At 72.0% G+C, this 55,099-nt stretch carries 56 protein-coding genes and 2 tRNA genes (1 of these 58 only partly in view); 40 read left to right on the top strand and 18 right to left on the bottom strand.

Annotation, left to right across the window (positions count from 1 at the left end):
- The 5 genes from ACWEOZ_RS25095 to ACWEOZ_RS25075 all read left to right on the top strand — a co-directional run.
- A protein-coding gene (locus tag ACWEOZ_RS25095) for an SDR family oxidoreductase (protein WP_451913108.1) crosses the window boundary here: on the top strand, nucleotides 1–386 show its 3' end. It extends 418 nt beyond the left edge of the window; only the last 386 of its 804 coding nucleotides appear in the window; its start codon lies off the left edge, out of view; it ends in the stop codon at nucleotides 384–386.
- Nucleotides 387–479: 93 nt separating this feature from the next.
- Nucleotides 480–551, top strand: a tRNA-Gln gene (locus tag ACWEOZ_RS25090).
- A gap of 132 nt (nucleotides 552–683) precedes the next feature.
- Nucleotides 684–756, top strand: a tRNA-Glu gene (locus ACWEOZ_RS25085).
- Between the two features lie 118 nt (nucleotides 757–874).
- On the top strand, nucleotides 875–1,567 hold the full coding sequence (locus ACWEOZ_RS25080; protein ID WP_451913107.1) for an N-acyl homoserine lactonase family protein: 693 nt from the start codon (nucleotides 875–877) through the stop codon (nucleotides 1,565–1,567).
- Between the two features lie 55 nt (nucleotides 1,568–1,622).
- Nucleotides 1,623–1,823 carry a hypothetical protein gene (locus ACWEOZ_RS25075; protein WP_451913106.1) on the top strand — a complete coding sequence of 67 codons (201 nt, stop codon included), beginning with the start codon at nucleotides 1,623–1,625 and terminating at the stop codon, nucleotides 1,821–1,823.
- A 181-nt stretch (nucleotides 1,824–2,004) separates the two neighbouring features.
- On the opposite strand, the gene ACWEOZ_RS25070 is transcribed toward ACWEOZ_RS25075, so the two are convergent.
- The gene (locus tag ACWEOZ_RS25070) at nucleotides 2,005–2,691 is read right to left on the bottom strand and encodes an IclR family transcriptional regulator (RefSeq protein WP_023561932.1); all 687 of its coding nucleotides are present in this window, start codon (nucleotides 2,689–2,691) and stop codon (nucleotides 2,005–2,007) included.
- A 49-nt stretch (nucleotides 2,692–2,740) separates the two neighbouring features.
- Here ACWEOZ_RS25070 and leuC point away from each other — a divergent pair, with 49 nt between their 5' ends.
- The 4 genes from leuC (at nucleotide 2,741) to ACWEOZ_RS25050 (ending at nucleotide 6,473) form a co-directional block, all read left to right on the top strand.
- Nucleotides 2,741–4,195, top strand: a complete 1,455-nt coding sequence (leuC, locus tag ACWEOZ_RS25065; RefSeq protein WP_451913105.1) for a 3-isopropylmalate dehydratase large subunit — start codon at nucleotides 2,741–2,743, stop codon at nucleotides 4,193–4,195.
- Nucleotides 4,196–4,210: 15 nt separating this feature from the next.
- A complete protein-coding gene (gene leuD, locus ACWEOZ_RS25060) occupies nucleotides 4,211–4,798 on the top strand; it encodes a 3-isopropylmalate dehydratase small subunit (protein ID WP_451913104.1) in 588 nt (195 codons plus the stop codon).
- Nucleotides 4,799–4,975: 177 nt separating this feature from the next.
- Nucleotides 4,976–5,875: an HU family DNA-binding protein gene (locus ACWEOZ_RS25055; RefSeq protein ID WP_451913103.1), complete on the top strand. Its 900-nt coding sequence runs from the start codon at nucleotides 4,976–4,978 to the stop codon at nucleotides 5,873–5,875.
- A gap of 121 nt (nucleotides 5,876–5,996) precedes the next feature.
- The gene (locus tag ACWEOZ_RS25050; RefSeq protein WP_451913102.1) at nucleotides 5,997–6,473 is read left to right on the top strand and encodes a hypothetical protein; all 477 of its coding nucleotides are present in this window, start codon (nucleotides 5,997–5,999) and stop codon (nucleotides 6,471–6,473) included.
- Here ACWEOZ_RS25050 and ACWEOZ_RS25045 read toward each other — a convergent pair.
- From ACWEOZ_RS25045 to cofC, 4 genes are read right to left on the bottom strand one after another with little or no spacing between them, the layout of a single operon-like run.
- Nucleotides 6,430–7,314 (bottom strand): NUDIX hydrolase, encoded by an 885-nt coding sequence (locus ACWEOZ_RS25045; RefSeq protein WP_451913101.1) that lies wholly within the window; start codon nucleotides 7,312–7,314, stop codon nucleotides 6,430–6,432. The two genes, ACWEOZ_RS25050 and ACWEOZ_RS25045, sit on opposite strands and share 44 nt — an antisense overlap.
- 1 nt (nucleotide 7,315) lies before the next feature.
- Complete coding sequence (locus tag ACWEOZ_RS25040) at nucleotides 7,316–9,556, bottom strand: RNA degradosome polyphosphate kinase (RefSeq protein ID WP_451913100.1); 2,241 nt, start codon at nucleotides 9,554–9,556, stop codon at nucleotides 7,316–7,318.
- A gap of 45 nt (nucleotides 9,557–9,601) precedes the next feature.
- Entirely contained in the window at nucleotides 9,602–9,799 is a 198-nt protein-coding gene (locus tag ACWEOZ_RS25035) for a cold-shock protein (RefSeq protein WP_360823390.1), read from the bottom strand.
- 10 nt (nucleotides 9,800–9,809) lie between these two features.
- Complete coding sequence (gene cofC / locus ACWEOZ_RS25030) at nucleotides 9,810–10,481, bottom strand: 2-phospho-L-lactate guanylyltransferase (protein WP_451913099.1); 672 nt, start codon at nucleotides 10,479–10,481, stop codon at nucleotides 9,810–9,812.
- 129 nt (nucleotides 10,482–10,610) lie between these two features.
- Between cofC and ACWEOZ_RS25025 the strand changes: the two genes are divergently transcribed.
- From ACWEOZ_RS25025 to ACWEOZ_RS24995, 7 genes are all read left to right on the top strand, one after another.
- Entirely contained in the window at nucleotides 10,611–11,387 is a 777-nt protein-coding gene (locus ACWEOZ_RS25025) for a lysophospholipid acyltransferase family protein (RefSeq protein WP_451913098.1), read from the top strand.
- Nucleotides 11,384–12,379, top strand: coding sequence for an NAD(P)H-dependent glycerol-3-phosphate dehydrogenase (locus ACWEOZ_RS25020; RefSeq protein WP_360550021.1), 996 nt, complete (start codon nucleotides 11,384–11,386; stop codon nucleotides 12,377–12,379). Before ACWEOZ_RS25025 ends, ACWEOZ_RS25020 begins: the two co-directional genes overlap by 4 nt.
- Complete coding sequence (locus tag ACWEOZ_RS25015; protein ID WP_451913097.1) at nucleotides 12,376–13,479, top strand: cystathionine gamma-lyase; 1,104 nt, start codon at nucleotides 12,376–12,378, stop codon at nucleotides 13,477–13,479. The genes ACWEOZ_RS25020 and ACWEOZ_RS25015 overlap by 4 nt, the downstream gene beginning before the upstream one ends.
- Nucleotides 13,480–13,484: 5 nt before the next feature.
- Nucleotides 13,485–13,844 (top strand): hypothetical protein, encoded by a 360-nt coding sequence (locus tag ACWEOZ_RS25010; protein WP_451913096.1) that lies wholly within the window; start codon nucleotides 13,485–13,487, stop codon nucleotides 13,842–13,844.
- An 83-nt stretch (nucleotides 13,845–13,927) separates the two neighbouring features.
- Nucleotides 13,928–14,284, top strand: a complete 357-nt coding sequence (locus ACWEOZ_RS25005; RefSeq protein WP_451913095.1) for a GntR family transcriptional regulator — start codon at nucleotides 13,928–13,930, stop codon at nucleotides 14,282–14,284.
- The gene (locus ACWEOZ_RS25000; protein ID WP_451913094.1) at nucleotides 14,281–15,174 is read left to right on the top strand and encodes an ATP-binding cassette domain-containing protein; all 894 of its coding nucleotides are present in this window, start codon (nucleotides 14,281–14,283) and stop codon (nucleotides 15,172–15,174) included. The genes ACWEOZ_RS25005 and ACWEOZ_RS25000 overlap by 4 nt, the downstream gene beginning before the upstream one ends.
- Nucleotides 15,171–15,863 (top strand): hypothetical protein, encoded by a 693-nt coding sequence (locus tag ACWEOZ_RS24995; RefSeq protein WP_451913093.1) that lies wholly within the window; start codon nucleotides 15,171–15,173, stop codon nucleotides 15,861–15,863. The genes ACWEOZ_RS25000 and ACWEOZ_RS24995 overlap by 4 nt, the downstream gene beginning before the upstream one ends.
- A gap of 49 nt (nucleotides 15,864–15,912) precedes the next feature.
- Here the strand turns inward: ACWEOZ_RS24995 and ACWEOZ_RS24990 are convergent, their stop codons facing one another.
- Entirely contained in the window at nucleotides 15,913–16,368 is a 456-nt protein-coding gene (locus ACWEOZ_RS24990; protein WP_451913092.1) for a protein-tyrosine phosphatase family protein, read from the bottom strand.
- Between the two features lie 198 nt (nucleotides 16,369–16,566).
- Between ACWEOZ_RS24990 and ACWEOZ_RS24985 the strand changes: the two genes are divergently transcribed.
- Nucleotides 16,567–17,670 carry a D-alanine--D-alanine ligase family protein gene (locus tag ACWEOZ_RS24985; protein WP_451913091.1) on the top strand — a complete coding sequence of 368 codons (1,104 nt, stop codon included), beginning with the start codon at nucleotides 16,567–16,569 and terminating at the stop codon, nucleotides 17,668–17,670.
- An 8-nt stretch (nucleotides 17,671–17,678) separates the two neighbouring features.
- Here the strand turns inward: ACWEOZ_RS24985 and ACWEOZ_RS24980 are convergent, their stop codons facing one another.
- Both ACWEOZ_RS24980 and ACWEOZ_RS24975 read right to left on the bottom strand, forming a co-directional pair.
- Nucleotides 17,679–18,320, bottom strand: coding sequence for a DUF3515 family protein (locus tag ACWEOZ_RS24980; protein WP_451913090.1), 642 nt, complete (start codon nucleotides 18,318–18,320; stop codon nucleotides 17,679–17,681).
- 2 nt (nucleotides 18,321–18,322) lie between these two features.
- Complete coding sequence (locus ACWEOZ_RS24975; protein WP_125810437.1) at nucleotides 18,323–18,556, bottom strand: Lrp/AsnC ligand binding domain-containing protein; 234 nt, start codon at nucleotides 18,554–18,556, stop codon at nucleotides 18,323–18,325.
- Between the two features lie 110 nt (nucleotides 18,557–18,666).
- On the opposite strand from ACWEOZ_RS24975, the gene ACWEOZ_RS24970 reads away from it, so the two are divergent.
- Complete coding sequence (locus ACWEOZ_RS24970) at nucleotides 18,667–19,605, top strand: thiamine-phosphate kinase (protein WP_451913089.1); 939 nt, start codon at nucleotides 18,667–18,669, stop codon at nucleotides 19,603–19,605.
- A gap of 21 nt (nucleotides 19,606–19,626) precedes the next feature.
- Nucleotides 19,627–20,103 (top strand): GNAT family N-acetyltransferase, encoded by a 477-nt coding sequence (locus tag ACWEOZ_RS24965; RefSeq protein WP_451913088.1) that lies wholly within the window; start codon nucleotides 19,627–19,629, stop codon nucleotides 20,101–20,103.
- A 70-nt stretch (nucleotides 20,104–20,173) separates the two neighbouring features.
- Here the strand turns inward: ACWEOZ_RS24965 and rpmB are convergent, their stop codons facing one another.
- A complete protein-coding gene (gene rpmB / locus ACWEOZ_RS24960; protein WP_023561910.1) occupies nucleotides 20,174–20,365 on the bottom strand; it encodes a 50S ribosomal protein L28 in 192 nt (63 codons plus the stop codon).
- Nucleotides 20,366–20,533: 168 nt separating this feature from the next.
- Here rpmB and ACWEOZ_RS24955 point away from each other — a divergent pair, with 168 nt between their 5' ends.
- From ACWEOZ_RS24955 to ACWEOZ_RS24945, 3 genes are read left to right on the top strand one after another with little or no spacing between them, the layout of a single operon-like run.
- Nucleotides 20,534–22,450: a DAK2 domain-containing protein gene (locus ACWEOZ_RS24955; RefSeq protein ID WP_451913087.1), complete on the top strand. Its 1,917-nt coding sequence runs from the start codon at nucleotides 20,534–20,536 to the stop codon at nucleotides 22,448–22,450.
- A complete protein-coding gene (gene recG / locus ACWEOZ_RS24950; protein ID WP_451913086.1) occupies nucleotides 22,447–24,648 on the top strand; it encodes an ATP-dependent DNA helicase RecG in 2,202 nt (733 codons plus the stop codon). Before ACWEOZ_RS24955 ends, recG begins: the two co-directional genes overlap by 4 nt.
- Nucleotides 24,645–24,989, top strand: coding sequence for a DUF952 domain-containing protein (locus ACWEOZ_RS24945; RefSeq protein ID WP_451913085.1), 345 nt, complete (start codon nucleotides 24,645–24,647; stop codon nucleotides 24,987–24,989). Before recG ends, ACWEOZ_RS24945 begins: the two co-directional genes overlap by 4 nt.
- Before the next feature lie 153 nt (nucleotides 24,990–25,142).
- Here ACWEOZ_RS24945 and ACWEOZ_RS24940 read toward each other — a convergent pair whose 3' ends face one another.
- The 3 genes from ACWEOZ_RS24940 to ACWEOZ_RS24930 form a co-directional block, all read right to left on the bottom strand.
- Nucleotides 25,143–26,606 carry a hypothetical protein gene (locus ACWEOZ_RS24940; RefSeq protein WP_451913084.1) on the bottom strand — a complete coding sequence of 488 codons (1,464 nt, stop codon included), beginning with the start codon at nucleotides 26,604–26,606 and terminating at the stop codon, nucleotides 25,143–25,145.
- 81 nt (nucleotides 26,607–26,687) lie between these two features.
- Nucleotides 26,688–28,190 carry a cell wall anchor protein gene (locus tag ACWEOZ_RS24935; RefSeq protein ID WP_451913083.1) on the bottom strand — a complete coding sequence of 501 codons (1,503 nt, stop codon included), beginning with the start codon at nucleotides 28,188–28,190 and terminating at the stop codon, nucleotides 26,688–26,690.
- A gap of 340 nt (nucleotides 28,191–28,530) precedes the next feature.
- Nucleotides 28,531–29,442, bottom strand: a complete 912-nt coding sequence (locus tag ACWEOZ_RS24930) for an LPXTG cell wall anchor domain-containing protein (protein WP_451913082.1) — start codon at nucleotides 29,440–29,442, stop codon at nucleotides 28,531–28,533.
- Between the two features lie 352 nt (nucleotides 29,443–29,794).
- Here ACWEOZ_RS24930 and rsmD point away from each other — a divergent pair, with 352 nt between their 5' ends.
- From rsmD to mutM, 9 genes are all read left to right on the top strand, one after another.
- On the top strand, nucleotides 29,795–30,370 hold the full coding sequence (gene rsmD, locus ACWEOZ_RS24925) for a 16S rRNA (guanine(966)-N(2))-methyltransferase RsmD (protein ID WP_451913081.1): 576 nt from the start codon (nucleotides 29,795–29,797) through the stop codon (nucleotides 30,368–30,370).
- Nucleotides 30,367–30,846 (top strand): pantetheine-phosphate adenylyltransferase, encoded by a 480-nt coding sequence (coaD, locus tag ACWEOZ_RS24920; RefSeq protein ID WP_212992112.1) that lies wholly within the window; start codon nucleotides 30,367–30,369, stop codon nucleotides 30,844–30,846. The genes rsmD and coaD overlap by 4 nt, the downstream gene beginning before the upstream one ends.
- Before the next feature lie 92 nt (nucleotides 30,847–30,938).
- Nucleotides 30,939–31,436 carry an SPFH domain-containing protein gene (locus ACWEOZ_RS24915; protein WP_212992111.1) on the top strand — a complete coding sequence of 166 codons (498 nt, stop codon included), beginning with the start codon at nucleotides 30,939–30,941 and terminating at the stop codon, nucleotides 31,434–31,436.
- A gap of 90 nt (nucleotides 31,437–31,526) precedes the next feature.
- Complete coding sequence (locus tag ACWEOZ_RS24910) at nucleotides 31,527–32,120, top strand: YceD family protein (RefSeq protein WP_451913080.1); 594 nt, start codon at nucleotides 31,527–31,529, stop codon at nucleotides 32,118–32,120.
- 50 nt (nucleotides 32,121–32,170) lie between these two features.
- The gene (rpmF, locus tag ACWEOZ_RS24905) at nucleotides 32,171–32,344 is read left to right on the top strand and encodes a 50S ribosomal protein L32 (protein ID WP_097318372.1); all 174 of its coding nucleotides are present in this window, start codon (nucleotides 32,171–32,173) and stop codon (nucleotides 32,342–32,344) included.
- 91 nt (nucleotides 32,345–32,435) lie between these two features.
- The gene (locus ACWEOZ_RS24900) at nucleotides 32,436–33,608 is read left to right on the top strand and encodes a phosphate acyltransferase PlsX (RefSeq protein ID WP_451913165.1); all 1,173 of its coding nucleotides are present in this window, start codon (nucleotides 32,436–32,438) and stop codon (nucleotides 33,606–33,608) included.
- Complete coding sequence (gene rnc, locus ACWEOZ_RS24895; RefSeq protein WP_451913079.1) at nucleotides 33,605–34,435, top strand: ribonuclease III; 831 nt, start codon at nucleotides 33,605–33,607, stop codon at nucleotides 34,433–34,435. The genes ACWEOZ_RS24900 and rnc overlap by 4 nt, the downstream gene beginning before the upstream one ends.
- Nucleotides 34,436–34,437: 2 nt before the next feature.
- Complete coding sequence (locus ACWEOZ_RS24890) at nucleotides 34,438–35,616, top strand: hypothetical protein (protein WP_451913078.1); 1,179 nt, start codon at nucleotides 34,438–34,440, stop codon at nucleotides 35,614–35,616.
- Nucleotides 35,617–35,637: 21 nt separating this feature from the next.
- Nucleotides 35,638–36,492, top strand: coding sequence for a bifunctional DNA-formamidopyrimidine glycosylase/DNA-(apurinic or apyrimidinic site) lyase (gene mutM / locus ACWEOZ_RS24885; RefSeq protein ID WP_451913077.1), 855 nt, complete (start codon nucleotides 35,638–35,640; stop codon nucleotides 36,490–36,492).
- Here the strand turns inward: mutM and ACWEOZ_RS24880 are convergent.
- The 4 genes from ACWEOZ_RS24880 to ACWEOZ_RS24865 all read right to left on the bottom strand — a co-directional run bounded on the left by ACWEOZ_RS24880 (nucleotide 36,428) and on the right by ACWEOZ_RS24865 (nucleotide 40,547).
- The gene (locus ACWEOZ_RS24880) at nucleotides 36,428–37,015 is read right to left on the bottom strand and encodes a spherulation-specific family 4 protein (protein ID WP_451913076.1); all 588 of its coding nucleotides are present in this window, start codon (nucleotides 37,013–37,015) and stop codon (nucleotides 36,428–36,430) included. The genes mutM and ACWEOZ_RS24880 overlap by 65 nt on opposite strands.
- Nucleotides 37,012–38,193, bottom strand: coding sequence for a hypothetical protein (locus ACWEOZ_RS24875; RefSeq protein WP_451913075.1), 1,182 nt, complete (start codon nucleotides 38,191–38,193; stop codon nucleotides 37,012–37,014). The genes ACWEOZ_RS24880 and ACWEOZ_RS24875 overlap by 4 nt, the downstream gene beginning before the upstream one ends.
- Complete coding sequence (locus ACWEOZ_RS24870; RefSeq protein ID WP_451913074.1) at nucleotides 38,190–39,683, bottom strand: DUF3492 domain-containing protein; 1,494 nt, start codon at nucleotides 39,681–39,683, stop codon at nucleotides 38,190–38,192. The genes ACWEOZ_RS24875 and ACWEOZ_RS24870 overlap by 4 nt, the downstream gene beginning before the upstream one ends.
- 132 nt (nucleotides 39,684–39,815) lie before the next feature.
- Nucleotides 39,816–40,547, bottom strand: a complete 732-nt coding sequence (locus ACWEOZ_RS24865; RefSeq protein ID WP_451913073.1) for a CAP domain-containing protein — start codon at nucleotides 40,545–40,547, stop codon at nucleotides 39,816–39,818.
- 431 nt (nucleotides 40,548–40,978) lie between these two features.
- Between ACWEOZ_RS24865 and ACWEOZ_RS24860 the strand changes: the two genes are divergently transcribed.
- The 4 genes from ACWEOZ_RS24860 to ACWEOZ_RS24845 all read left to right on the top strand — a co-directional run bounded on the left by ACWEOZ_RS24860 (nucleotide 40,979) and on the right by ACWEOZ_RS24845 (nucleotide 46,342).
- On the top strand, nucleotides 40,979–41,173 hold the full coding sequence (locus ACWEOZ_RS24860; protein WP_125804837.1) for a hypothetical protein: 195 nt from the start codon (nucleotides 40,979–40,981) through the stop codon (nucleotides 41,171–41,173).
- Between the two features lie 257 nt (nucleotides 41,174–41,430).
- On the top strand, nucleotides 41,431–45,012 hold the full coding sequence (smc, locus tag ACWEOZ_RS24855; RefSeq protein ID WP_451913072.1) for a chromosome segregation protein SMC: 3,582 nt from the start codon (nucleotides 41,431–41,433) through the stop codon (nucleotides 45,010–45,012).
- 6 nt (nucleotides 45,013–45,018) lie between these two features.
- Nucleotides 45,019–45,636 carry an HAD family hydrolase gene (locus ACWEOZ_RS24850; protein WP_451913071.1) on the top strand — a complete coding sequence of 206 codons (618 nt, stop codon included), beginning with the start codon at nucleotides 45,019–45,021 and terminating at the stop codon, nucleotides 45,634–45,636.
- A gap of 61 nt (nucleotides 45,637–45,697) precedes the next feature.
- The gene (locus ACWEOZ_RS24845) at nucleotides 45,698–46,342 is read left to right on the top strand and encodes a hypothetical protein (RefSeq protein WP_451913070.1); all 645 of its coding nucleotides are present in this window, start codon (nucleotides 45,698–45,700) and stop codon (nucleotides 46,340–46,342) included.
- A 6-nt stretch (nucleotides 46,343–46,348) separates the two neighbouring features.
- Here ACWEOZ_RS24845 and ACWEOZ_RS24840 read toward each other — a convergent pair whose 3' ends face one another.
- Nucleotides 46,349–46,900, bottom strand: a complete 552-nt coding sequence (locus tag ACWEOZ_RS24840; RefSeq protein ID WP_451913069.1) for a DinB family protein — start codon at nucleotides 46,898–46,900, stop codon at nucleotides 46,349–46,351.
- Nucleotides 46,875–48,569: an alkaline phosphatase D family protein gene (locus ACWEOZ_RS24835; RefSeq protein ID WP_451913068.1), complete on the bottom strand. Its 1,695-nt coding sequence runs from the start codon at nucleotides 48,567–48,569 to the stop codon at nucleotides 46,875–46,877. Before ACWEOZ_RS24835 ends, ACWEOZ_RS24840 begins: the two co-directional genes overlap by 26 nt.
- A gap of 152 nt (nucleotides 48,570–48,721) precedes the next feature.
- Here ACWEOZ_RS24835 and ftsY point away from each other — a divergent pair, with 152 nt between their 5' ends.
- The 5 genes from ftsY to ACWEOZ_RS24810 all read left to right on the top strand — a co-directional run bounded on the left by ftsY (nucleotide 48,722) and on the right by ACWEOZ_RS24810 (nucleotide 54,930).
- Entirely contained in the window at nucleotides 48,722–49,873 is a 1,152-nt protein-coding gene (gene ftsY / locus ACWEOZ_RS24830) for a signal recognition particle-docking protein FtsY (protein ID WP_451913067.1), read from the top strand.
- A gap of 51 nt (nucleotides 49,874–49,924) precedes the next feature.
- The gene (locus ACWEOZ_RS24825) at nucleotides 49,925–50,725 is read left to right on the top strand and encodes a phosphotransferase (protein WP_203774648.1); all 801 of its coding nucleotides are present in this window, start codon (nucleotides 49,925–49,927) and stop codon (nucleotides 50,723–50,725) included.
- A 174-nt stretch (nucleotides 50,726–50,899) separates the two neighbouring features.
- Entirely contained in the window at nucleotides 50,900–52,282 is a 1,383-nt protein-coding gene (locus ACWEOZ_RS24820) for an ammonium transporter (protein WP_451913066.1), read from the top strand.
- 33 nt (nucleotides 52,283–52,315) lie between these two features.
- On the top strand, nucleotides 52,316–52,654 hold the full coding sequence (locus ACWEOZ_RS24815; RefSeq protein WP_199752384.1) for a P-II family nitrogen regulator: 339 nt from the start codon (nucleotides 52,316–52,318) through the stop codon (nucleotides 52,652–52,654).
- 11 nt (nucleotides 52,655–52,665) lie between these two features.
- Complete coding sequence (locus ACWEOZ_RS24810) at nucleotides 52,666–54,930, top strand: [protein-PII] uridylyltransferase (RefSeq protein WP_451913065.1); 2,265 nt, start codon at nucleotides 52,666–52,668, stop codon at nucleotides 54,928–54,930.
- The last annotated feature ends 169 nt before the right edge of the window (nucleotides 54,931–55,099 follow it).

The raw sequence follows: 55,099 nt of genomic DNA, 5'->3' as shown, positions 1-55,099 counted from the left end.
TGGTCCGCGACGGCTACGGCGACGTCGCCAACGCCCCCATCGCGCTGGAGGACATCGCCGCCGTGGCCGCCCGGTGCCTGCTCGAGGAGGGGCACGAGGGCCGCTCGTACGAGCTGACCGGTCCGGAGTCGCTCACCCGGCGCGAACGGGTGCTGGAGATCGGGGCGGCGCTGGGCCGCGAGCTCACCTACGTCGACCTGCCACACCAGGAGCTGGTCGAGCAGCTGACCCTGGCCATGGGCGAGTACGGCGCCTGGTACGCCGACGGGCTGCGCCAGCTGGCCGGACATCCGCAGGTGGCAGTGCAGACGGTGGCCGAACTGACCGGCCGGCCGGGGATCACCTTCGCCGCCTGGGCGCGGGACAACACGGACATGTTCCGGTAGTCACGTGGTCACGGAAACGCCGGGTGGTAACCCGATTTGTTCGCCACCATGGGCTCGGGTAGAGTTTCCACTCGGTACGGCAAGCCGTACCAATGGGGTATGGGGTAATTGGCAGCCCGACTGATTCTGGTTCAGTTAGTCTAGGTTCGAGTCCTGGTACCCCAGCGCGACCGACTCCCGCAAGGGCGGTGGTGCTGGACTTCTGATAGAGTTCCGCACCGTTGCTCACGCCAAAGAGCAGGAAGCAGCAGGTAAGGCACCACAGAAGTGCAGCGTTTCTGCAGTACAGCGTGTTCTGGCCCCGTCGTCTAGCGGCCTAGGACGCCGCCCTCTCAAGGCGGTAGCGAGGGTTCGAATCCCTTCGGGGCTACAAGCAGCGAGCGGCTCGTGTCGAGAGACACGGGCCGCTTTTGTCTGCCCGGCTTTGTCTGCTCTGGGCGTATCCGGTGGGGCATTTTCTGATCAGCCGGCACGGCAGACTGGCTGCTGTGACGGACATCAACGTGCGGCGGGTCGACTTCGGCTACTTCATCCGGCCGGCCGAGGAGACGGGTACGGGCTCACCCCGGGTCGAGCCGTGCCTCGGTTACCTCGTCGAGCATCCCGACGGCCTGCTGCTGGTCGACACCGGCATGGGCGGAGATCCGGACGTGGACGCCCACTACCGCCCCCACCGCGTGCCGCTGCCCGAGGCGCTCGCCGCCGTCGATGCCCGGCCCGAGGACATCCGGCACATCGTCAACTGCCACCTGCACTTCGACCACAGCGGCGGCAACCCGGCGCTGCCCGGCCGGCCCGTCTACACCCAGCGGCTCGAGCTCGACATCGCCCGTACCGTCGAGGACCACACGCTGCCCTGGCTCATCGACCACCCCGGCGCGGTCTACGTGGAGCTCGACGGCGAGGCCGAGATCCTGCCCGGGGTGGTGATCGTGCCCACGCCCGGGCACACCGCCGGCCACCAGTCCCTGGTGGTCCGCCGCGGCGACGGCACGGTCATCGTCGCGGGGCAGAGCCACGACCACGCGGTCGGCTTCACCGCGGACGTGCTCGCCCGGCGGGCCGGACTGGACGGTGCCGAGGCGCCGCTGCCGTTTCCGCCGGCCTGGATCGAACGGCTGCTGAGCTTCGACCCGGCCCGCGTGGTCTTCGCCCACGACAACGCGGTGTGGACGCCCTGACGCGGTGGCGGGTGGTCGCTGGACCGGTGTGCCGCGCGGGGTTCGGGTCATCGCGGTGGTGGACGCGCTCGCGAACGCCTACGCGAACTACGTGGTGGACCGGGTCGGCGGCGTCACGCCGGGCCGGGTCGGGCAGGCGATCATCACGGCCCTTGCCGTCGGGCTGATCGTTGCCGCGCCTCGCATCGCGCCATGGCTGCGGCCACGATCAGGCGGCCGTCCGGTGGTCCGCCGGCCTGGCCCGCGCGGTGGCTGAGCCGCGCGATGAAGCTGCCGTCCGGTGATGGCCCAGCCCGGCCCGCGCCGTGGCTGGGCCGCCGCGATCGAGCGGGCGTCCGGTGATCCGCCGACGCCGGCTGAGCCGCCATCACGCGGAGGCGCCGGATCGGTCGGCGGGTCGGAGCTGTCGGCCGGTGGGCCGCCGATGTCGACGGCGGTCAGAGACCGCTGAGGCGTTGTCCCGCGCGGACGACCGCCATCGCGTGGCGTTCGCCGGGGCGGCGGCCGAGTCGTTCGATCGGACCGCTTATCGAGATGGACGCGATGACCCGGCCCGTCCGGTCCCGGATCGGCGCGGAGACGCTGGCCACACCGGGCTCGCGTTCCGCGACGCTCTGCGCCCAGCCGCGCCGGCGCACCTCGGCCAGGGTGCGGCCGGTGAACTTGCACCGGGGCAGCAGCGGCATGACCGCCTCGGGCGGCTCCCAGGCGAGCAGGATCTGCGCCGCCGATCCGGCCACCATCGGCAGCACCGACCCGACCGGCACCGTGTCGCGCAACCCGCTCGCGCGTTCGGCGGCGGCGACGCAGATCCGCTCGTCCGCCCGGCGCAAGTAGAGTTGAGCGCTCTCCCCGGTCGCGTCGCGCAACGCCGACAGCAGCGGCTCGGCCGCTGTCAGCAGCACGTCCGGGGCCGCGTTGGCCAGCTCGCCCAGGCGCGGCCCGGGCCGCCACCGGCCCTGGGTGTCCCGGACCAGCATCCGGTGGATCTCCAGGGCCTGGGCCAGCCGGTGCGCGGTCGCCCGGGGCAGCTTGGTCCGGTCGACTAGTTCGGCCAGGCTGGCGCCGTCGACACAGGCGGCAAGGATGACCACCGCCTTGTCGAGAACGCCGACACCGCTCATACTGTGTCCCACAAGCCGAAACATACCTCCCAGAATTTAGGATGTCCAGATGGTGGGAGTCACTCCCGAACAGGGGAAACCCAGGACCCTGGCCGAAAAGGTCTGGGACGACCATGTGGTGCGGTCCGCCGACGGTGAGCCTGATCTGCTCTACATCGACCTGCACCTGCTGCACGAGGTGACCAGCCCGCAGGCCTTCGACGGTCTGCGTCTGGCCGGGCGCAAGGTCCGCCGCACCGATCTCACGCTGGCGACCGAGGACCACAACACCCCGACGGGCTATGCCGATCCGGCCTTCAACACCCGCCGCGGCGACCTGATGACCATCCTCGACACCGTCTCGCGCACCCAGATCGAGACGCTGCGCAAGAACTGTGCCGAGTTCGGCGTGCAGATCCGCTCGCTCGGCGACCAGGACCAGGGCATCGTGCACGTGATCGGCCCGCAGCTGGGGCTCACCCAGCCGGGCACCACGATCGTCTGCGGTGACTCGCACACCGCGACCCACGGCGCGTTCGGGGCGCTGGCCTTCGGCATCGGCACCAGTGAGGTCGAGCACGTGCTGGCCACCCAGACGCTGCCGCAGGCCAAGCCCAAGACGATGGCGGTCGTGGTCAGCGGCGAGCTGCGTCCCGGCGTCTCGGCCAAGGACCTGATCCTCGCGCTGATCACGCAGACCGGCACCGGTGGCGGCAACGGCCACATCGTGGAGTACCGCGGCGACGCCATCCGCAAGCTCTCCATGGAGGGCCGGATGACCATCTGCAACATGAGTATCGAGTGGGGCGCCAAGGCCGGCATGATCGCGCCGGACGAGACCACGTTCGCGTACCTGAAGGGACGCGAGCACGCGCCCAAGGGCGCCGACTGGGACGCCGCGGTCGAGTACTGGAAGACCCTGCCCAGCGACGAGGGCGCCGAGTACGACACCGAGATCTACATCGACGCCTCCACGATCAGCCCGTTCGTCACCTGGGGCACCAACCCCGGTCAGGGCGCCGCGCTCGACGGTGTGGTGCCGGATCCCGAGGAGTTCGTCGAGGAGTCCGACCGCAACGCCGCCCGCCGCGCCCTGGAATACATGGACCTGGCCGCCGGCACCCCGCTCAAGGACGTCGCCGTGGACGTGGTCTTCGTGGGCTCCTGCACCAACGGGCGCCTGGAGGACCTGCGGGCCGCCGCCGACGTGCTGCGCGGGCACCGGGTGGCCGACGGCGTACGGATGATGATCGTGCCCGGGTCGTTCCAGGTGCGCGCCGCCGCCGAGGCCGAGGGGCTGGACAAGGTCTTCACCGACGCGGGCGCCGAGTGGCGCTTCGCGGGGTGCTCGATGTGCCTGGGCATGAACCCGGACACCCTGAGCCCCGGTCAGCGCGCCGCCTCCACGTCCAACCGCAACTTCGAGGGCCGGCAGGGCCGCGGTGGGCGTACCCATCTGGTCTCGCCGCAGGTCGCCGCCGCCACCGCCGTGGTCGGCAAGCTGGCCGCCCCGGCCGACCTCTGAGGGGGAGCAGCAACCATGGACAAGTTCACCACCCACGCCGGCACCGTGATGCCGCTGCGCCGCTCCGATGTGGACACCGACCAGATCATCCCGGCCGTCTACCTCAAGCGGGTCACCCGGACCGGCTTCGAGGACGGGCTGTTCAGCGCCTGGCGCGACGACCCGGCCTTCGTGCTCAACAACCCCGCGCACGCGGGCGCGACGATCCTGGTGGCCGGCCCCAACTTCGGCACCGGCTCCTCCCGCCAGCACGCCGTCTGGGCGCTGCGCGACTTCGGTTTCAAGGTCGTCATCGCGCCCCGCTTCGGCGACATCTTCCGCGGCAACGCCCTCAAGGAGGGTCTGCTGCCGGTCCAGCTCGACCAGAAGGCCGTCGAGGCGCTCTGGGACATGGCCGACAGCGAACCGGACAAGCGGATCACCGTGGACCTCGCCGAGCGTCAGGTGCGCGTGGACGACGCCGTCTGGACCTTCCCGATCGACGATTTCAGTCGGTGGCGGCTCATGGAGGGCCTCGACGACATCGGACTGACGCTGCGCCACGAGCAGATGATTACCTCGTACGAGAAGGATCGCCCCGGCTTCAAGCCGGTGGTCGTCTGAGGCCGATTTCCTTGCTCTTGCAGGCTTTTTTGCCCCCGCCGGGTTCCCGGCGGGGGCAAAGTCGTTGCGACACAACGGTTTTTTTTCGGGCAGATGTTTGTGTCTGCTGGTCAGAGGGCATACGGTGCGCGCAGAATGGCTCGCATTGGGCCAGTTCTCACGTTCGGGAGGAAACCAGTGAACAAGGCAGAGCTCGTCGAGGCGCTCGCCGCCCGACTGGGGGACCGGAAGACGGCGACAGCGGCGCTGGATGCGGTCATCAGCGAGGTGCAGAACGCCGTTACCAAGGGCGATCGCGTTGCCATTACCGGTTTCGGAGTCTTCGAGAAGCGGGCGCGCAATGCGCGGACCGCGCGCAATCCGCGCACCGGTGAACCGGTGAAGGTGAAGAAGACGTCCGTCCCCGCTTTCAAGCCCGGAACCGGATTCCGGGAGATGGTCGCGAGCGGCAAGGTGGCCAAGGCGACCACCGCGAAGAAGACCACGGCGGCAGTGAAGTCCACCGCCACCAAGGCCGCTCCGGCCAAGTCGGCCGCCACCAAGACGGCGGCGGCGGCAACCAAGACGGCGGCCGCCAAGAAGACGACCGCCTCCAAGGCCACCCCGGCCAAGACCGCCACCAAGGCGGCCACGGCCACGAAGGCCACCGCCACCAAGGCGACGGCAGCCAAGTCGACCGCCACCAAGGCGACGGCCACCAAGGCAACGGCGACCAAGTCGGCCGCCGCCAAGACCACCCCGGCCAAGTCGACGGCGACCAAGTCGGCGACCACGGCGAAGGCCACGCCGGCCCGCAAGACGGCCGCCACCAAGTCGGCGACCGCCACCAAGTCGGCTCCGGCCAAGTCGGCCACCGCCACCAAGTCGGCGACGGCCACGAAGTCGGCCGCCACCACCGCCAAGGCGGCACCGGCCAAGAAGGCGGCGACCAAGACGGCGCCGACCAAGGCCGCGGCCACCAAGTCGACGGCGGCCAAGAAGACGACCGCCGCCAAGAAGACGACGGCAGCCGTCCAGGCCACCCCGGCCAGCAAGGCCACGACCGCGCGTACCAGCGCGGCTCGTAAGACCCGCTGATCCAAGGGGCCGTTCCGGCCCGCTCAGCGGCACGCTGAGCTACGAAGGGCGTCCACCCGTACGGTGGACGCCCTTCGCGTGTTCCGGCGCCACAGCGGGCTCGCGGCCTACGGTCCGCTCCATGGAGCGCAGACTCGTCCGCCCCCGTGGTCTCGTGAGCAGGTCGCTGATCGCCGCGGCGGTCTTCGCCGGCGCGGTCGTGCCCGGCTGGACCCTCGGCGACCTGGCCGAGCACTGGACCGGCTGGGGGCTGCTGGACTGGCTCATCACCTGTGGGTGGTGCGGCCTGGCTGTGTTCGTGCTGGGCCCGTACGGCTCCTACCGCCGCCGTGACGTGCTGCTCGGGATCCTGCCGCTCTACGGCTGGTACGTCGCCAGCGTCCTGTCCTGGCGGGTCGCGTTGCTGCCGTTGCGCGACTGGGAGCCTCGCGCCGACGAGCTGTGGCGGGCCCGCTGGCTCACCGGCGATCAGGTCGGCTACTGGCGTACGGACCCGCTGCCGGAGGACTTCGAGCACCGACCGCGCGCCGCCGGCCGGCCTGAACCGGGCCGGCCTAGATCCGGCTCAGTGCCAGGAGCCGTTCGCCGGACCAGGTGAGGATCCAGCCGGTGCCCTTCGGCGTCTTGTAGGGCTCGCGGTCCTCGGCACCGTCCAGCAACGCCAGGATCGACGGGATCACCTTGCCCTGGCTGCACACCGCCACCCGGGGGCCGTCGCGCAGCTCGGTCAGCCGGGCCGCGGCCATCTTGGCCCGGGCCGGCACGTCCTGCGCGTCGGCGGGCTCGGCGAACGCCGCGTCCACCACGATGGGCAGGTCCAGCCGTTCGGCCAGTGGCTCGAGAGTCTGCTTGCAGCGCAACGGGGTGGCCGCGAAGAGCCGGCGCGGGGCGACGAGAGACACCACCAAACCCAGCGTCCGCGCCTCGCCCCGGCCCTGCTCGTCGATCGGCCGCAGCGCGTCGTTGCCGTCGAACTCGCTGCGCTTACCGGCGTGCGCGTGGCGGACCAGCGCCGTCACGGCGGTGACCGGTGGCAGCGCGGCGACATGCTCGACCAGCCGGCGGTCGTCCGGATAGGTCAGCTTCGCCAGCGCGTCGGCCGGCGACAGCCACACCACGGTGTCCACCTCGGTGGGGTCCATCGGGTCGTCGGCCGGGCCCTCCGCCGCGCGCATCAGCCAGAACTCGACCGTCTTGGGCACGCCGTCGGGCAGCGTGTAGCTCACCTCGGGCAACCGCAGCTGCGGTTGCCCGTGCACGCCGGTCTCCTCCTGCACCTCGCGCACCGCCGCCGCCAGCGGGTGCTCGTCGCCGTCGAGCTTGCCCTTGGGCAGGCTCCAGTCGGCGCGGTACGGCCGGTGCACGACACAGATCTCGATGCCGTCCCCGGCCGGTCGCCAGAGGACGCCACCGGCGGCCCGGACCGGTCCAGTCGTCAATTCAGCCCGCCTTGCCGATGACCCGGCGCAACAACGCCTCCTGCAGGTGGATGTGGTGCTCCGACGGCGAGAACGTGCGGCGGTGCCAGGTGCCGTCACCGGCCAGGTCCCAGCCCTCGCTCTCATCGCTCATGGACAACTCCAGCACATGGCGCAGATCCTCCTGCGCGGAGGGCAGGGTCACCCGGACCAGCGCCTCGACCCGGCGGTCCAGGTTGCGGTGCATGAGGTCGGCCGAGCCGATCCAGTATTCGGCGTCGTCGCCCACGCCGAACCGGAAGACCCGGGAGTGCTCCAGGAACCGGCCGACGATCGAGCGGACCCGGATGTTGTCCGACAGTCCCGCCACGCCGGGGCGCAGCGCGCACATCCCCCGGATGACCAGATCGATGCGGACCCCGGCCTGCGAGGCGCGGTAGAGCGCGTCGCAGGTCTCCTCGTCGACCAGCGAGTTCACCTTGAACTGGACCAGGGCGTCGCCGCCCGCGCGGGCGATCTCGGCCTGCTGCTCGATCCGCTCGATCAGGCCGGCCCGGACCCCGTGCGGGGCGACCAGCAGCCGCCGGAACGCGGTCTGCCGGCTGTAGCCGGTGAGGACGTTGAACAGATCGGTGACGTCCGCGCCGATCTCCGGGTCGGCGGTGAGCATGCCGAAGTCCTCGTAGAGCCGGGCCGTCTTCGGGTGGTAGTTGCCGGTGCCGATGTGGCAGTAGCGGCGGATCTGGTTGCCCTCCTGGCGTACCACCAGGGAGGTCTTGCAGTGCGTCTTGAGACCGACCAGGCCGTAGACCACGTGGCAGCCGGCCCGCTCCAGGGTGCGCGCCCAGGCGATGTTGGCCACCTCGTCGAAGCGGGCCTTCACCTCGACCAGCACCACCACCTGCTTGCCGGCGGCCGCGGCGTCGACCAGGGCGTCCACTATCGGCGAGTCACCGCTGGTGCGGTACAGCGTCTGCTTGATGGCCAGCACGTTGGGATCGGCGGCGGCCTGCTCGATGAAGCGCTGCACGCTGGTCGAGAACGAGTGGTAGGGGTGGTGCACCAGGATGTCGCACTCGCGCAGCCGGTTGAAGACGCTGCGCGGCACCTCGCCGTCGGCCAGCTGCGGGTGGGTCGACGGGACGAACGGCCGGTCCTTGAGGTCGTCGCGGTCGCACTCGCCGAAGACCTGCCACAGCCCCGACAGGTCGAGCAGGCCGGGCACCCGCAGCACGTCCTGGCTGTCCATCTCCATCTCGCGGGTGAGCAGGTCGAGCACGTGGTCGCTGATCGAGGCGGCCACCTCCAGGCGCACCGGCGGGCCGAAGCGGCGCTGGGCCAGCTCGCGCTCGAGGGCCTGCAGCAGATCCTCGTCGCGGTCCTCGTCGACCTCCAGCTCGGCGTTGCGGGTGACCCGGAACAGGTGCCACTCGAGGATCCGCATGCCGGAGAAGAGCTGGTCCAGGTGAGCGGCGATGAGCTCCTCGACGGGCAGGAAGCGCGCCCCGCGGCTGTCGTTCTGCACCGTGACGAAACGCGGCACGTTGTTGGGCACCTTGATCCGGGCGAACAACTCGTTGCCGCTGCCGGCCGGGTCGCGCAGGGCGACGGCCAGATTCAGCGAACGGCTGGAGATGTACGGGAACGGGTGCGCCGGGTCGACCGCGAGCGGGGTCAGCACCGGGAAGACCTGCTCGCGGAAGTACGTGCGCAGCCGCTCGCGTTCCGGCGCGTCCAGCTCGCTCCAGCTGACCAGCTCGATGCCCTCGGCCGACAGCTTGGGCCGGACCTCCTCGCCGAAGCAGGCGGCGTGCCGGGTGACCAGGTCGGCGGCCCGCTCGGTGATCATTTCGAGCTGGTGGCGCAGCGATGAACGGTCGCCGCCGCGCATCGGCAGCCCGGCCTTGAGCCGGCGCTTGAGCCCGGCCACCCGGACCATGTAGAACTCGTCCAGATTGCCGGCGAAGATGGCCAGGAACTTCGCGCGTTCGAGCAGCGGGGTGCCCGGGTCCTCGGCCAGGGCCAGCACCCGGGCGTTGAAGTCGAGCCAGGACAGCTCGCGGTTGAGGAAACGGTCCTCCGGCAGCTCGGGGAGGTCGGGAGCGGTCTCGGTGGGGTCCTGCGCGGTGTCGGCGGTGGTCACAGCGTGCTCCGTCGGCTCGGTGTCGGTCTGCTCGGCGCGGGGGAGGAACCGCCCGTCGGAGCCGCGGCGGCGAGCCGCGGGGGGCACGGTCGTGTCGGGTGTCCGGGGCGGGGTGGTCATTGCTCCATCATTGCCCGTCCAGGGTGAACGGGAAATGAACGAAGCTCACCTGATTCCGGGAAGTTCGACCTTGGTCACGGTGCCGTCCGGGCCGGCGGAGATCGTCAGGCGCTGCCCGAGGCGGAGCAGCCGCAACCCCGAGGCCTCGAAGGCCGCGGCCGGGAAGGACAGCTCACTGCCGTCGTCGAGCAGCAGCGTGCCGCTACGGCTCTGAGCGTCGAACGTCGCAACGGTCCCCTGCATGCCCCAGACGCTACCGGTGCGAGCGCCCGGCCACACCCGAGGTGCCGCACTCGGCGATGAGTCCGAGATCACGCAGCAGCGCGCAGGTCTGCTCACCGGCGCCGAGGGCCAGGACCGTCCGCAGGTCCTCGGCGGTGTCCACGTCCTGGCGCAGTCCGGGCCACGCCCCGAGCAGGGGCTGAGCCAGCGAGGCGGCGTGCGCCGCGGCGGAGCCCACCCCGAAGCGCGGATCGAGTGCGGTGCCGGCGGCCGCGGCCAGCAAGACCGTGCCGGTGCCGGCGGCGTCGGCGACGAAGCTGCGGCCGGGTCCGGCGGCGGCCAGCGCCTCACCCAGCTCGGCCGGGCGCAGCGCGGGCAGGTCGCCGGTGAGCACGGCCCGGTGGTGCCCCAGACCGGCCACCACGTCGGCGCCGAAACACATGGCCGCGTTCAGACCCGCCGCGGGCCGGTCCGGCACCGCCCGGGCGCCCAGGGCCGTCACCGCGGCGACCGCGGCCGGATCGTCGGTGACGACCAGCACATCGCCCACCGCCGCGCACGCCCGGACCGCGACGACCGTGTCCCGGACCATCGCGAGCGCCAGCTCCTCGTGCCGGGAATCGGCGACAGCGCCGCGCAGCCGGCTCTTGGCCGCGCTGAGGCTCTTGACGGGGATGACCGCCGTCCAGTCCGCTCCTGACACGCCGCCAATCCTGCCACCGTCCCACCGCCGGGCCCCGGCCTGGCTACGGCGAGGATGAGCAGGCATGATTTCGTCCCAGGTGTGGGCGACGGCGGCGCGGGGGCCCGCCGCGGGGAGCAGGGAGGCACCGTGGCGGGGCGCAAGCTCGGATTCTGGCGACGGTTGGCGGTCCTGCTCGTGCTGCCCGCGATGAGCCTCTGGACGAAGCGCACCTGGACCGGCATGGAGAATCTGCCGCCCGGCGGCGGCTTCATCATCACGCCCAACCACATGTCGCAGTTCGACCCGCTGGTGGTCGCGCACTACATCTACGAGTCCGGGCGGTGGCCGCGGTTCCTGGCCAAGGCCAGCATCTGGCGGGTCCCGTTCGTCGGCTTCATGCTGCGCAAGACCCTGCAGATCCCGGTCGAACGGGGCAGTGTGGAGGCGGTGAAGTCCCTCGACTCGCTCATCGAGGCCCTGCACGAGGGCGGTGTCGTGGTGATCTACCCCGAGGGCACGACCACCCGCGAGCCGGAGCTGTGGCCGATGCGGGGCAAGACCGGCGCGGCCCGGCTGGCGCTGGTCACCGGCGCCCCGGTGGTGCCGATGGCGACGTGGGGCGCCCAAGCGGTGCACGACGTGCGGACCGGCCGGATCCGCTTGGGCCGGCGGGTGCCCGTGCAGGTGAGCGTCGGCAAACCGGTGGACCTCAGCCGCTGGCAGGGCGAGGCGCCCACCCGCGCGGTGCTGGAGCAGATGACCGAGGCGATCCAGCTGGCCACCCGGGACCTGCTGGCCGAGCTGCGCGACGAAGCACCACCCCCGCTCTACGAGGTGTCGCGGCGGGCCTGGCGGCCCGGCGACGCGGGCGAGCAGGGCAGGCAGAGCGAGGGGCAGAACGACATGCGGGGCGGTGGAGCATGAGGCGGGCGGCGGTGCTGGGCGCGGGCGCCTGGGGTACGGCGTTCGCGAAGATCCTCGCCGAGGCCGGGTCGGAGGTGACCATGTGGGCCCGCCGCGAGTCGGTGGCCGCGGCCATCCGGGCGGACCGGGTCAACGAGGCTTCCCTGCCCGGCGTCAAGCTGCCCGAGCGGGTCACCGCCACCAGCGACCTCGCCGCCGCCCTGTCCGGTGCCGGCCTGGTCTTCCTGGCGGTCCCGTCCCAGACGCTGCGCGGCAACCTCGCCGACTGGGCCGGTCACCTGCCGGCCGACTCGACGCTGGTCTCGCTGATGAAGGGCATCGAGCTGGGCACGACCAAGCGGATGAGCCAGGTCATCGTCGAGACGGCCCGGGTCGACATGGACCGGGTGGTGGTGGTCTCCGGACCCAACCTGGCCCCCGAGATCGCCGCCGAGCAGCCGGCCGCGACCGTGGTGGCCGGCACGGACCCCGCTCGCGCGCAGCTCGTGCAGCAGGCCATCGCGCTGCCGTACCTGCGGCCGTACACGAGCGACGACGTGATCGGGTGCGAGCTGGGCGGGGCGGTGAAGAACGTCATCGCGCTCGCGTACGGGATGGCCTCCGCGATGGGCATGGGTGACAACACCAAGGCCTCGCTGATCACCCGCGGGCTGGCCGAGACGGCCCGGCTCGGGGTGGCGCTCGGCGCCGACCCGATGACCTTCGCCGGGCTGGCCGGGCTCGGCGACCTGGTCGCCACCTGCTCGTCGCCGCTGTCGCGCAACCGCACCTTCGGCGAGCACCTGGGCCGGGGCGAGTCGCTGGAGGAGGCCCAGCGGGCCGCGCGGCAGACCGCCGAGGGGGTCAAGAGCTGCCTGGCCATCCGGGACCTGGCCCGCGCCCACCACGTCGAGATGCCGATCACCGAGCAGGTCGAGCGGGTGTGCCACGAGGGGGTGGACCCGCGGGTGGCCGTCAAGCTGCTCATGGGACGGGAGATGAAGCCGGAATGAGTTTCGAGGGAGACGGCACCCGGGTCGTGCACGCCGGGCTGCCCGAGCCGGTGCCGGGACAGCCGTTCCTGCCGGGACCGGTGTTCGCGGCGCCGTACCACCTGGACCCGGTCGAGGGTCCCGGCGTCAACGGGTACGGGCGTCCGGACAATCCGACCCGCCGGGCGCTCGAGGGCGCGATCGGCGAGCTGGAGGGTGGCGCCGTGCTGGCCTTCGCGAGCGGGCAGGCGGCGATCACCGCCCTGCTGCTCTCGACCCTGCGCAGCGGCGACACGGTGGCGCTGCCCTCCGACGGCTACTTCACCGTGCGGGCGTTCGCCGAGGGCACCCTGCGGGATCTCGGCGTCAAGACGGTGCTGGTGCCGACCGCGGGGCCGTACCCGTCGTTCGAGGGCGTCCGGCTGGTGCTGCTGGAGACGCCGGCCAATCCTGGCCTGGACGTCTGTGACATCCGTACGGTGGCCGCCGCCGCGCACGCCGCGGGCGCACTCGTGGCGGTGGACAACACCACCCCGACGCCGCTCGGCCAGCGTCCCCTGGAGCTCGGGGCCGACCTGGTGGTCGCGTCCGGCACGAAGGCCCTGACCGGGCACTCCGATGTGCTGCTGGGTTACCTGGCCGGCAACAACGAGGAGCTGCTGGCCAAGGTGACCGTCTGGCGGGCGCAGACCGGCGCGGTGCCGGGCGCGTTCGACGCCTGGCTGGCCCACCGGTCGCTGGCCACCCTGGACCTGCGGCTGGCCCGGCAGAGCGAGAACGCGGTGGTGCTGGCCGAGTTCCTGGCCGGCCGCGACGACGTGCGGGCGGTGCGTTTCCCGGGGCTGGCCGGCGACCCGTCGTACGAGATCGCCCGGGCGCAGATGCGCCGCATCCCGGGCATCATCTCCTTCGATCTGGGCAGCGCCGAGCGGGTGGCGCGGTTCCTGGCCGCCTCCGAGCTGGTCTTCGCGGCCACCTCGTTCGGCGGTCTGCACACGACCGCCGACCGGCGGGCGCAGTGGGGCGATGACACCGCGCCCGGCTTCGTGCGGCTCTCCTGCGGCATCGAGGACGCGCCGGATCTCGTCCGGGATCTGACGGCCGCCCTCGACGCCGCCTGAGTCCCATGTCGTGGAGCAGCTTCACCGGCGATCAGGTGGCGGCGCTGGCGCAGGGCGAGAGCTTGTTCGTCCAGCCGGGCGAGCGGCAGTGTCCCGCCTGTGGGCGGCACAGTGTGCGGGCGTACGTGAACGCGCCCGAGAACGCCCGGCGTCCGACCCTGGTCAGCTACGTCTGGTGCACCGCCTGCCGCAAGTTCGTCGGCACCCGGGCGAAGCATCCCGAGGGCCTGGTCTTCTCCGACCCGCTGGCCACGCTGTCGCCCGCTGAGCGGCGTGAGCTGGAGCGCAGCCTGGTCGGCTTCCTCGCGCACCTGGACGAGCTGTGGGACGCCGGAGCGTTGCCGCAGACCTTCACCACGGCCTGACGCTGATCCGACGTTGCGTCCCGGCCGTTCCGGCTCTATGGTTCGTTACATGAGTAATGAACCACAGAAGTAGGGAGGCTGTCGTGTTCGACGATCGCAGCCCCATCTACCAGCAGATCGCCAACGGCATCAAGGACGACGTCCTGAGCGGGACCCTCAAGGAGGACGAACAGGTCATGTCCACCAACCAGTACGCGGCGTTCTACCAGATCAACCCGGCCACGGCGGCCAAGGGCTTCGCCCAGCTGGTCGACGAGGGGGTGCTCTACAAGAAACGCGGCATCGGCATGTTCGTCAGCCCGGACGCCCGGGCCCGGCTCCGCGGCCAGCGCCGCGAGCGGTTCTTCATCGACGTCGTCGAGCCCATGCTCGCCGAGGCCCGAATGGTCGGCGTCGACGTCGACGAGATCGTGGCCTACCTCAAGGAGGGTCCGCGATGATCTCCCTGCGCGAGCTCACCGTCCGGTACGGCGCCACGGTCGCCGTCGACGGCATCACCCTCGACCTGGCCCCGGACAAGATCTACGGGCTGCTCGGGCGCAACGGTTCGGGCAAGACCAGCCTGCTCAGCGTGCTCGCGTCCTACCGGCGGGCCTCGTCCGGCACGGTCACCGTGGACGGGGTCGACCCCTTCGAGAATCCGGCCCTCATGCGCGGCACCGCGTTCATCCGCGACCAGCTGGACGTCACCACGCAGGACCGGGTCGACCGGGTCCTGGAGTTCGCCGGCCGGCTGCGCCCGACCTGGGACGCCGGTTACGCCGAGCACCTGACCGACGTCTTCGAGCTCGACCGGCGCAAGCGCGTCTCGGCGCTGTCGCGGGGGCAGCGCTCGAGCCTCGGCGTCGTGCTCGGCCTGGCCGCCCGCGCCCCGCTGACCATCCTCGACGAGGTCTACCTCGGCATGGACGCCGCCGCCCGGACGGCCTTCTACCGCGAGCTGCTCGCCGACTACCTGGCCCACCCGCGCACGATCATCCTCTCCACGCACCTGATCGAGGAGGTCGCCGACCTGTTCGAGCAGGTGATCGTCATCGACCGGGGCCGGCTGCTCGTGCACGAGGACACCGACACCTTCAAGGCCCGCGGCGTCGCCGTCACCGGGCCGGCCGCGGCGGTCGACGCCTTCGTCTCCGGGCGCACAGTGCTCAGCGAGCGGAGCCTGGGCGGCGTCCGGCAGGCCACCCTCTACGGCGAGCTGGACCCCCACGACGTCGAGCGGGCCGGCACGGCCGGGCTGTCCCTGGCCCCGGTCGGTGTCCAGGACCTCTTCGTCCACCTCACCTCGGGCGCCGCGGACGGCACCCACCGAACGGAGGCCCTGCGATGACCACGCACCGGCTGGTGGCAGCGACCCTGCTCCGCATCTATCGCCCTGTCGTGCTCTGGTTCTGGACCACGATGACCGTCCTCGCGGTGGCCGGGATGACGGTGATCGCCCTGTCCGGCGAGCCGACGTTCAGCCTCTGGCTGCTGATGGCCGGCTCGGCCGCGAAATACTGGCTCGGCGTCGTCGGCGCCACGCTGGTCAGCCTCAACCTGCGGCAGTTCGTCGCCAACGGCATCACCCGGCGCGAGTTCCTGGCCGGCGCGGCGATCTTCGGGCTGCTGGCCACGGTGATCTTCGCCGTCGCCGTGGTGGCCGGGCACGGCGTCGAGCAGCTGCTGCTGCGGCTCGACGGGCCGCTGCCCGCGGGCTATCCGACGATGACGCCCGGGACGGCGCTGCGCGAGTTCGGCCAGATCCTGCCGTCCGCGCTGGCCTTCCTGGTCGCCGGAGCCGCGGCCACCGCGGGCTTCTACCGCTTCGGCGCCCGGGGCGGACTCGCCCTGCTGCCGGCAGCCGTGCTCCCGCTGGCGGCGGCCGAGACCTTGTTCGGCCTCGACGGGAGCCTCGGCTTCGCCGTGCGGTTCGTGCCGTACGCAGTGGCGGTGCTGATCACTCTGGCCGTGACGGCTCTCGGCGTCCTGCTCTACCAGCGGGTGCTGCGCGACGTCACCATCCGGCCCGCCGGCTGACCGGGCCCCCGACGAGCGGCCGGCCGGTCACGGGGGCGCGGCCGTCCGCTCAACCGCCGTGGTTCAGCGCGAACTCGTAGAGCCAGTCGCGCTGGGCCTCGGTGTCGGGCACCGGCAGACCGCGGGCCTGGGCCACCATCTCCAGCGCCCGTTCCGGGCCGATACCCAGCATCACGAGCGTCGCGCAGGCCAGCAGCGTCGAGCGGCCGATGCCGGCGAAACACTGCGTCACCACGAAACGGCCGGCCCGCACGTGCGCGGCCAGCCGTACGCCGAGAGCCACCACGTCACTGTCGGCCATGTCCCGGGCCCGGGGGATGCCCCGGTCCGCGATCGGAAAGGAGAGGAAGTCGATGCCCACCGCAGCGGCGGCCGCGGCGGCCTCGGTGAGGCCCAGCCGGCGGTCCTCCTCCCAGGTCAGCGCCGAGACGAAGACATCGACGCCGGCCCGGGCCAGGCCGGCCATCTCATCGGCCAGCCAGTCGCCGCCACGCGGATGCGCCATCGTCGCCAACCGACCCGGGCCATGCCAGGCGATCACGTGCAGTGCTGGTCTCATCGACTCCCCGTCCCCGTCTGCCGTGCCAGCGCCCGCCGTCATCAGAAAGTGGTGTACGCAGAGTAGGGTCACCCCCGGCGTGCCCGCCGCCACCCTCCCGCGCGCAGGCAGCCTAGCTATGTCCGGCAACGAGAGGCCATTTCCATGACGACCCCTCGCAAAACCCGTGTGGCGATCGTGTTCGGCGGGCGCAGCACCGAGCACGCCATCTCGTGCGTCAGCGCGGGCAGCATCCTCGGCGCCCTGGACCCCGACGAGTACGAGGTCGTGCCGGTCGGGATCACCCGCGAGGGCGCCTGGGTGCTCAGCAGCGGTGACCCCGCGGCGCTGGCCATCAGCGGCCAGACCCTGCCGGAGATCACCGCCGACTCGGGCCGGGCCGTGGTGCTGCCGGCCGACCCGACCTCGTCCGGCCTGATGGTGCTCGACCCGGCGGACGGTGTGGCCGTGCTCGCCAACGTCGACGTGGTCTTCCCGGCCCTGCACGGCGCGTACGGCGAGGACGGCACCATCCAGGGCATGCTCGAGATGGCCGGCATCCCGTACGTGGGCGCCAACGTCTTCGCCTCCGCGGCCGGCATGGACAAGGAGTTCACCAAGAAGCTCGCCGCCGCCGAGGGCATCCCGGTCGGGCCGTACGCGGTCCTGCGGGCCGGCAGCTCCCTGTCGGAGGCTGACAAGGAACGTCTGGGCCTGCCGGTCTTCGTCAAGCCGTCACGGGCCGGCTCGTCGCACGGCATCAGCAAGGTCACCGACTGGGCGCAGCTGGACGCGGCCGTCGCCAAGGCCCGTCAGATCGACCCCAAGGTGCTCGTCGAGGCCGGGATCGTCGGCCGCGAGATCGAGTGCGGCGTGCTGGAGGGTGAGGCCGGCGGGGTGCCCGAGGCCTCGCTGCTGGCCGAGATCCTCGTCTCCACCGAGGGCGGCGACTTCTACGACTTCGACGCCAAGTATCTCGGCGACGGCACGCCGTACCAGATCCCGGCGCGGCTGGAGCCCGAGGTCGCCCGCCGGGTCCAGGAGTACGCCTGCCGCACCTTCACCGCGCTGGACTGCGCCGGTCTGGGCCGGGTCGACTTCTTCGTGACCGCCGACAACGAGATCTTCCTCAACGAGATCAACACGATGCCGGGCTTCACCCCGACGTCGATGTTCCCGCTGATGTGGGCGGCCACCGGCCTGGAATACCCCAAGGTCGTCGACCGCCTGATCCGCACCGCGCTACGCCGCGGCACCGGCCTGCACTAGGGCCCGTCCTAGACGCAGCCGCTGGGGACTCCGACGGTGCTCGACTTGTCGGTCTTCACCACGATGTCGGAGAACTCGTTGGCCCACTGGGCCGGCTGCGCGTACTGCTTCGGAACGGTGACCTGGACGGGGACTTCCCGGTCCATCGTCGTGAAGACGGCCGCGTCGCCCTGCTGGGAGGCGTACCAGCAGACCTTGTTCATGGTGAGCAGTTCGGTGTCGAGCGGCACACAGCCCCTGCCGCTGTCGTCCAGCGACGCGCACATCTTCGGCTGGGCCACCCCGCAGGCCACCGTCAGCGGCGGCTCGCCGTAGGCGGCGTTCTGCTCCGGTCCGGCGCTGACCTTGCGGGCGGCCAGGTCGCGCACCTTGACGGGCAACTGCGACGTCACCGCCAGGCACACCTCGGCCGGGCGGGCCGCCAGCGTCGGCGCGGCCATCTGCACCGGGGCTGCCGGGACGACCGCCGGCTGGGTGACCGACGGGCTGGGCGCCGCGCTGCCGGTCTCCGGGACGATCTTCGTGAAGATCAGCAGGCCGGCCAGCACCGCGACCGGCACGGCGATCACCGTCGCCCACAGGGCGGCGCTGCGCATCGTCCGGTCCGGTGCGGGGGGCTGGGATTCGGGGCGGGTGCGCACGTCAACCATGGTCAGAGATTTACCACGGAGCACGTCACGGTCCGGGTGATGCCCGGCACGTACTGGATTTTGCTCACAATCATCCGGCCGAGCTCGTCGACACTGTGCGCCTCGCCCAGTACCACGACGTCGTAGGGCCCCGTGACCGCGTCGACACGTACCACTCCATTGATTTTGTCGATCGCGGCGGCCACGTCACGGGCCTTTCCGACCTCCGTCTGGATGAGGATGTACGCCTGGACCACGATCAGACTCCTATCCGCCGCCGCCGGCGACCCGAACGTGAAACTACAGTACGAAACCGGTCGGCAGCGCACTTGCGGGGCAGACCGAACTCGAGAGGAACGGTGGGACGTTGAGCATCGCGGAGACGGGGGAGTTCGGGCTCATCACCCGGATCGTCGCGCGGCTCGAGACCGGCGCCGCGAGTCTGCTCGGTCCGGGCGACGACGCCGCGGTCGTGGCGGCCCCGGACAGGCGGGTCGTGGCCAGCACGGACGTCCTGGTCGAGGGCCGGCACTTCCGGCGCGACTGGTCCAGCGCGGCCGACGTCGGGCACCGCGCGGCAGCGGCGAACCTGGCCGACATCGCCGCCATGGGCGCGACTCCCACGGCCCTGCTGGTGGCCCTCTGCGTGCCGACGGACCTGCCGGTGGAATGGGCCGAGGAACTCGCCGGCGGCCTCTCCACCGAAGCCGGCCGGGTCGGCGCGGCGGTGGTCGGCGGCGACATGTCCTCCAGCCCCACCCTGACCATCGCCGTCACGGCGCTGGGCGACCTGGAAGGCCGCGAGCCGGTCCTGCGGAGCGGAGCCCAGCCGGGGGACGTGGTCGCGCTGGCCGGCCGCACGGGGCACGCGGCGGCCGGCTACACCGTGCTGTCCCGCGGCTTCCGGACGCCGAAACTGCTGGTCGAGGCGTACCGGCGCCCCGAGGTGGAGTACGCCGCCGGTCCGGCCGCGGCCCGGCTGGGAGCCACCTCGATGATCGACATCTCCGACGGGCTGCTGCAGGATCTCGGCCACGTCGCGGCGGCCAGTGTGGTCGGCATCGACATCGACCGGTCGGCGTTCGAGGTGCCCGACCAGATGCGCGACGCGGCCTCGGCGCTCGGCGTCGACCCGTACGTGTGGCTGCTCGCCGGCGGCGACGACCACGCCCTGGCGGCGACCTTCCCGCCCGGCACGCAGCTGCCGCCGGGCTGGCGCGCGGTCGGCAGCGTGCACGAGGGCACCGGCGTCACGGTCGACCGCCGGCCGTGGCAGGGCGGCACGGGCTGGGACCACTTCCGCTGACGATGGTTAATGTTGGTCGGCGTGGACGAGATCAAGATCCGCGAGGCCCGATTCGACGAGCCCGCGGTGCAGCGACTGATAGCCGAGGCCATGGCCGAGCTGAGCCGGCGGTACGGCGGCACGGGCGACGACACGCCCGTGGCAGCGACGGACTTCGCCCCGCCGGCCGGGGCGTTCATCGTCGCCTACACGGGCTCGGCGGCCGACCTCGACGAGATGCTGCTGGGCTGTGCCGGATGGCGGGCGCACGGCGAGGACGCCGAACTCAAGCGGATGTTCACAGTGCCGGCGGCCCGAGGCCGCGGGGTGGCCCGCCGGGTCCTGACGGCGATCGAGGAGTCAGCCCGCGAACGAGGCTGCAAGCGGGTGATCCTGGAGACCGGCGACAAGCAGCCCGAAGCGATCGCGTTGTACCTGAAGTGCGGCTACGAGCGCATCGAGGACTTCGGCTACTACGCGGGCGAGGAAGGCGTGCTGTCCTTCGCGCGGACCCTCTGAGCGGCGTTCCCGAGGCACGCAGAAAGCCCGCCTGGTCTCCAGGACCGGGCGGGCTGTCACACTGCTGAGGTCAGGCGCGGACGACCTTGCCGGCCTTGATGCACGAGGTGCAGACCTTGAGCTTCTTGGTGTTGCCACCACCGGCAGGGGTGCGCACCGACTGGATGTTCGGGTTCCAGCGGCGGTTGGTCCGCCGGTGCGAGTGGGACACGTTGTGGCCGAAGCCCGGTCCCTTGCCACAGACGTCGCACACGCTAGCCACGGGGTACTCCTGGGATTGAAAGCAACTGAGGGTGCCCCGGACAGCAAACATCCGGGCATCCTGGCCAGATTACCCGATGGTCGGCCGGGACAGCCAATCGCCCCTGGCCGTACCCGCGGAGAAGCCCGGCACCCGGCAATTGTCGGTGCTGGTTAGTACGCTTTTCGCGTGCTGGACTCCCTGGACGCCGCCGCGGTCCGCCGCTGGTGCGGTCGTGGGCTGGCCGCGCTCCGGGCGCATCAGCACGAGATCGACGAGCTGAACGTCTACCCGGTGCCGGACGGCGACACCGGCACCAACCTTGTGCTCACGCTCACGTCGGCCCAGCAGGCGCTGGACGACGCCCCCGAGCAGCAGCCCGCCGCCGGTTCGACCGCGCTGGGCGGCACCATGCGCCTGATGGCCCGGGGCGCACTGCTGGGCGCCCGGGGCAATTCCGGCGTGATCGTGTCGCAGATCCTGCGCGGCATGGCCGACACCTTCGCCACGGCGGTGGCTGTGCGCGGCGGCGAGCTGACCCGGGCTCTGCGCACGGCGACCGAGGCGGCCTACGCGGCGGTTGCCAAGCCGGTCGAGGGCACGGTGCTGTCGGTGGTGGCAGCGGCGGCCGAGGGGGCCCGCAAGGCCGCGTCGGACGATCTGGTCGCGGTGGCCCGGGCGGCGGCCCGCGCGGCGGCGGAAGCCCTGGCCCGCACGCCCCAGCAGCTCCCGATCCTGGCCCGCGCCGGTGTGGTCGACGCCGGGGGCCGCGGGCTGGTCCTCCTCCTGGAAGCCCTCGTCGAAGCCCTGAACACCAGCCTCCCGCCTCCTCCGGCCGCCGCGGGATCGTCTGCCGGCCTTCCGGCTCCGAAGCACCTCCCACCAGGCGGCGGCCATGACGACTTGGGATATGAGGTGCAGTATCTGCTGGATGCGCCGCCCGAGAGCGTCGAGTCGCTGCGGAGCGCGCTGGGGGACATGGGCGGCTCGCTGGTGATCGTCGGGACCGGCGACGGTGATCCGCCCACCTGGAACGTCCACGTCCACGTGGCGGTCGCCGAGGTCGGCGCGGCGATCGAGGCCGGCGTCGTCGCGGGCCGGCCGCACCGCATCACCGTCACCCACCTCGAAGACCACCGGCACGAGAGCACCCCGCCCCCGCACAACCCGGCTGCCGACGGCCGGGCCGAGAACAGCCGGGTTGCCGACGGTCGGGCTGAGAACAGCCGGGCTGAGAACAGCCGGGCTGAGAACGGGACCCTGCGTGACTGGGCCGGGAGCGACCGGGCGGCGAGCGACCGATCCAAGACCAGCCGGCACAACACCGGACCCGGAGACAACCGGCGCAACGAAGATCGACGAGCCCAGGACCGGCACGACAGCAACCGGCTCACCATCGGCCGGCCGGACGGCCCCCCGCCGGAGCAGCCGCTCCGAGCCGACGCGGCAGATCCCGGCACCCGGGCCACGGTTGTGGTCGCCGCCGGGGACGGGCTCACCGCCATCTTCGCCGCCGAGGGTGCCACCGTCGTCGGCCGCAATCCGTCCACAGCCGAGATGCTGACCGCCATCGCGTCCACCGGCGCCGGCCACATCGTGCTCCTGCCCAACGACGCCAACACCCACGCCGTCGCCCGTTCCGCCGCGCAGGAAGCCGCTGCTGGCGGCGTACGGGTGAGTGTCGTCCCCACCCGCTCGCCGGTGCAGGCCCTCGCTGCCCTCGCCGTCCGTGATCCGGGGCGGCCGTTCGATGACGATGTCATCGCGATGGCCGAGGCCGCCGGCGCCTGCCGGTACGGCGAGGTCTGCACCGCCAGCCGCGAGGCCCTCACCGTCGCCGGCCGCTGTCATCCCGGCGACCTGCTCGGTCTCGTCGACGGCGAGGTGCACGTCATCGGGGACGATCTCGAAGAGGTCTGCCTGCGCCTGCTCGACCGGCTGCTCGGTGGCGGCGGCGAGCTCGTCACCCTGGTGCTCGGCGCGGACGCCCCGCCCGCGCTCGAGGAGCGGTTGCGGGCCCACGTCACCAGCCAGTGGCGCTTCGTCGAGCTGAACAGCTACGCGGGCGGCCAGCCCCGCTACCACCTGCTGGTAGGAGTGGAATGACCGACACCAAGACCGTCACCACCACCGACACCCCGTTGGAGAAGGTGCTGGGTGCCGCCAAGGCCAAGGCGCTCGCCACCCATCTCGACCTGCACACCGCCGGTGATCTGATCTATCACTTCCCGCGTCGTTACGACGAGCGCGGTGAGCACACCGACATGCGCAAGCTCGAGGTCGGCGAGCAGGTCACCCTGCTGGCCCAGGTCAAGAGCACGACGGTACGGCCGATGCGCCAGCGCCGCGGCTCCATGCTGGAGATCACCATCGGGGACGGTTCCGGGGCCACGCTGACGTGCACGTTCTTCAACCAGGCGTGGCGGGAGCGCGAGTTGCGCACCGGCCGCTGGGGGCTGTTCGCCGGCAAGGTGACCGACTTCCGCGGCAAGCGCCAGCTCAACGGGCCGGCGTACCAGCTGCTCAAGGCGGATGCGACGCAGGACGAGGCGGCCGAGGAGATCGAGGAGTTCGCCGGGGCGCTGATCCCGGTCTATCCCGCCGCGGCCGCCGTGCCGACGTGGACGATCGCCCGGTACGTGCGGGAGGTGCTGGAGACCTTCCAGCCGCCGGATGATCCGTTGCCGGGCACGGTCCGCGCCAGCCGCAACCTGATCGGCATCGGCAAGGCCCTGCGGGAGATCCATCGGCCCAGCTCCGACAAGGATCTGCAACTGGCCCGGTACAGGTTGAAGTGGGACGAGGCTTTCGCCGTACAGCTGACGCTTGTGCAGCGCAAGGCGCGGGCGGCCGCCGCGCCCGGCAGGTCGCGGCCGCGCACCGAGGCCGGGTTGCTCGCCGCTTTCGACGCGGCGTTGCCCTACGAGCTGACCGAGGGGCAGGCCCGGGTCGGTGAGGAGATCGCGGCGGATCTGGCCCGCGCGCATCCGATGCACCGGTTGTTGCAGGGTGAGGTCGGTTCCGGCAAGACGCTGGTGGCGGTCCGGGCCATGCTGCAGGTCGTCGACGCGGGTGGGCAGGCCGCGCTGCTCGCGCCGACGGAGGTGCTCGCCACCCAGCATCACCGCAGCATCAGCGCCCAGCTGGGCGCGCTCGGCCGGGCCGGGGAGCTCGACGGCGATCCGAACGGCACGCAGCTCACCCTGGTCACCGGTTCGCTCGGCGCGGCGGCCCGGCGGGCCGCGCTGGCCAAGGTCGCCGACGGGACCGCCGGCATCGTGGTGGGCACGCACGCTCTGCTGTACGAAGGGGTCGACTTCCACGATCTCGGCCTGGTGGTCGTGGACGAGCAGCACCGCTTCGGGGTGGAGCAACGCGACGCGCTGCGGGCCAAGGCCGCGCAGCCGCCGCACGTCCTGGTGATGACGGCGACGCCGATCCCGCGCACGGTCGCGATGACCGTGTACGGCGACCTGGAAACGTCCACTTTGTCGCAGTTGCCGCGCGGCCGTTCGCCGATCGCGTCGCACGTCGTGCCGCCCGAGCGTCCGGCCTTCCTGGACCGGGCCTGGCGGCGGGTGCGCGAGGAGGTCCAGGCCGGTCACCAGGCGTACGTGGTGTGCCCGCGGATCGGCTCGGCGGAGGCCGAGGAGGACGAGGAGCCGCCGAGCGACAATGAACCCGCCCGCCGCCCGCCGCTGGCGGTGATGGAGGTCGCGCCGATCCTCGAGGAGGGTCCGCTGCACGGGCTGCGCCTCGGCATCCTGCACGGCAAGCTGCCGGCGGACGAGAAGGACGCGGTCATGCGCCGGTTCGCGGCCGGTGACCTGGACGTGCTGATCGCCACGACGGTGATCGAGGTGGGCGTCGACGTGCCCAACTCCACCGTCATGATCATCATGGATGCCGACCGCTTCGGCGTCTCCCAGCTGCACCAGCTGCGGGGCCGGGTCGGCCGGGGCTCGGCGCCGGGCATCTGCCTGCTCGTGACCGAGGCGGCGGAGGGCACCCCGGCCCGCGAACGCCTCGACGCGGTCGCGTCCACAACGGACGGCTTCCGGCTCGCGGAGCTGGACCTGGAACAACGCCGCGAAGGTGACGTGCTGGGCGCTTCGCAGTCCGGCAAGCACAGCCACCTGCGGCTGCTCTCCCTGTTGCGGGACAGCAAGCTGATCACCGACGCCCGGGCGGAGGCCCAGCAACTCGTGGCCGAAGACCCCACGCTGGCGAAGCACCCGGCGCTGCTGGCCTCGGTCGCAGCCCTGGTGGACGAGGAACGCGCCGAGTATTTGGAGAAGGGATGATCCTGCACTTCTGTCCCCGCGCGGAGTGGGAAGCGGCGGTGCCGGCCGGGCGGTATGCGGCCGACACGCTGGAAAGCCAGGGCTTCATCCACTGCTCGACACCGGAGCAGGTGGCGGTGCCGGCGACGGCGCTGGCCCGGGGCCGGCAGGACATCGTGCTGCTGGAGATCGACGAGAGCCGGCTGAGCCGGCCGGTGGTCTGGGAGCAGGGTGATCCGCCGGATCCGGGCGGCATGCTCTTCCCGCACGTGTACGAGCCGATCCCGGTCGCGGCGGTTGTCGAGGTGCACGAGTACCGGCCTGAGCCGGATGGCAGCTTTGGACGTCCTGTCGGCCTTTAGTCCGTCCGGCGCCGTCCGGCGGCCCGCGGACCTCTGGCCCCGGGTTCCGGCCGGCCTTCGGCCGCTGAGCCCGGCCGGGGTCGGGCTTGAGCGAAAACAGCATGGGGCGCGCCGACCGGGTGGTCGGCGCGCCCCAACGCGTCGCGGCTCAGCTCACGGGGTGAAGGTGACGCGGCGACGCCGGGCCACCCGGAAGAGCACTCCGCCGCCGATCAGCAGGACCACCGCTCCGGCCGCGATCGTGCCGGCCGCCGCGCCGGTCACCGGGAGGCCACCGTCGTCCTCGCCGGCGCCGCCTCCGCTGCCGGATCCGTCGCCGTTACCCGGACCGCCGCCGTTACCTGGGCCCTCGCCGCCCGGGTTACCGCCGTCGCCGTCGCCGTCACCCGGGGGCGGGCAGTTCTCCGGGCGCTGCCATTCGTAGGCGACGTCCTTCATGCCGTCAGCAGTCACCGTGATCGGGCCGCTGCCGGCCGGCACCCGTACCGTCTCGCCCTTGCCGGGTGCGACGGTCACCGTCGTGGTGAAGTCGCCGGCCCGGACCGTGAAGTCGACCGGGTACTTCGTCTGCTCGCCGGTGTTGCTCAGGTTCACGTCGACTGTGCCGTCGCACTGGGACACCGGCTGCACGGCCGGCTGGTGGCAGCCCTTCGTGCCGCCGTTGTACCAGCCCTGCGGGCCCTCCGAGCGGCCACCGAGGCCGTTGTCGCTGCCCAGCTTGAGGTTGTCGTAGCGCTTACCACCCTCGGTGATCTCACCGATGATGTCGTCCTCGCCGCCGAAGAACAGGTCGGCCTGGGTGTTGCAGGCCGGCAGCTCCGCGACCAGGGTGACCGTGCGCTGCTCGTTGCTGATCGTCGCGGTCTGGTGCGCGAAGACGTACTGCGGCACCGAGAACTCCGGCTTCGGCGCGAAGTAGGTCACCAGCGTCACCGGCTCTGCGCTGCAGAGCTTGACGTCTTCGTCCAGCGCCACTGAAGCCGTGGCCTGGCCGTCCTTGATGGCGAACTCGTGGTGGAAGCGCGCCTGAGCCTGCTCCACGCACGGCGGCTCGGGCTTCTCGCATGCGCCGAGCTGGACGGTGGCCTTGTTGTCGGCGTCCTTGGTCTTCGCCCACACGGCCACGAACGAGACCGACGCTTCGGCGGGGCTGTCCCGCAGCACCTGAGTGAAGATCGTCTTGCCGATGGTGCCGCTCTCCTGGCGGCGGTTGAGGAAACCGCCGTCGGCCAGGCCGGGGACCGGGGCCGGCGCGGTGGTCAGTTTGTCTACCTTGGCCATTTCGGTCCAGTTGTTGGTGATCGTCCAGGTGACGGTCCACTCGCCGGCGACCGTGTCGCACTTGGCGATCCCCGTGATGTCGGTCTGCGCCGTAGGCCCATCGGTCCGAGGCGGGACAGGTGCCTGGGCGGGGGCCATGGCCAGGGTGCGGGCCGCAGCCTGGGCGGGAGCTTGGGCCTGGGCGCGGACTGCGGCCTGGGTGCGGTCCACGGCCTGGGGGCGGGCCGCGGCCTGGGTCGGGGCGGCCTGGGTGGGGGTGGCGGCCATCAGGGTGGTGAGGCCGAGGAGCGCGCCGGCGGTGATTGCCGCGGCGCGGGGGAGCACGTTGTTCAGCACGTCCGCTCGCTTCGGGGAGAGAGAAGCGGGGTGCGCCGACCGCTTCCGGCCGACGCACCCCTGTGATGCCTTGCTGGTGGATCAGGCGGTGAAGGTCACCTTGCGCCGCCGGGCGATGAAGAAGAACACGCCGCCCGCGATGAGGAGCAGGACCGCGACACCCGCGATGGTGCCGGCCACCGGGCCGGTGACGGGCAGGCCCGGCTCGCCGGTGTCGTCGCCGCCGCCGTTACCGCCGCCCGCGCCGCCGCCGTTGTCACAGTCGACCTCGCCGAGCGTGGCCTTGATCGGCTCCACGTTCAGGTCGGGGAACTCGACCGTGGCGTACGTGTCGTCGCCGCGCTTGAAGGTGATCTTCTCGGTCTTGCCGGCCGCCACGGTGACGTCCTTGACGTCGTCGCCGTAGGTGACCCGCGCGGTCGCCGGCTGGACGCCCTCGGGGTTCTCGACGGTGATCGTGACGGTCTTGCAGTCGTTCTCGACGACGACGTTCGGCAGCTCGCAGTCGGCCGGCCGCACCCAGTCGTAGACGACGTCCTTCATGTCCGGTGCCGAGACCGTGATCGAGCCGGAGCCGGCCGGGACCACGACGGTCTCGCCCTTGCCCTTGGTCACGGTGACCTTCTTGGTGAACTCGCCCGCCGTGACCGTGAACTCGATCGGGTACTTGTCGGTCAGGCCGTCGTTGCTCAGGTTGATCGCCACGGTGCCGTCACACTGCGACAGCGGCTCGACCGCGGGGGTCTGGCAGCCCTTGGAGCCGCCGTTGAACCAGCCCTGCGGGCCCTTCGAGCGGCCACCGAGGCCGCTGCCGCTGCCCAGCTTGAGGTTGTCGTAGCGCTTACCACCCTCGGTGATCTCACCGATGATGTCGTCCTCGCCGCCGAAGAACAGGTCGACCTGGGTGTTGCACTTCGGCACGTCGACGTTCAGGTCGACCGAGCGCTTCTCGTTGGTGATCGTGCCGGTGTCGGAGTCGAACTTGTACTGCGGCACCGAGAACTGCGGCTTCGGCGCGAAGTAGGAGACCAGTGTGACCGGCTCGCCCTCGCAGAGGGTGATGCCGTCGTCGAGGCTGACGGTCGCGGTCGAGCCGTCCTCCTTGACGCCGAAGGTGTGGTGGAAGCTGGCCTTGTCCGCGGTGACGCAGGGGGCCTCGTCCTTGACGCACGGCTCGGTCAGCTTGACCGAGCCCTTCTTGACCTCGTTCTCGTAGCCGTCGTCGGACCAGCGCGACTTGAAGGAGACGGTGGCCTCCTTGGCCGCGTCGCCGGTCACCTGCTGGGTGACGACCAGCTCGCCGTCCTTGCCGTGGCTCTTGGCCGGGATGACCGTGCCGTTCTGCAGCCCCTCGACGGCGGTGGGCGTCGTGGTGAGCTCGCCGACCGTGGCGTTGGCGGGCCAGTCGTTGGTGAGGGTCCAGGTGACGATCCGGGTGCCGGTAGCGGTGTCGCACTTCGCGACACCGTTGATGCCGGTGTCGTGGGCGCTGGCGGGGGACGCGGCGACCGTGAGTCCGGTCAGGCCGAGGACGGCACCGGCGAGGACGGTCGCGGCGCGCCGGAGCGGGGAGTTCAACTTCACGCGTACTCCATGTGACGGCGGAACGAGGGGGCACGACACAGGGAGACAGTGCGCCACCGCCGGGGGACAGCGGGGCTTGCGACAGCGCCTCCCCGCGCCGTCGAACCGACAGCGTTTCGTCGGTGATGCGGCCTGACGATAGCCACTTGAAGGTTTCTGGGAAACAGCTCAGGACGGCTTAAGACTGTTGAGGCCCAGCCGAGACAAACGATCTACTGAGCGGCACCTCATCAATGCGGTAAGTGTTGATCAATGGGGATTTTCTGTCGCAAGTGGACAGCGAAAGGGCGCGCCGACCGTGACGGTCGACGCGCCCTTCGTGGAGCTGCTTGCCGATGGATCAGGCGGTGAACTTCACCTTGCGACGGCGGGCCATGAAGAACAGGCCGGCACCGATGACCAGGAGGGCACCCGCGCCACCCGCGATGCTGCCCGCGGCAGCACCGGTCAGCGGCAGGCCGCCACCGGAACCGCTGTTGTCACAGTCCTCGGGCTGCTCGTACTCGACCGGCACGGTCTCCGAGAACTTCTCGCCCTCGTAGGTCGCCGAGATGGTCAGGTCGATCTTGAAGCCCGTCGTGGCGCTGAAGGTCTCGGTCTTCTTCTCGCCCGGCTTGATGACCAGGGTCCGGGTCTCGCCCTTGCTGGTCTTGAACTTCAGGGTGTACTCGACGCCGTTGGCCGGGTTGTCCAGGCCGATGGTCATCGTGGTGCAGTCGGCCTCGAGGATCGGCTCGGCCTCGCCGGGCAGGTCGGACGGGATGGCCGGCGGGGTCGAGGGCTCCTCGGTCGGGGTCGACGGCTCCTCGGTGGGGGTCGACGGCTCCTCGGACGGGGTCTTCTCGCACTTGCCCTCGAAGGTGACCGTGCCGGTCTCCTTCGCGTCGCCGCTGGTCCAGTGGGCCGCGACGGTCAGCGAGGAGCTGAGCTCCTTGCCGGGCACGCGCTGCTTGCCGGTCAGCGGCTTGTTGTTCTCGAGGTCCTTGCCGTTGACCTTGAGGTCATCGTTGTCGATCGTGGTGCCGGCAGGCGTGAGCGTGACCTCGGTCCACTTGTAGGTCGGAGCGTTGCCGACCGCCTGAACCGTCCAGTTCACGACCCACTCGCCGGCGACCTTGTCGCAGTCGACGTTGCCGGTGACGATGTTGTGGTGGGCGCTGGCCGGGCCGGCGAGCGCGAACGCGCCGCTCAGGCCGATGAGCGCGCCGGCGGCCAGAACCGCGGTGCGGCGCAGGGGGGACTTCAGATTCACGCCTACTCCTGTACAGAGATCGAGGGGTACGGCGCGGGAAAGCAAGGGCGGCAATCGCCAGGCAATGGGTGCGGCGAGAGCCAGCGACGACGCCTCCCCGCATCGTCGAGCCGACAGCGTTTCGTCGGCGGCCGACCGACCATAGCCAAGACGGCGAATCTGAGTAACACCGAATGCGGGGCTAACCGGGTTGATACCTATTCGAGATCTTCGTTGAGCCGTCAGCTCTGGCATCGATGCGTTCCGTGAGCAAATGGCCGCTCCGGCTGGGTGAAAGTTCACTCCGCAGTGGCCGGTCACCGGTGGTGGCGTAGCGTCACATCGTGCTATCTGCAGACCCTCGCGAGGCCGCATGACCAGGATCATCGCCGGTGCACACGGCGGCCGCCGGCTGGCCGCGCCGGTCGGCGGGCAGACCCGGCCCACCGCCGATCGGGTGCGGGAGGCCTACTTCAGCGCCCTCGGCACCATGACCGACCTGGCCGGCGCCCGGTTCGCCGACCTTTACGCCGGTTCGGGGGCGGTCGGCCTGGAGGCCCTGTCCCGGGGGGCCGCCTATGCCCTGCTCGTCGAGGCCGACGCCAAGGCATCGCGAGCCATCCGCGACAACATCGTGACGCTCCGCGTCGGCAGCGCGGCCCGGCTGATCACCGGCAGGGTCGGCCAGGTGCTCGCCGGCCCGCCCGAGGGCGGTCCGTTCGACGTCGTCTTCGCCGATCCCCCGTACGCGGTGAGTGACGACGAGGTGGCCGAGGTGCAGCAGGCGCTGGTCGAGCACGGCTGGCTCGCGGACGACGCCGTCGTGACCTTCGAGCGCTCCAGCCGTACGGCGGTCCGGGGTGAGCCGTTGAGCTGGGTGGACGGCATCACCGAGGAGCGCAGCCGGCGCTACGGCGAGACCACTCTTTGGTACGGTCGCCGATCATGAGACGCGCGGTCTGTCCCGGGTCCTTCGATCCGGTCACCAACGGGCACCTCGACATCATCGGGCGGGCCAGCCGGCTCTTCGACGAGGTCATCGTGGGCGTCCTGATCAACCACTCGAAGACCGGGCTGTTCGCCGTCGAGGAACGCATCGGCATGCTGCGGCAGGCCACGGCCGCGTACGACAACGTACGGGTCGAGTCCTTCCATGGACTGCTGGTCGACTTCTGCAAGGCCCAAGGCGCGGCAGTGGTCATCAAGGGCCTGCGCGCGGTCAGCGACTTCGACTACGAGTTGCAGATGGCGCAGATGAACATCGGGCTCTCCGGCGTGGAAACGTTGTTCATGCCGACCAATCCGCTGTACTCGTTCCTGTCCTCCAGTCTGGTCAAGGACGTGGTCAAGTGGGGCGGGGACGCCTCGTCCTACGTCCCGGACTTCGTCGGCGAGCGGCTCGTGACCAGACTGCGGCAAAACTGACGGCGTGCCCTTCGCGGATGCATCATCGGGTACGGCAGTAACGTGATCGCACCCACTCAGCGTGAGTGTGAGATGACAGGAGTGAGGCGCCGGTGGATCCGCTCGACCGCATCGACGAGATCATCTCCATGGTGGAGGCGGCACGCTCGGTGCCGATGTCCCGGACCAACTTCATGTTCGACCGCGGCGAGATGATCGCGCTGCTGGAAGAGCTGCGCGCTGAGCTGCCGAGCGACCTGCGCCGGGCGGTGGCGCTGCTCGAGGAACGCGACAAGATCATCGACGCGGGCAAGCGCGAAGCGGACCGGATCATCGGCGAGGGTGAGACGGAGCACGCCCGGCTGGTCTCGGTCAACGAGATCACCGTGTCGGCCGAGCACGAGGGTGCCCGGATCGTCGCGGAGGCCCGTTCCGAGGCGCAGCGGCTGCGCGAGGAGGTCGACGACTACGTCGACACCGCGCTGGCCAACTTCGAACAGTTCCTGACCAGGGCGTTGTCGTCGATAGAGCGGGGCCGCGACAAGATGCACGCGCTGCGCGAGATCGGCACGTTCCAGGGTGAGGAGAACGAGCGGCCGCTGCCGTTCTGAGCCGGCCGGCGCCCGCCGACCCGATTCGACGCTGAGCCCGCTGCTCAGGTAACCTTTCCTGTCGGCCTACCTACAGGCTGAGGAATCATGATGCCCAAGCACACGCAGAACCACCTCGATCCCAGGCAGCCGCTGGTCGTCGACACGACGAAGCTCCCGCGCCAGCCCGGGGCGACGCGCGCCCTGAAACGGGTGGTGCCGGCACCGCCGGACCTCGGTCTGGAACTGATCTCGGTGCCCACGGGTTCCGACCTCGAGCTCGATCTGAGCCTGACGTCGGTCTCCGAGGGCGTCTACGTCAGCGGCAACGTCCGCGGCTCGCTCTCCGGCGAGTGCGGTCGCTGCCTCAACGACATCTCGGAGCCGTTCGACGTCCACATCGCGGAGCTGTACGCCTACGCGGACAGCACCACGGAGGAGACGACGGACGAGGACGAGGTGGGCCGGATGCACGGCGACCTGCTCGACCTGGAGCCGGCGGTACGGGACGCGGTGGTGCTCACGCTGCCGACCAACCCGGTCTGCCGGCCGGACTGCCCGGGGTTGTGCCCCGAGTGCGGGGTGCATCTCGACGACGTCCCGGCTGACCACAGCCATGACGAGGTCGATCCCCGCTGGGCCGCCCTGCGCGACCTGTCAGCCGACCTGCCGACGGTGGCGTCACCGCAAGACCCGAAGAACTGAAGAACCTGAACTGAGCAAGACCCCGAAGATCTGATCGAGGAGTAGGTACCGTGGCCGTCCCCAAGCGCAAGATGTCGCGCAGCAACACCCGGTCCCGCCGGGCGAACTGGAAGGCCACCGCGGTCCAGACCGTGGCGTGCCCCCAGTGCAAGTCGCCGCACCTGCCGCACACTGCGTGCGGGGTCTGCGGCACCTACAACGGCCGTCAGGTCCTCGAGGTCTGAGCACCACGGAGTGACAAGCCCGACTTTCGGGCGGGTCGCACCTGAGCGGCGAACGTCCGGTGCTCAGGCTCCGGGACAGTCCGGCCGAGTCATCTCGGCCGCGGCTGCACCGGAGCCGGGCACCGCGCGGATCGCCGTCGACCTCCTCGGCGGGGACCATGCTCCCGCCGTCGTGGTTGACGGCGCTCTGCGCGCCTGCCAGGCCGATCCGTCCCTCCAGCTGCTCCTCGTCGGCCCCCCTGAGGCTGCCGACGCCCTTCGGCGTGCCCTGGCACCGGCCGACCGCGACCGGGTGACCAGCATCACCGCCCCGGCAGGCCCAGCCGACCTGGAAGCCGCCGGCCGCCGTGCCGGCCCGGCCCACCGCGAAGCCCCCGGCCGCAGCCCTGGCCACCCCGCCGGCCCGGACCGCGACGCCGACCCGAACCGGCCGCTGACCGGCCCGAACCGTGACGCCGGCCCGTCCATCCGGCCGGACCGGGCCATGAGTCGTGCCGCCGCCCCCGACCAGGCACTCAGCCGCGTCGAATCCGGCGTCCGCACCGCCGTACTGGCCGTCGCCCAGGGCCACGCCGACGCGGTCGTCTCCGCCGGCAACACCGGCGCCACCGTCACCTCCGCCGCTCTCGGTCTCGGCCGCTGGCACGGCGTACGCCGTCCCGCGCTGGCCGCCGTGCTGCCCACGGTCGCCGGCCGGCTGGTCCTGCTCGACGTGGGTTCCTCCGTCGACCCGGACGAACACACCCTCGCCATGCACGCCCGGCTCGGTGCGGCGTATGCCGCCGTCGTGCACGGCGCCGCTGCCCCCCGCGTCGGCCTGCTCACCATCGGCACCGAGCGCGGTAAGGGCGATCGTCTGCGCCGGGCCGCTCCCGCCGTTCTGGCCGCCCTGGATCTACCCGCCGGCGGGCACTACACCGGGCTGGTCGAGGGCAACGACGTCGTGACCGGGACCGCCGCCGACGTGGTGGTGACCGACGGCTTCACCGGCAACGTGCTGCTCAAGGGCCTCGAGACGGCGTACGCGCTGATCCGGCCTCCGGGCACCGACGACGTTCCGCCCCGGGCGGCCATCCTGCTCGGTGTCGGCGGCACAGTCGTCGTCTGCCACGGTGCCGCGAGCGCCGACGACATCGCCGCGGGTATCGCTCTCGCCGCCGATCTGCACCGGCGGGCCGCGGTGCCGGTCATCGCCGACCTGATCCAGTTCCCGGCGGGGCATCCGAGCCCCGCGGCGCACGAAGACTCCAGAGGTGGTTCATGAGCAGTAACGACAAGCGCCGGCGGCCCTCCACCGAGCCACTGGAGGAGGCGTTCGGCATCCCGATCGAGCCCGGCCTGCTGGAACGCGCGCTGACCCACCGCTCGTACGCGTACGAGAACGGCGGTCTGCCGACCAACGAGCGCCTGGAGTTCCTCGGCGACTCGGTGCTGGGGGTGGTGATCACCTCGGCGCTCTTCCACAACCACCCGGATCTGCCCGAGGGCCAGCTGGCCAAGCTGCGGGCCAGCGTGGTCAACATGCACGCGCTCGCCGACGTGGCCCGTACCCTCGGCCCGCAGGGTCTCGGCCCGCACCTGCTGCTCGGCAAGGGTGAGGAGACCACCGGTGGCCGCGACAAGGCCAGCATCCTGGCCGACACGCTGGAGGCTCTGCTGGGCGCGATCTACCTGGAGCACGGCCTGAGCGTGGCCGGTGACGTGATCCACCGGCTGTTCGACCCGCTGATGGCCGAGTCGGCCGGGCGCGGCGCGGCCCTGGACTGGAAGACCAGCCTGCAGGAGCTGACGGCGGCGCTGGGCCTGGGTGTGCCGGACTACGTGATCGACGACGCCGGCCCGGACCACGCGAAGACGTTCACGGCCTGGGTCGTGGTGGCCGGTGAGCGCTACGGCGGCTCGGACGGGCGCAGCAAGAAGCAGGCCGAGCAGCGCGCCGCCGCGGCCGCCTGGCGCACCCTGACCGAGCGGACCGAGGCGCAGACCCCGCCACCGGCGGTGGCCGGCGGCGGCCACACCGAGCTGTCCGAAGCAGAGGAGAAGCCCGAGGCGGAGAGCGGCGGGCCCACCGAGCTGCCCGAGGCCTCCTAGCGGTGAGCGTGACGGTGCGCGAGTCCGGTCCGGAGATGGCCGGCGTCGCCGAGCGGCTCTGGGACAAAGCCGGCCGGTGGCGCGGCGCCGGGATCGCGGTCGGCATCCTGGCCCTGTCCCGGCTGGTGCAGCTGCTGTTCCTGGTCGTGCTGGACCACGCCACCGCGGAGCCGGCCGGGCTGCGCAGCAACCTGCTGATCTGGGACGGCGGCTGGTTCCAGCGGGTCGCCGAGGGCTATCCGGGCGGCTACACGTACGGCGCCGACGGCGCGCTGCAGGGCAACGAGCTGGCGTTCTTCCCGCTCTACCCGATGCTGATCCGGTTGCTGTCCGGGCTCGGCCTCGACTCCGGCACCGCGGCGCTCACGGTGAGCTGGCTCGCCTCGGTCGGCGCCGCGGTCGCCCTGCACCTGCTGGGCACCTCGCTCTACGGCCGCCGGGCCGGCTGGGCCCTGGTCGCCATCTGCTGCGGCGCCCCCATGTCGGTGGTGCTGTCGATGGCGTACTCGGAAAGTCTGTTCCTGGCCCTGGTGGCCGGCATGTTCGTCGCCGCGCACCGCCAGGTCTGGTGGGCCGCCGGGCTGCTAGGCCTCGGCGCCGCCCTGACCCGGCCGACCGGCGCCGCCGCCGCGGTCGCCCTGGCCGTCGCCGCGGTCCTCGCGGTGCGCCGCGATCCGGGCCGCAAGTGGCCACCGCTGGCCGCGGCCGCCGTCGCCCTCGCCGGGGTGCCCGCCTATCTCGGCTGGGTCGCGTGGCGGGTGGGTGACCTCGACGCCTGGTTCAAGATCCAGACCGCGGGCTGGGGCACGTCGTTCGACTTCGGGGCCAGCACGATCGACTTCCTGGGCAGCACGCTGACCGTCGGCGAGGGCTGGGTGCCGATGAGCGTCGCCCTGATCCTGCTGGCCGCCCTGGCCGCCGCCGGCGTCGCGCTGGCCGGCCGGCCCTGGCTGCCGCTGGCCGTGTACGGGCTCGTCGCGATGGTGCTGGCCTACGGGCAGGCGGGTTTCTACCACTCCAAGCCGCGCCTGCTGCTGCCCGTACTCTTGACGTTGCTGCCTTCGGTCGTCGCCGCCGCCCGCGCCCGTCCCCGGGTCGCGGTCCTCGCGATCGCCACCTGGGCGGCGTTCGGCCTCTGGTACGGCGCCTACCTGGTCGCCGTCTGGCCGTACACGATCTGACCCCACCCCCGAAGGACCCCCGTGCCTGAGCTTCCCGAGGTCGAGACCGTCCGCCAGGGACTGGCCAAGTGGGTGACCGGCCGGCGCATCGACACCGTCGAGGTGCGCCACCCCCGGGCGATCCGCCGCCACGTGCCCGGCGACGTGCATTTCGCCGCCGTCCTCAAGGGGCGGACCATCACCGACGTCGCCCGCCGCGGCAAATATCTGTGGCTCCCGCTGGATTCCGGCGACGCGATCATCGCGCACCTCGGCATGAGCGGGCAGCTGCTGATGCAGCCGGCCACGGCCGAGGACGAGGTGCACCTGCGGGTCCGGGTCACCTTCGCCGACGACGGCCCGCAGCTGCGCTTCGTCGACCAGCGCACGTTCGGCGGCTTGTCCGTCTCCGAGGGCGGGGCCGAGCTGCCCGACGAGATCGCCCACATCGCCCGCGACCCGCTGGACCCGCTGTTCGACGACGAGCTGTTCGTGGCCCGGCTGCGCGGCAAGCACACCGAGATCAAGCGGGCCCTGCTGGACCAGACGCTGATCTCCGGCGTGGGCAACATCTACGCCGACGAGGCGCTGTGGCGGGCCCAGCTGCACGGCGCCCGCCCCACCGACGCGCTCACCCGCCCCGCCGTACGCCGGCTGCTCGCCCACGTCCGCGACGTGCTCAGCGAGGCGATCGTCGCGGGCGGCACCACCTTCGACGCGCTGTACGTCAACGTCAACGGGGAGAGCGGCTACTTCGACCGGTCGCTGAACGCGTACGGGCGGGAGGGGCAGCCCTGCCACCGGTGCGGTTCGATCATGCGCCGGGAGCAGTTCATGAACCGCTCGTCCTACAGCTGTCCGCGTTGCCAGCCGCGCCCCCGCCTGCCGCTGCGCTGACGTAGGGGCTGGTGTCGGTGGCCAGCCCGAAGCCCGCACCACGGCGGCCCATCAGCCGGCGGGCGGCGGTCAGCAGCGGTGTCGGCACCCCGTGCACGAGGTGGCCGTCGCCGGGCAGCACGCCGTCGCCGGCCCAGCCCTGGTAGGCCGACCAGGGCCCGTCGAAGGTGCAGATCCGCACGCCCAGGTCGCGGTAGAGCGGGTGGGTGGGCACGCCCGGGTTGAGCACGATGCGGTGCAGCCCGCGCCGGGCGGCGAGCCGTACGGTCAGCGCCACCGGCCCGACGCCGCCTGAGCCGGCCGGCGCCCGGTCCAGGAAGAGCCCTTCCGCGCCGTCCGCGCGCCACTCGTCCACGTCGGCGAGCACGTCGGCCAGCGAGCGTCCGCCCCAGTCCAGGTCGATGCGGCCGAGCATCCGGTGGGCCGAGCGGCGGGCGCCGGGCCGTTCCTGCACGATCCACGTGTCGCGGTCGGGTGCCAGGTCGGGCGACGGCTGGGCGTACGGGGGGAAAAGGGTCTTCACGACGTCCTCCGGGGGTCTGCGGCGGTGTGTGCGACGGTCAGCAGTCCGACGAGGTGGGTCGCCGCCAGGATGGCGACGACGGTGCGGAGCGGGTCCGGCGGCAGCGCCGGGACCAGCGGGGCCGCGACCGCCGCGAGCGGCGGCGCGACGGCGAGCAGGGCGGCTGTGCAGGTCCGGGCCTGCGCGGCGAGCAGCAGGGTGATGGCCAGTACGCCGCTGAGCAGGATCCCGCCGGCCACCGCGAGCACTCCCTCCCGCGCGCCCACCACTCCGCCCGGCAACCGGTACGCGGCCAGCGCGAGGGCGATCCCGGCGGCCAGCGGCGGCAGCAGCGCGGCGACGGTCACCACGGTCACGCCACCGACGTGCTCGCGGTGCTCCTCGTCGCTCTCGGCCAGGTCGAGGCTGCTCTCGACCTGCCGCCGGTGCCAGCCGATCAGCGCCTCCAGGACGGGCCCGGCAGCCAGCAGCGGCAGCACCGCGGGCGACGTCGCCGCGGGTGGCCCGGCCCGCCAGAGCAGGACGGCCGAAGCGGCCTGACCCGCCCCGAGCACCGCCCGCCCGACCACGCCGCGCAGGTCGTCACCCCGCAACACGAGGGTGGCGCCACGCCGGAACGCGGGCCGGAAAGCCCGGAGGGCAGCGGCGGCGACAGCGATCGGCAGCAGTGTCGTGACCGGCACCCGGGCGGCCCAGGTGTCACCGATCGCCCCGGCTACGGCGATGGCGGCGAGCAGCCAGCACGGCAGGCTCCACCGCACGACCACCGCCTCGGTGCGGCTCACCAGCGCCGCGGTCACCGAGGCCAGGCTCCCGAGCCCGCAGACGCCGACGGCGATCGCCCGGCCGGGCTCGGCGCCGGTCACGGAGGCCGGCGCGAGCAGCACGAACGCGCACCACAGCGCGGCCGCGGTCAGGAAACCTAGCCCGACCAGCCGCGCCCCGGCGCCCGAACCGCCGCGCCGGGCGACGACCGCACCCGTGCCGGTGAGGATCTGCGTGACACTCCAGCCGAGCACCAGCGTCCCGGCGGGCACGGGCCAGGGCAGGCTGCCGAGCAGGCCCGCTGCGGCGATCACCACGCTGAGCGGCCCGAGGTAGAGGGCGCAGCGCAGCAGCAGCGTGACCCCCAGAGCGGGCGCACGCCGCACGCCGGGTCCCAGCGCCAGGCCGGTCACCGGTCCTCACCGGCCTCGGCGAGCCAGCGCACGGTGGCCGGCCGGGCGTCGCGCGGGGCGGGCACGGCCAGCGCGAGCTCGTAGGAAGGGGCCGGCGGCGGTCCAGCCAGATCGGCGTAGAGGGCGCCGTAGGCGCGGACCACCCGGTCGGCGGTGAAGCAGGCGAGGGCCCGGCGGCGGGCGGCGTCACCCAGCGCCCGGCGGCGGGCCGGTGCCCGCAGCAGGCCGATGCAGGCCTCGGCCAGGGCCGCCGGATCGTTCTCGGCGACGAGCGTGCCCGCGTCGCCGAGGGTCTCGGCGACCGGGCCCACGTCGATCCCGATCACGGCGCGGCCGGACATCATGGCCTCGATCAACCGGTACGGCGGATCGGCCGGTCCCGGGACGTGCACGACGAGATGGCCGGTGGCGTACCGGTCCCGGGGGTCGGCGGGCAGCGGGTGCAGCCGGATCGCGCGCCCCAGCCCGGTGCGTTCGACCTGTTCGGCGCAGTGGTCCTCGTGCGCGGCGGTGACCCCGACGAGGTGCAGGACGGTCCCGGGCACGGCGGTCGCCACGATCGCGAATGCCTCCAGCAGCCCGCGCAGGCCGCTGTCGGGGCCACCGTTGCCGGCCCAGACGATGGCCGGCTGTGTCCTCGCCTCGGGTGCGGACGGGAAGTCGACCGGGTCCACCCCGGCGGGCACCGGGACGAGCCGGCTGGGTTCGGCGCCGTGCCCCAGCGCCCACGAGTGGTGGTAGGCGCTCAGCGGGGCGATGAGGCCGGCTTCGGCGTACCCGGTGCGGGCGACCGACCGGCGGAACCGGCGCAGCACCGTGCGCACCGCGGGGGAGAGCCGCTCCTCGCCGGCCCGCGGCCGGGCCACCGGGGCCCGCGCCTCGGTCAGCAGCAGCGGCATCCCGGTCCGCCAGCGGCCGGCCAGGGCGGCCAGCAGCGGCGTCGTGCCGCCGACGCAGTGCACCAGGTCAACGGCAGGCACCGGTACGGACAACGCCCGGGCCGCGTGGCGCAGCAGTGTGGCGGCGGTCCGGGCGTCGCGCAGGCTGAGCCGCGGCAGCCGGTCCTCACTGGCCGACGTCCGCCCGGTACGCCACGCGTCGAGCAGCACGTCGGTCAGCGGCACCGAGTTCAGCGGGTGCTCGGCCGGCTCGGCCAGCATCGACAGGCCGAGCAGCCCTTTGGCGAACAGGTCGTCGGCCGCCGCGGGCTCGGCCTCACTGAGCAGTCCCCGGCACAGCAGGACGGCCGCGGCGGTGGCGTTGTCGTCGTTGCCCGCGCGCCGCCGGATCTCGCGGCTCAGCGGCACGGCCCGGGCGGACGCGACGTGGCGGGGCAGCGGGTACGCCGGCCCGCCGGGTGGTTCGCGGTCGGTGACGGTCAGCAGGTCGAAGGTGTACCGGCCGAGGCCGTCGACGAGCGTGCGGCACCAGCCGCCGAGGGCGTCCCGGCGGAACGGGTAGCCGCCCCCGGTGAGCAGACAGATGCGCATGCGGTCAGCACCACGGGCGCGACGGGGGTGTTATCACGATGGCTGCAACGACGCAGCGGCGAAAAGTAACGGGAGCGTGTCGCCTAGGCGACAGTCGGTCGCACTATTTGTCTGTTTTTCGGAGTTATTTGCTCACGAACGTCCGAAAAGCTGGCCCCAGACGATCGTGCCGTCCACGCCCTTGACCGCACCCACCCCGAGCGCCTTGAAGTCGCAGTTCAGGATGTTGGCGCGGTGACCGTCGCTGTTCATCCAGCTCGTCATGACGTCGGCGGCGTCGCGCTGGCCCCGGGCCACGTTCTCGCCGCCGGGGTCGTTGTAGCCCTGCGCCTTGGCCCGGGTGACGAAGTCCCGGCCGTCGTCGCTCACATGGCTGATGTACAGGTCACCGTGGGTGCCGAGTTCCTGGACGTGCAACCGGATGGCCGCCCGCAGCTTGGTGTTGAGCTGCACCGAGCCGCAGCCGGCCTTGTCCCGCTCCACGTTGACCAGCCGGATGACCTCGGTCTCCTGGGCGGCCAGCCCGGCGCCGACCTTGGGCGCGCTGGTGGTCGGCCTGCGGGTCGGCGTCTTCTTGACCACGGGCTTCTTGGTGGCCGGCTTCTTGGTGGCCGTCCTGCTCGGCGCGGGCGTCGCGGTGGACGGGGTCGCCGCCGGCGAGGAGGGCGGTGGGGTCGAAGGCCGTGCCACCCCGGTGCCGGGTGCCCCGCCACCGGCACCCGGCACCAGGGCGGCGACGGCAGCTTCGGGGTGCTCGGCCGCGGTGCCCGAGCCGGTGAAGCTGGAGGGCAGCAGCGCGGCGCCGGCACCGACCACGGCGAGCAGGGCGGTCACGGAGAGGCCGAAGGTCACGGGCGACGGCATCGCCTGCCGGTCGCGGTGTCGCCCGGTCGGTCTCTGGTCGGCTGGCCCCTGCACGTCGTGCCTCCGTGGTCCTCGAGGGATCGAGAGGTTTCGACCCGGGTGACGGTAAGCAGCCACGCACGGCCCGGGCAAACCGGCTAAGAAAGAAATAAGTCCTGGATAAGGCCCGCGGGGTGGCGTGATTCACTGGTCAGGCGGGTGCCACGCGGTTCACACGGCTTGACGGACTGTGGGTATCAGCGCACCATGGAGGTGTCGCCAGTCGCGCCCATCTGTGTCCAGTCGAGTCCTGGACATGGAAAATCTGCATCCACAGCACGTCCCCGGGTGCAGGAGTTTGTGCTCACGCGTGTCCGTGGGCACAAAGGTGTGCGGTACCACTGGGCGCGCGTTTGGCCGGCCTTTCCGGCAGCGCTTTACAAGGAGACGAAATGGCGAAGGCCCTCTACGGCCACGTAGGTGCGGCGCCCGACCGGCGCCTGCTCGACGAGGTCACCCGACTGCGTTCCAGGGTGCAGGCTCTGGAGTTCGAGATCACCCGCCTCCGGGCGGAGAACGATCGTCTCGCGGCCGCCGCCGCGGAGGCAGACGATCTTCTGCGGCTGACCGAGCCGGCGCTGACCTGAGCTTCACCGGGCGCCGTGACCCGGCGCCCACATCCCCTCGCACCACGTGACGCACCCCGCAAAGCGCGCCTCCACAGCACCAAGTGGCGGCGCGCATCTTTTTGCTCCTTCTGCGCCGCGCCCGAAGCGCCAATTCCGACAAACGTGTCGGGTCGGGTCGAGACCGGCACGATCCGGGACGCGCGGCGTGCACGGACATGGCGTGCGCCTGCGGGTAACCTGCTGACCAGCAGACCACCGCCGACCCCCGGAGATCCGTGCACCTCAAGAGCCTGACGGTGAAGGGTTTCAAATCCTTCGCCTCCGCTACGACGCTGCGGCTGGAGCCGGGCATCACCTGTGTGGTGGGCCCCAACGGCTCCGGCAAGTCCAACGTCGTCGACGCCATCGCGTGGGTCCTGGGTGAGCAGGGCGCCAAGGCGCTGCGCGGCGGCAAGATGGAGGACGTCATCTTCGCGGGCACCGCCGGGCGGGCCCCGCTCGGCCGCGCCGAGGTGACCCTGACCATCGACAACGGCGACGGCGCCCTGCCCATCGACTACACCGAGGTCTCGATCACCCGCCGGATGTTCCGCTCCGGCGAAAGCGAGTACGAGATCAACGGCAGCTCCTGCCGCCTGCTCGACATCCAGGAGCTGCTCAGCGACTCCGGCATCGGCCGAGAGATGCACATCATCGTCGGCCAGGGCCGGCTCGACGCGATGCTGCACGCCAAGCCCGAGGACCGCCGCTCCTTCATCGAGGAGGCGGCCGGCGTCCTCAAGCATCGCAAGCGCAAAGAAAAGGCGATCCGCAAGCTCGACGCGATGCAGACCAACCTCAACCGGCTCAACGATCTCACCGCCGAGCTGCGCCGCCAGCTCAAGCCGCTGGGCAAACAGGCCGAGGTGGCCCGCCGCGCCGCCGGCATCCAGGCCGACCTGCGCGACGCCCGGCTGCGGCTGCTCGCCGACGACCTGCACACCCTGCGCACCACGCTCGACAAGGAGATCGCCGACGAGTCGGCGATGCGCGAGCGCCGCCAGCAGGTCGAGGAGGAGAACCGCGAGATCCAGCGCTGGCTCGCCGACCTCGAGGCCGCCCACGCCGAGGACGCGCCGCTGCTGGCCGCCGCCCAGGACACCTGGTACAAACTCTCCTCCCTGCAGGAACGCTTCCGCTCCACCGAGCAGCTGGCCTCCGAGCGGCTGCGGCACCTCGCCGCGGCGCCGGACGACGAGCGTACGGGCCGGGACCCGGACCAGCTCGAGGCCGAGGCGGAACGGGTCCGGGAGCAGGAGGAGGAGCTGCGCGAGGCCCTCACCGAGGACCAGATGCGGCTGGCCGAGGCGGTCGAGCACCGCCAGGAGCTGGAACGGCAACTGCTGCAGGCCGAGGGTGCACTGCGGGCCGCCGCGAAGGCGATCGCCGACCGCCGTGAGGGACTGGCCAAGCTCACCGGCAACGTGAACGCGGCCCGGGCCCGTACCGGAAGTGCCGCCGAGGAGATCGAGCGGCTCGCGGTCGCGCACAACGACGCGCTCATGCGGGCCGAGGCCGCCCAGGCCGAGGTCGACGCGGTGTCCGCGGAGTCCACCGAGGCCGATCGCGACAACGCCGAGCTCGACGAGCGGCACGCCGAGGCCGTCGCCGCGCACGACCGCGCGGCCGCGGTCGTCAAGGAGCTCTCCGACGCCGAGCGGGCGGCCGAGAAGGACGCCGCCAGCTGGAAGGCCCGCGAGGAGGCGCTCGCCCTCGGCCTGCGCCGCAAGGACGGCGCCGGTGCACTGCTCGGTAAGGCCGACCAGATCCCCGGCCTGCTCGGCAGCCTCGCCTCGATGCTCACCGTCCGGCCCGGCCACGAGGCCGCGCTGGCCGCCGCCCTGGGCGTGCTGGCCGACGCGGTCGCGCTGACCGGCATCGACGAGGCCGTCGAGGCCATGCGCACGCTGAAGATCGCGGACGCCGGCCGGGCCGCGCTCGTGGTCGCCGCCCCGGCCGCGCCGGGCATGCAGGGCTCGCTCGACAGCCTGCGCCCGGCCCTGCCGGAGGGCGCCGTGTGGGCGCCCGATGTCATCGACTGTCCCGACACCATCCGCCCGGCGCTCAACAAGGCGCTGCGCGACGTCGTCCTGGTCCCCGACCTGGCCGCCGCGACCCGCCTGGTCGCGCAGAACGCCGAGCTGCGAGCGGTCACCCCCGACGGCGACGTGCTGGGGGCGCACGCGGCCGCCGGCGGTTCCGGCAAGGCCACCAGTTACATCGAGGTCCAGGCGGCCGTCGACGAGGCCCGGGCCAAGCGGGAGACCGCCGAGGAGTCGATCGGCGTCCTGAAGGGTCAGCTCGCCGACGCCCGCGCCGAGGTCGCGGAGCTCAAGGAGGCCGTGACCGTCGCGGCCGCCGCCAAGCGCGCCGCGGAGGGCGAACGCAACGCCGCCGCCCGCCGCCTCGCCGAGCTCGGTGCCGCCGCCCGTTCCGCCAAGGCCGAGTCGGAGCGCCTGGGCGCCTCCCGGCAGAAGGCCGAGGCCAACCGCGACCGCGACCTGGCCGGGCTGGCCGAGCTGGAGGAACGGCTGCGGCTCGCCGAGGCCACCCCGATCGACGAGGAGCCGTCCACCGAGGAACGCGACACCCTCTCGGCGCTGGTGCCGCAGGCCCGGCAGAACGAGATGGAGGTCCGGCTGGCCGTCCGGACCGCCGAGGAGCGGGTCTCCTCGATCGCCGGCCGGGCCGACTCGCTGCTGCGCCAGGCCACACAGGAACGCCAGGCCCGCGAGCGCGCGGCCGCCCGCCGGGCCGCCCGGGCCCGCGGGGCGGAGATCGCCAAGGCCGTCGCCCTGGGCGCGGCCGCCGCGATGTCGCGGGTCGCGGTCTCCCTGGCCACCGCGGTGGAGGCACGTGACGAGCTGGCCCGGGCGCGGACCGCCCGCGAGGCCGAGCTGCAGGAGGTCCGCGCCAGCGCCAAGCGGCTGGTCGCCGAGCTGGAACGGCTCACCAACGAGGTGCACCGCGACGAGGTGGCCCGGGCCGAGCAGCGGCTGCGCATCGAGCAGCTCGAAGCCAAGGCGGCCGAGGACTTCTCGCTCGACGTCGACACCCTGGTCGCCGAGTACGGCCCCGACCAGCTCGTCCCGCCGACCCAGGCCGAGGCCGCGCAGGCCGAGAAGGACGGCAAGGAGCTGCCCGAGCCCGTGCCGTTCCACCGGCCGACCCAGGAGAAGCGCGCCAACAAGGCCGAACGCGATCTGGCCCTGCTGGGCAAGGTCAACCCGCTGGCGCTGGAGGAGTTCGCCGCGCTGGAGGAACGCTTCAAGTTCCTCTCCGACCAGCTCGAGGACCTCAAGGCCACCCGCAAGGACCTGCTCACCGTGGTCAAGGACGTCGACGACCGGATCCTCGAGGTCTTCACGTCGGCGTTCGAGGACACCGCGCGCGAGTTCCAGGCCGTGTTCCAGGTGCTCTTCCCGGGCGGCGAGGGCCGGCTCGTGCTGACCGACCCCGAGGACATGCTGACGACCGGCGTCGAGGTCGAGGCGCGTCCGCCGGGCAAGAAGATCAAGCGGCTGTCGCTGCTGTCCGGCGGCGAGCGCTCGCTGACCGCGGTCGCCATGCTGTGTGCGATCTTCCGGGCCCGCCCCAGCCCCTTCTACATCATGGACGAGGTCGAGGCGGCCCTCGACGACGTCAACCTGGGCCGGTTGATTACGCTCTTCCAGCAGCTGCGGGAGAAGAGTCAGCTGCTGATCATCACGCACCAGAAGCGCACGATGGAGGTCGCCGACGCCCTCTACGGCGTCACCATGCGTGCCGGCGTCACCCAGGTCATCAGCCAGCGGCTGAACCGAGAACCGGAGGATTAACCTCACATGCTCCGCCAACCGGCCCAGGCCATGCTCATCGACCTGGACGGCGTACTGCGCCGCTGGGACCCCGCGGTGCCGGCGGCGGTGGAGAAGTCGTACGGGCTGGCGCCGGGCACCCTGATCGAGACGGCGATGAGCTGGGAGCTGCTGCGTCCCGCGGTGGCCGGCGAGATCACGGACGCCGAGTGGATGCGTCTGGTGGCGATGCGCCTGCCGTTGCCGGAGGCCGACGCCAGGGCAGCGGTCGCGCAGTGGCAGGAGCACCGGGGCACGATCGACCAGGAGGTGCTCGCCTTCGTCCGCTCGGTGCGGGCGGCGGGACGCCCGGTGGGCCTGGCGACCAACGCGACCGATCTGCTCCGGGGCGACCTGGCGGAGCTCGGCCTGGCGGATGAGTTCGACACGGTGGTCAGCTCGTGGGAGCTGAAGGTGCACAAGCCGGCGCCGGAGTTCTTCACCCAGGCCTGCGCGGCCCTGAACGTCGAACCGCCGTGGGTGCTGTTCGTGGACGACGACGACCGGGCGGTCCGCGGCGCTCGCGCGGCCAGGATGCCGGCGCTGCGCTGGACCGGGCCGCAGGACCTTCCTTACCTGCGCAAGGCGCTCGCTCTGCCCGCCTGACCGCCGGCCCCGGCTGATCTTTCCGCGGCGACGTAGGCTGGCCGCGGCTGAGAGGATGTCGATGCGTAAGACGCTGCTCGGGGCGGTCGTGCTCGTGCTCGCCCTGCCGGGCTGCTCCGGGGACGACGGCGGCACCCCGGCGGCGCCGGCCCCATCACGCGCCGCTCCCTCCGCGCAGCCGAGCGCCAGCTCGGGCATCGGCAGTGCGCCCCCACCGGCCGGCGCGCTGGACGGCAAGCGGCAGGTCTTCTTCCTGCCCCGGCTCGACGACAACGAGCTGCCGGACTCGGTGCTGGCGGTGACCGCCGCCGGCCGGATCCAGGTGACCGACGACTACGCCGACCGGGCGCTCTTCGTGCCGGTGCCCAAGGCCCACGGGGCCAAGGAACGCCTGATCAAGACGGGCACGCTGCGTGGCCGCGGCCAGCCCTTGTGCCTGCAGGTGCAAGGCAGCGGGCCGGACCCGTTCACCGTCGTCACGGCGGCGTGCGACGCCGCCGAGCCGAAGCAGCACTTCACCTTCGAGCCGGCCGGCCAGGACGACGAGGGGCGCACCACCTACACCGTGCGCAACCAGGACGCCTTCCTGCAGTGGCATCCGCTGGGCGCGGCCGGTCTGGTCGCGGAGAAGGCCGACGACAGCCAGATGGAGACGAGCTTCTCCCTGCAGGACCAGGGCGCCGCCGCCCTGCCGAAGGGCCGCTGAGCCGGCTCAGTCGCCGGTGACGCCGTCGATGCGTTCGCGGAGCAGGTCCGCGTGGCCGTTGTGGCGTGCGTACTCCTCGATCATGTGCAGGTAGACCCAGCGGAGACTCACCGCCGGCCGCCGCTCGGTCGAGAACTCGTGCTCCAGCGGCAGCTCGGCGACCGCCGCGTCGGCCGCCTCGATCTCGGCGAGGAACGTGGCGTGGTCGGCCGCCGCGTCCGCCTGCTCGATGTCGTCGAAGTCGCCCTCCTCGTTGGTGTCCGAGCAGTAGATCTCCGGCAGCTTCTCGCCGGCCGCATGGATCCGGAACCAGCCGCGTTCCACCTCGGCCAGGTGCCGCAGCAGCCCCAGCAGTGACAGACCCGACGGCTCGACCGAGCGCAGCTTGAGCTGCTCGGCCGTGAGCCCCGCGCACTTGGTGAGCAGGGTCTGCCGGTGCAGGTCGAGCCAGCCTTCGAGCATGGCGCGCTCGTCGCCGGTGAAGGGCTCTTCGACACGGTGCGCCGCGGGCGCGGTCCAGGAAGTCACAAGGTCATCTTGGACCGCGCAGGTGGACATCCGCCACTGTGAACAGGTTGCCGTCCCTGGTCGTTCCCTCGACCCGTACGTCGGCCCGGGCGCCGGTGTGCCGCAGCGTGCTCACCGCGTTGCCGAAGTACGGTCCGGCCAGCCGCCGCCAGCGCACCGACGGCCGGCGTACCCCGGCGCTGCGGGCCACCCCGCGAACGCCCCGCGCGGCCAGCCGGGACCAGCTGAAGCGCATCAGCGGGCGCATGACCGACGGCACCTGGTTGTGGATCGGGGAACACGTGAGCTGGTGCACGGGGGTCGTGACAGCCGGTCCGAGGTCGGCGCGGGCGACGTAGGAGTGGTGCACGTCGCCGGAGAGCACGCTGATCGAGGCCGGGGCCGCGTACGCGCCGCCGGCGCCGACGCGGTGGCCGGGGGCCTCCGGGCCGCCTTCGCCGAGGCGGCGGAACAGCTCGGTCAGCGCGTTGAACGAGCGGGTGAACGCGGCCCAGTGCTCCAGGTCGACGGCCCGGCGGACCCGTTCGGCCAGGGCCGCGCGCCGGGTCCCGGACGAGTCCGCGAGCCGTTCGTTCCAGGCTTCCAGGTGGTGGATCGCCGGCGGCATCAGCCACGGCAGGGAGGAGCCGACCACCAGATGGTCGTAGTCGCCGTGGGCCTGGTCGATGAACCAGCTCCACTCGGCCGCCGGCAGCATCTCCCGCCGGCCGGGGGTGAGCACCCGGTTGCAGCGGTTGTCCAGCATGATCAGCCGGGTCCGGCCCACATCCAGGGCGAAACTCCACTGGTACGGCCGGTCGGTGTTCTCCGCCGAGGACGGCGTGTCGACCGAGACGCCGAAGTCGTGCAGCAGCGACGTCGCGTCCTCGACCGTGGTGATCTTGGCCAGCAGCGGGTCGGCGCGCAGCTCGTCCGGGCTCATGTTGCCCAGGTGCTGGTAGACCCAGTACGAGGCCAGCCCGCTGGCGATCCGCTCGGACCACCACGGCTGCGACGACATGTCCGCGCGCCAGGACGCCGAGGTGTTCCAGTCGTCGATGATCTCGTGGTCGTCGAAGATCATCACGCACGGCACGGTGGCCATCAGCCAGCGCACCTCGGGGTCACGCCAGGACTCCAGGTAGAGCTTCGTGTACTCGTCGAAGGAGACCACTTCGTCGGCCGGGCCGTGGTGGCCGGCCGAGCGGCGGCGGCGCAGGAAGCGGCGCACCTTGGCCGAGGTCTTGTCGGCGTAGACCTGGTCGCCGAGCAGCACGATCAGGTCGGCGCGCAGCTCCGGTGAGCGGGGGTCGGTCATCAACCGCCGGGCGTACGCGTCCAGCGCGTCCGGGGGCAGCTTGCGCCCGGTGGCGTGCGGGGTGGCCTCGCGGCAGGAGCCGAAGATCATGCTGACCGGCTGGCCCGCGTCCTCGGCCTCCCGGGTGACGATCACACTCGGCGGGTACGGCGACTCCGGCTGCGGCCACACCTGGCGGTCACCGAGCCACACCTGGTATTCGCCGGCGGTGCCCGGGACCAGCCCTTCCACGATCACGATCGCGTAGTGGTGGCCGTAACAGGAGAAGGTCTCCGCGGTGCCGGCGCCGCCGGTCGCGACCTCTACGCGTACCTCGGCCGGGGCGGTGGTCTCGACCCAGATCGTCGCCTGGTCGCCGACGACGCGGCGTAGCACGGGCCCGATCAGCAGGTGGGCGGTCAACGGTTCACCGGGTGGCGCGACATGCAGCCATCCTCCCCGAGTGGTCCCGGCTTCCGCCAGCGTGCGTTCGGACAGCGGGAGGTCACCGGGCGTGGCGGGGGACACGGACGGGTGGCGCCACGGGCCCCGCGGACATCTGTCAGGATTTCGGAATGGAATACGTGGTCGCCTCCCTCATCCTGCTGGCGGTGCTGGTGGTCGGGGCCATCGGTCTGGTCGTGCCCCGGCGCCGCAGGCGCGAGTTGCCGCCGACCGGTGGCTCCGCCACCACCACGCTCGAGCGCCCGCCGACCGCGCCGGTGGAGGAGCCGACGCTCCCGCCCCTGCCGGACGAGCTGCCGCCGCTGGTGCAGGCACCGACGATCGAGAGGCCGGAGCCGACCGCCGGCCGCCTGGTGCGGCTGCGGGCCCGGCTCAGCCGGTCGCAGAACGTCTTCGGCAAGGGCCTGCTCAGCGTGCTCTCCCGCGATCACCTCGACGAGGACGCCTGGGAGGAGATCGAGGACAGCCTGATCTCCGCCGACGTCGGCGTCGAGGCCACCCAGGCGCTGGTCGAGCGGCTGCGGGAGCGGGTCCGGGTGCTGGGCACCCGGACCGTCGCCGAGGTGCGCGAGCAGCTCGCCGCGGAGCTCACCGCCGCCCTCGAGCCGGGCATGGACCGCAGTCTGCGCACCGCACCGCACGACGGCCGGCCCGCGGTCGTCCTGGTCGTCGGGGTCAACGGCGCCGGCAAGACCACCACCTGCGGCAAGGTGGCCCGGGTGCTGATCGCCGACGGCCGTACGGTCCTGCTGGGCGCGGCCGACACCTTCCGCGCCGCGGCCGCCGAGCAGCTCGCCACCTGGGGTGAGCGGGTCGGCGCCGAGACCGTCCGCGGTCCCGAGGGCGGCGACCCGGCCAGCGTGGCGTTCGACGCGGTCAAGCGGGGCATCGACACCGGGATCGACACCGTGCTGATCGACACCGCCGGCCGCCTGCAGAACAAGGTCGGCCTGATGGACGAGCTGGGCAAGGTCAAGCGGGTCGTGGAGAAGCACGGGCCGGTCGACGAGACGCTGCTCATCCTGGACGCGACCACCGGTCAGAACGGCCTCGAGCAGGCCCGGGTCTTCACCGACGTGGTGGACGTCACCGGCGTGGTGCTCACCAAGCTGGACGGCACGGCCAAGGGCGGCATCGTCATCGCCGTGCAGAACAAGCTGGGAATTCCCGTCAAGCTGGTCGGTCTGGGCGAGGGCCCGGACGATCTCGCGCCGTTCGAGCCCGCTGCCTTCGTCGAGGCCCTGCTTGGCACCGACGCGTAGTCTCGGGGGCGGCAGGCCCGTACCGCGGGGCACTTCTAGGGGAGGTCGTGGGTGACGCAGGAACGCGACCTTCGCGAGATCCCGCTCCACGGCGGCAACGTCAGCACGGTGTCGAAGGTGGGCGACACGGTCCGCCGCAACGCCGGACCGTGGACGCCGGCCGTGCACGCGCTGCTCAACCACCTGCAGCGGGTGGGCTTCACCGGCTCGCCGCACGCCCTGGGGATGGACGACCGCGGCCGTGAGGTCCTGTCGTATCTCGACGGCGAGTGCGGCGAGTATCCGCTGGCCCCGCACTGGACGACCGAGGAAGCGCTGGTCACGGTGGCCACGATGCTGCGCATGTTCCACGACGCGCAGTACGGCTTCCAGCCCCCGCCCGGGGCGGTCTGGCGCTCGTTCGGCCCGCCGCCGCCGGACACCGAGGTGATCTGTCACCACGACGCCGCCCCGCACAACGTGGTCTGGCGCCCGGACGGCACGCTGGCCCTGATCGACTTCGATCTGGCCTCGCCCGGCGCCCGGATCTACGACGTCGCCTACGCGGCCTGGACCTGGGTGCCGCTGTTCAGCGACCGGGACTCCTACACGCTGGGCTGGAAGAGGCCGAACAGGCCGCGCCGGCTGCGGTTGTTCGCCGACGCGTACGGGCTGATCCCGCGCGACCGGCACCGCCTGGTCCGCACCATCCGCAAGCGGATCGTGGACCACGTGGAGGGCATCCGCCGGATGGCCGCCGCCGGTGACCCGGCGTTCGTGCGGATCGTGCACAAGGGCCACCTGCGCCGCCCGATGCGTGACCTCCGGCTGCTCGACTACGAGCGGCACACCCTGGAGTACGCCCTCCGCTGACCCGGGGCTGTGAGAGTTTCTTCACACGTACGAAACAAGCCGTCACTCGTCGGAAACCGCGCGCACACCGTGCGCGAAACAGCGGAGCGAAAGGCTTCCGCCCGAACCGGCCAGCAGGGCGACGCTGCTCTCTTGGGCCGTGTGGGAGGACACCTTTATCCGAGAGGAGGCAGCGTGGAGATCAACACCGGCAATACCGCCTGGTTGCTCCTGTCGTCTGCGCTCGTTCTGCTTATGACTCCGGGCCTGGCGCTGTTCTACGGTGGCCTCAACCGGTCCAAAGGCGTACTGAACATGATGATGATGAGCTTCTCGTGCATCGGGCTCATCTCCGTTCTGTGGGTCATCTACGGCTTCACCCTGGCGTTCGGCACCAACGACAGCGCCGGCCTGAACAACGTGATCGGCAACTTCAGCCAGTACTTCGGCACCGGCACCTCCGGCATCTCCGAGGAGTGGCTGTTCCTGGGGGCCGGCACCGGCATCCCCACGTACGCGTTCATGGTCTTCCAGATGATGTTCGCCATCATCACCGTCGCGCTGATCAGCGGCGCGGTCTCCGACCGGATGAAGTTCGGCGGCTGGGTCATCTTCGCGCTGGCCTGGTTCACCCTGGTCTACGTCCCGGTCGCGCACTGGGTGTGGGGCGGCGGCTGGATCGGCGGCAAGCTGCACGCGCTCGACTTCGCCGGTGGTACGGCGGTGCACATCAACGCCGGTGCCGCCGCGCTCGGCCTGATCCTGGTGCTCGGCAAGCGGGCCGGCTGGCCGCGGGAGAGCTTCAAGCCGCACAACGTGCCGTTCGTCGCGCTCGGCGCCGGCCTGCTGTGGTTCGGCTGGTTCGGCTTCAACGCCGGCTCCGAGCTCACCGTCGACGGCACCACGGTCTTCGCGTTCATCAACACCCAGGTCGCCACGGCCGCGGCCCTGCTCGGCTGGGTCGTCGTGGAGTGGATCCGTGACGGCAAGCCGACCCTGGTCGGTGCCTCGTCCGGTGCGGTCGCCGGCCTGGTCGCCATCACCCCGGCCTGTGGCTTCGTCGCCCCGCTGCCCGCCGTCGTCATCGGCCTCATCGCCGGCGCCGTCTGCGCGCTGGCCGTGGGCCTGAAGTACCGCCTCGGCTACGACGACTCGCTCGACGTGGTCGGCGTGCACTTCGTCGGCGGCTGGATCGGCTCGCTGTCGCTCGGCTTCTTCGCCACCTCCCAGGTCAACGCGGCCATCAACGGTGACCCCGGCCTGGGCGCCAGCGAGGGCCTGTTCTACGGCGGCGGCCTGGCCCAGCTCGGCCGGCAGTTCGTCGGCAGCGCCGCGGTCACCGTCTACTCCCTGGTCATCGCGGCGATCATCGCCTTCGTGATCAAGGCGGCCAAGGGCCTGCGGGTCAGCGACGAGGCGGAGATCACCGGCATCGACGTCGCCGAGCACGCCGAGAGCGCGTACGACACCTCGCCCTCCACGGGCTCGTCGGGCGGCGCCTTCGCGATGGCCGGTATCACCCCGTCGGCCAGTGCGACTGACGGCAAGGCGCACGTCAGTCAAAAGGTCTCCGGTTAAATTCCCCTGATGGCTGCGATGGAGGGACTGAGCATGAAGCTGGTGACCGCGGTCATCAAGCCGTACCAGCTCGACGCGGTGAAGGAGGCTCTGCACGCGCTCGGCGTGGCGGGTCTGACCGTGAGCGAGGTACAGGGGTACGGGCGGCAGAAGGGCCACACCGAGGTGTACCGGGGAGCCGAGTACACGGTGGAGTTCCTGCCCAAGATCAAGGTTGAGGTGCTGACCGACGAGATCGACGTCGAGAAGGTCGTCGACGCGGTGGTCACCTCGGCCCGGACCGGCAAGATCGGCGACGGCAAGGTCTGGGTGACGTCCGTGGAGGACGTCGTCCGGGTCCGCACCGGCGAGCGCGGCCTAGACGCGCTCTGATTGCCCTTTCGATGAACTACGTGGTCAGCGAGCCGTCGGCGCCACCTCAGGTGCCGTCCGGCGGCTCGCTGGACACCCTTCGCGAACACATCGGCGCTGCCGCCCGGGCCCACCGGGCCGCGGCGCTCGATGCGTGGCTGGCCTCGATGTTCCCGGCCCACCTGCCCGGCGTCAGCCTGGTCGCCGTGGGTGGCCTGGGCCGCCGGGACTGTGCCCCCTACAGCGACCTCGACCTGGTGCTGCTGCACAACGGGACGGCCGGCATCGACCGGATCGCCTCGGCCCTCTGGTATCCCATCTGGGACGCGCGGCTGGGGCTCGACCACTCCGTGCGCACCCTGCCCGAGGCGCTCTCCGTCGCCCACGACGACGTCAAAGTCTCGCTCGGCCTGCTGGACGCCCGGCACATCGCCGGTGACGCCACCCTCTCGGCCGAGCTGATCGCCGCCACCTCGGACCAGTGGCGGCGCACCGCCGTACGGCTGCTGCCCCAGCTCAAAGAGCTCACGTCGAGCCGCTGGGCCACCCACGGTGAGCTGGCCTTCCTGCTCGAGGGCGACCTCAAGGAGGCCGCCGGCGGCCTGCGTGACCTGACCATCCTGCGCGGCATCGGCCGGGCCGGGGTCGCCGACACCATGCGCCCCGCCGTCCGCGCCGCCAACCTGCGGCTGCTCGACACCCGCGACGCCCTGCACCTCGCCGTCGGACGCCGGGTGGACCGGCTGGTCGCCCAGGAACGGGCCGCGGTCGCCGAGCTGCTGGAGGTCGACGACGGCGACGCCCTGCTGCGCCGGGTGGCCGGCGACGCCCGGACCATCGCGCACGCCCTGGACGACGCCTGGCGCGCCGCCGACCGGCTGCGCAACGGCCGCCGCCGGGGTGCCCCGGCCGGTGGGTCCGTGCGCCGCCCGGTGGCCCGGGACGTGGTGGAGCAGGATGGCGAGCTGGTGCTCGCCCGTACGGCCATCGGCCCGGTGCCCGATCCCAGCCTGTCGTTGCGGGTCGCCGCCGCGGCCGCGACCGTGCGGCTGCCCATCGCCCGCGCGACCTGCGAATGGCTCGCCGCTTTCTGCCCGCCGCTGCCGACGCCGTGGCCGCCCGCGGCCCGCGCCGCGCTGGTCTCGCTGCTGGGTTCCGGCCCGGGGCTGCTGCCGACCTGGGAAGCCTGCGACCGGTACGGCCTGATCGACGCCTGGCTGCCGGAGTGGGCCCGGCTGCGCAGCCTCCCGCAGCACCACCCGATCCACCGCTTCACCCTGGACCGGCACCTCGTCCAGGCGGCGTACGAGGCCAGCGCCTACACCCGCGAGGTGGACCGCCCCGACCTGCTGCTGATCGGCGCCTTCCTGCACGACGTCGGCAAGGGCCTGCCGGGCGACCACAGTGTCGTCGGGGCTCCGATCGCCGCCGAGATGGCCACCCGAATCGGGCTGCCGCCGGCCGACGTCGCCACGGTGGAGAAGCTGGTCCGGCTGCACCTGCTGCTGCCCGACGTCGCCACCCGCCGGGATCTCAGCGATCCGGTCACCATCACCACCGTCGCGGAGGCGGCCGGCGACCCGGCCACCCTGGATCTGCTGCACGCCCTGGCCCGGGCCGACTCGCACGCCACCGGACCGGCCGCCTGGTCGGACTGGAAGGGCCGGCTGATCGCCGAGCTGGTCCGCCGGGTGCACACCGCCCTGGACACGGGAGCGCTGCCCGGGCCGCCCGAGCCGGACGCGGAGTTGCTCGTGGGTGAGCTGCCCGCCGTACACCTGGACGGGGACGTGGTCGCGGTGGCCGCGGCCGACCGCCGGGGCCTGCTCGGCTCGGTGGCCGCGTGCCTGGCCATGCACCGCCTCGACGTGATCGGGGCCGACGCCAGCACGGTGGACGGCCGGGCGATCGTCGAGTTCCGCACCCAGCCGCGCTACGGCTCCCCGGCGGACCCGGTGGCGCTCGCCGCCGACCTGCGCCGGGTCGCCGCCGGGGACGTGTCGGTGACCCAGCGGCTGCGGGCCCGGGCGATGTCGGCCCGCGGCGGCGCGGCTCCCCGGGTGGTCTGGCACCGCGCGGCGGCCACCGACGCGGTGGTCCTGGAGCTGCGCGCGGCCGACTCCGCGGGCCTGCTCTTCCGGGTGGCCAGTGCGCTCGACGAGGCCGGCGCCGAGGTGCGCGCGGCCCGCATCTCCACCCTGGGCAGCGACGTGGTGGACGCCTTCTACCTGGTGGGCGCCTGGGCCGAGGCGTCCGAGCGGGAACGCGTGGAAGCAGCCGTCCTCGCGGCCGTCTGACCAACCCGTCACCTCGATCGGCTTGCTGACGTTGCGCCTGGCATCCAGGGCGTATGTGCCGCCGCGGTCTGAGGCCGTCACCTCGATCGGCTTGCTGACGTTGCGCCTAGCATCCAGGGCGTATGTGCCGCCGCGGTCTGAGGCCGTCACCTCGATCGGCTTGCTGACG

The organism is Actinoplanes sp. NPDC004185 (assembly GCF_053603475.1).
This window is presented reverse-complemented; position numbering and strand designations above follow the sequence as displayed.

What these genes read in the sequence shown, in the direction of transcription:
- ACWEOZ_RS25070 (WP_023561932.1), bottom strand. Translation starts at nt 2,691, where the DNA reads ATGAGCGGTGTCGGCGTTCTCGACAAGGCGGTGGTCATCCTTGCCGCC.
- leuC (WP_451913105.1), top strand. Translation starts at nt 2,741, where the DNA reads ATGGTGGGAGTCACTCCCGAACAGGGGAAACCCAGGACCCTGGCCGAA.
- leuD (WP_451913104.1), top strand. Translation starts at nt 4,211, where the DNA reads ATGGACAAGTTCACCACCCACGCCGGCACCGTGATGCCGCTGCGCCGC.
- ACWEOZ_RS25050 (WP_451913102.1), top strand. Translation starts at nt 5,997, where the DNA reads ATGGAGCGCAGACTCGTCCGCCCCCGTGGTCTCGTGAGCAGGTCGCTG.
- ACWEOZ_RS25040 (WP_451913100.1), bottom strand. Translation starts at nt 9,556, where the DNA reads ATGACCACCCCGCCCCGGACACCCGACACGACCGTGCCCCCCGCGGCT.
- ACWEOZ_RS25035 (WP_360823390.1), bottom strand. Translation starts at nt 9,799, where the DNA reads ATGCAGGGGACCGTTGCGACGTTCGACGCTCAGAGCCGTAGCGGCACG.
- ACWEOZ_RS25020 (WP_360550021.1), top strand. Translation starts at nt 11,384, where the DNA reads ATGAGGCGGGCGGCGGTGCTGGGCGCGGGCGCCTGGGGTACGGCGTTC.
- ACWEOZ_RS25015 (WP_451913097.1), top strand. Translation starts at nt 12,376, where the DNA reads ATGAGTTTCGAGGGAGACGGCACCCGGGTCGTGCACGCCGGGCTGCCC.
- ACWEOZ_RS25010 (WP_451913096.1), top strand. Translation starts at nt 13,485, where the DNA reads ATGTCGTGGAGCAGCTTCACCGGCGATCAGGTGGCGGCGCTGGCGCAG.
- ACWEOZ_RS25000 (WP_451913094.1), top strand. Translation starts at nt 14,281, where the DNA reads ATGATCTCCCTGCGCGAGCTCACCGTCCGGTACGGCGCCACGGTCGCC.
- ACWEOZ_RS24995 (WP_451913093.1), top strand. Translation starts at nt 15,171, where the DNA reads ATGACCACGCACCGGCTGGTGGCAGCGACCCTGCTCCGCATCTATCGC.
- ACWEOZ_RS24990 (WP_451913092.1), bottom strand. Translation starts at nt 16,368, where the DNA reads ATGGCGCATCCGCGTGGCGGCGACTGGCTGGCCGATGAGATGGCCGGC.
- ACWEOZ_RS24985 (WP_451913091.1), top strand. Translation starts at nt 16,567, where the DNA reads ATGACGACCCCTCGCAAAACCCGTGTGGCGATCGTGTTCGGCGGGCGC.
- ACWEOZ_RS24980 (WP_451913090.1), bottom strand. Translation starts at nt 18,320, where the DNA reads ATGGTTGACGTGCGCACCCGCCCCGAATCCCAGCCCCCCGCACCGGAC.
- recG (WP_451913086.1), top strand. Translation starts at nt 22,447, where the DNA reads ATGACCGACACCAAGACCGTCACCACCACCGACACCCCGTTGGAGAAG.
- ACWEOZ_RS24945 (WP_451913085.1), top strand. Translation starts at nt 24,645, where the DNA reads ATGATCCTGCACTTCTGTCCCCGCGCGGAGTGGGAAGCGGCGGTGCCG.
- rsmD (WP_451913081.1), top strand. Translation starts at nt 29,795, where the DNA reads ATGACCAGGATCATCGCCGGTGCACACGGCGGCCGCCGGCTGGCCGCG.
- coaD (WP_212992112.1), top strand. Translation starts at nt 30,367, where the DNA reads ATGAGACGCGCGGTCTGTCCCGGGTCCTTCGATCCGGTCACCAACGGG.
- ACWEOZ_RS24910 (WP_451913080.1), top strand. Translation starts at nt 31,527, where the DNA reads ATGCCCAAGCACACGCAGAACCACCTCGATCCCAGGCAGCCGCTGGTC.
- rnc (WP_451913079.1), top strand. Translation starts at nt 33,605, where the DNA reads ATGAGCAGTAACGACAAGCGCCGGCGGCCCTCCACCGAGCCACTGGAG.
- ACWEOZ_RS24870 (WP_451913074.1), bottom strand. Translation starts at nt 39,683, where the DNA reads ATGCGCATCTGTCTGCTCACCGGGGGCGGCTACCCGTTCCGCCGGGAC.
- ACWEOZ_RS24865 (WP_451913073.1), bottom strand. Translation starts at nt 40,547, where the DNA reads ATGCCGTCGCCCGTGACCTTCGGCCTCTCCGTGACCGCCCTGCTCGCC.
- ACWEOZ_RS24860 (WP_125804837.1), top strand. Translation starts at nt 40,979, where the DNA reads ATGGCGAAGGCCCTCTACGGCCACGTAGGTGCGGCGCCCGACCGGCGC.
- ACWEOZ_RS24850 (WP_451913071.1), top strand. Translation starts at nt 45,019, where the DNA reads ATGCTCCGCCAACCGGCCCAGGCCATGCTCATCGACCTGGACGGCGTA.
- ACWEOZ_RS24845 (WP_451913070.1), top strand. Translation starts at nt 45,698, where the DNA reads ATGCGTAAGACGCTGCTCGGGGCGGTCGTGCTCGTGCTCGCCCTGCCG.
- ACWEOZ_RS24840 (WP_451913069.1), bottom strand. Translation starts at nt 46,900, where the DNA reads ATGTCCACCTGCGCGGTCCAAGATGACCTTGTGACTTCCTGGACCGCG.
- ftsY (WP_451913067.1), top strand. Translation starts at nt 48,722, where the DNA reads ATGGAATACGTGGTCGCCTCCCTCATCCTGCTGGCGGTGCTGGTGGTC.
- ACWEOZ_RS24815 (WP_199752384.1), top strand. Translation starts at nt 52,316, where the DNA reads ATGAAGCTGGTGACCGCGGTCATCAAGCCGTACCAGCTCGACGCGGTG.
- ACWEOZ_RS24810 (WP_451913065.1), top strand. Translation starts at nt 52,666, where the DNA reads ATGAACTACGTGGTCAGCGAGCCGTCGGCGCCACCTCAGGTGCCGTCC.